The organism is Binatus soli (SeqCode) (assembly GCF_050015535.1).
Taxonomy (GTDB): Bacteria; Desulfobacterota; Binatia; order Binatales; family Binataceae; genus Binatus; species Binatus soli.
Map to the genome: position 1 here is coordinate 1 of NZ_JBEKBF010000024.1, position 51,309 is coordinate 51,309.

The following is a 51,309-nucleotide window of genomic DNA, read 5'->3' on the forward strand; positions in this document are numbered from 1 at the left end:
GCCCCGGTCAACCGCAACCGGGGCGACTCCCTGCTCGGTCTCTGCTGGTTACCGGACGCTCCACAGGGATGGTGACGGACATGATCGAAGCTTCGGCATCCTGATTCCGTTGCTTCCGACATCGACGTGGCGGCCCGAGTGGCCCGAAACCACAGAAGCTCGCGAACAGAGAATTAACGGTTTGATGGGATATTGCCGGGAACGTAAATCAACAGCCTGCTAGAACTGTCGCGGCCAGTTGATTTCCCCGCAGTAGCGCAGGAGGCCGGCAATCCGGTCTCCTGCTTTTTTTGGTGTTGTGTTCACGGTCCGCGAACGCCACGATTTTGCCGATGACGATCGCGCGATGCGCGTGTTAGAATTGCGCGATGGCCGCGATATCCGAGTCAGTCAACGGTGGGCGCTTCGACGCAACGCTGGCGCGCCATGGAATTCGCGCGCTCAGCCGTAAATCGCCCGCGACCATCCAGGTAAATGTCGGCAAGCTGTGCAACCAGGCGTGCCATCACTGTCACGTCGATGCAGGCCCGCGGCGCACCGAGCAGATGACGCGTGCGACGGCGGAGCGAGTGATCGAGGTGCTCGCGGCAAGTCCGCGAGTCGGGACCCTGGACATCACCGGCGGCGCGCCGGAGCTGAACCCGAACTTTGCGATGCTCGTGGAACGGGCGCGTGCGCTTGGCCGCAAGGTGATCGTTCGATGCAATCTGACGGTGACGCTGGAACCCGGGATGGAATGGCTGGTGGAATTCTACCGGCGGTCGGGCGTCGAATTGGTTTGTTCGCTCCCATGCTACACCGCGGAGAACACGGATCGTCAGCGGGGCGCGGGGGTGTTTGACAAGAGCATCGCGGCGTTGAAGCAACTGAATGCCGTCGGATTCGGGCGCGATGAGCTGCGGCTGGATCTCGTGTACAACCCGATTGGCGCGTCTCTGCCGCCGCCGCAGGCCGGGCTTGAAGAGCAATACCGGGAAGAACTCGCGCGCAATTTCGGGGTCGTTTTCGATCGGCTGCTGACAATTGCGAACATGCCGATCGCCCGCTTCGCCAATCAGTTGAGAACTACCGGGATTCACTCAGCGTACATGAGCCTGCTGGTGAATCACTTCAACCCAGCGACCGTGGATGGGCTGATGTGCCGCAGCCTGGTCAGTGTCGGATGGGACGGGCGGCTCTACGACTGCGATTTTAATCAGATGCTGGAAATTCCGCTCGGTGACAGTGCTGCATCGACGATCTGGGACATCGAAGATGTGGGCGAACTTGCAGGCGCGCGCATCGCGACCGGATCGCATTGTTTCGGATGCACGGCGGGCGCGGGATCGAGCTGCGGCGGCGCGATCGCCTGAGTCGAAGGGCGTCACCGTAAAATGGAGAAGCTGAGTAACGCGCGAGCGGCAGTTCAAGCGTTGCGCTCGTGATCGGAAAACCAGGCTGAGGTGCAAGCTGATGAAGATCAAAACGAGCATTAACGTAGTCGTGGCGTCGGCCGTTTTCTGGATGGCGCTGATGGGTGCGGCTTGCGCCGCAAACAACCCCGTTCCCGGATGGGATCCGAATGCGTTCCGCGACCAAAGCACGCTCCAGATCATGACGATCGGGCCCGAGGAGGGCGAGCACTGGTCGAGGCTGTGGCTGGCCGTTATCGACGGGCAGCTATACGTCCGGCTGGGCGATCGAGCGTACGGCAGAATTCAGAAAAACACGGCGGGCCTCTACGTGAAGGTGAAGATTGGCGACAATGAGTTCGACAAGGTCCGCGCGGAGGCGGCGCCTGAAATGGCAGACAAGGTCGCAGCCGCGATGGCCGACAAGTACTGGATGGACATTCTGGTTCGGCACGAGTCGCATCCGATGACGGCGCGCCTGGTTGCGGAGCCGACCCCATCGCCGGCGCCGGCGAAATGATCGACGGCGCGGCGCATCGCCTTTCAACGCAATGTTCGCGGCGCTGCGAGGGCGGCAAATAAAACGATGCCGCCCGTCTGACTTCGGCGAGCGGCCGCTTTGTCCCCTTTTGTGAAGTTCAGACCCCGGCCGATTTGTAGAGCGCGCAGCGCAGCTTGAAGAAGTGAGCCATCGAGGTGAGGTATCGGACGCGCCACGCCGCCGCCATCTTGCCCTTCGTGAGATCGAGGCCGTAACGCCGTCCGATCAAGTCGTAGGCGGACTTTATCCGCTTGAATAGATCGTCCGAGAAACCCGGCCTGAGTTGCGAAAGGCCGCCGATCTTTTTGATCAATTCCGGGCTGTAGGCTGCGAGCGCGACCAGACTGTCGGCAAACAGTTCATCCTCTTCGAGCAGATGATTGGCGAACGCGCCTTCCATGAATGCCGTGTGGGCGGCCTTTTCTCCGATCAACGAGCCGTAGATGTAGTGGCCGAGTTCATGGCCGAGTGTCGCGGCGACAGCGCCGGGATGATGCGCGGTGTTGACGAAGATCACGAACTTGCTTTTGTCGCCAAGCCTGGCACGGCAGTAAAATCCGCGCAGCGCGAGCCCTGCGCCGGTGCGATAAGGTTCGGCCCGCAGTTCGAGTTCGCGTGGACCGAAAATTTTGCCCAGGTAACCGAGCAATTGCGGGCTGCCGAGATCCGCCGGGCCGCCGTAAGCCGAGGCGTGTCGATTGATGTCATTCTCGACGATCTGCGCCAATTCCCTGAGCAGAGGCTTGGATGGAAGCGCGGGCACCTCCGCATAGTCGGCGGAGAGAATCTTTTTCAGGTCAGAAAGCTGATTGAGGACCCGGGGCCCGAGCGAGTCGAATGGAACCTTGATTTCGGCGAGCAGCTTGGAAACGAGATGGTCAACTTCACGAGTTTCCAGCGCCGCAGGTTCTCGCGACGGCATTCGTTTAGCAGGGGCCGGCGATGAAGTCAGGGCTGCACTCATAAAACGACCACGAAGTCGAAATGCCAGACTGACTGGCATGACCGACGTTTTATTTTAAGTGACTCGCGCTGCTTTCCAAAGCTCATCTATATCGGTCTAAGATGAGCAAATCGTATGCCATACTACCTATAGATAGCGCAATTGGATGCCAACCAATTAATAGTGTGGGGAACTTCGCTACGATGCGCCCTTGCAACTTGGCAAGTGCGCTTTTGAACCAATTACCCGACGCTGCGATCAGCCGGAGGTATCCGAAAGCCCCCAGCTGACCGCACCGCGGCTGGCCACGCCGCCGCCGACAGGTCACGCGGTCCGGTGCGACACGGAGGCGGACTTCGACGGGGCAGTTTTGGCGCCGTTTGGCGCGTCCAAGCCCGTCGGGCCGTTCCGAAATACCGCAACGGTTGCCATCATCGGTACGGCTTGCCATTAGTGTCATTTTCAAAATGCCGAAAACCAAATTTGAAATTCTACCCGGCTTGCCGTATCCGCTTGGCGCGACCTGCGACGGTGCGGGAGTGAACTTTTCGATATTTTCCGAGCACGCGACCGGCGCGATGCTGTGCCTGTTTGGCGGCGCCGCTGTCGCTGGTAACACCGAGATCGCGCGAATACCGCTGGTCGAGCGCACCGAGCACATCTGGCACGCCTATGTTCGCGGTGTTCGGGCCGGTCAGCGTTATGGCTATCGCGTCAGCGGTCCCTACGATCCCCCCGCGGGACATCGCTTCAACTCCGCCAAGCTGCTGCTCGACCCGTATGCGCGGGCGCTCGATCGCACGCCTCGATGGGACGATTCGATGATCGGCTATCGCTCGACCGCGGTCGACGCTGCGCCTCGTCTGGATCTGCGGAACAGCGCGTCTGCGATGCCCAAGTGCGTGGTTGTCGATTCAGCGTACGACTGGGATGGCGATCGCAAGCCCGCAATTCCGTGGGAGGATCTCGTCATCTACGAGGCGCACGTGAAGGGGATGACCGCGCTGCATCCCGAAGTGCCGCGCCGGGTTCGAGGCAAATTTGCGGCGCTCGCGTCGCTGGCCGTCATCCGGCACTTGACCGCGCTCGGCGTGAACGCGGTTGAATTGATGCCGGTGCATCAGGCAGCCCCCGAACGCCGCTTGTCCAAAACCGGCCTGAGCAACTATTGGGGATACAATACAATCGGTTATTTCGCGCCGGACATCCGCTTCGGATCCCGCGGCGGGCCCGGCAGTTGCGTCACGGAATTCAAGGCAATGGTGAAGGCGTTGCACGGCGCGGGAATCGAGGTGATCCTCGACGTCGTTTACAACCATTCGGGCGAGGGGAATGAGAGCGGGCCGACGATTTGTTTCCGGGGAATCGACAACGCGACTTACTATCGGCTGCGCACCGACGGCAGCGGCCGATGCGAGGATTACACGGGCACCGGGAACTCGCTCGACATGACACACCCGCGGGTTCTGCAGATGGTAATGGACAGCCTGCGCTACTGGATACTCGAGATGCACGTGGACGGATTCCGCTTCGACCTTGCGACCACACTTGCGCGCGGTCCGGGCGGCGAATTCGCGGTCAGGAGCCCGTTTTTTGCGGCGATTGCGCAGGACCCTGTGATATCGGCGGCCAAATTGATCGCGGAGCCGTGGGACGTCGGCGATGGCGGCTACCGGGTCGCCGGGTTTCCGGTCAACTGGAAGGAATGGAACGGCAAATACCGCGACAGCGTGCGCGATTTCTGGCGCGGCGCGGGCTATTCGATGGGCGAGTTTGCATCGCGCGTCACCGGCAGTTCGGACCTGTACCGCGCCGGCGGCCGCGCGCCGCTCGCGAGCATCAACTTTGTCACCGCGCACGACGGCTTCACGCTCGCCGACCTCGTTTCGTACAACGAAAAGCACAACGAGGCGAATGGCGAGGAAAACCAAGACGGCCACAGTGACAATCGATCGTGGAATTGCGGCGTGGAAGGACCGAGCGAGGATCCCGCAATTCGCGCGCTTCGCGAGCAGCAAAAGCGCAACTTCCTTGCGACGCTGTTGCTGTCGCAGGGCGTACCGATGATGCCGGCCGGCGACGAGCTCGGACGTTCGCAGCGCGGCAACAACAACGCCTACTGCCAGGACAATCCGATTTCATGGATCGATTGGGATAGCGCCGACGCGACGCTGATCGATTTCACCCGGCGGCTGATCCAGCTCCGCCGCAAGCATCCGATCTTCCGGCGCCGGGGATGGTTCACCGGCGCCCCTGCGAAGGGCAGCCGGCTGAAAGATCTCGAATGGTTCCGGCCCGACGGCGCCGAGATGACCAGTAGCGACTGGGGGGTAGGATACGCGAAAACGCTCGGCGCGTTCATGAACGGAAAAGCGATAACCGAACGCGATCGCGCCGGCGCTCGAATTGCCGACGACAGCTTCTTTGTGATGTTCAACTCATATCGCGAGCCCATGGAATTCAAGCTGCCGCCGAAACCATGGGGGCGCGAGTGGACGATAATCCTCGACACCGCGGATGCGGCGGCGCCGCAGCGCGTACGATCATTCTCATTCGAAGAACGGGTTCACCTCGCGGGACACGCGATGGTCGTGTTGCGGCGCGCAGCGTGAATCGCGGTTTTACCGGCGGTGTCCGGCAGCGGCTACGAAACCTCCATGCCCTGAGCGCGGAAGACTTGCGCCATATCGACCGCCGGATAAATTTCGAACGAGACCCCGCGCCAGTACTCGATCATCGTGCGGATGTCGTTGTGATTGGACGACTCGAACACGAGCACGTCCGGAGTATCGCTGCTCAGCGGTCCGTAAAAGCCGATGGTCTTCAATCCGGCCGGCTTGGCGCCCTCGTTCCACCATTTGCGCGATTTTGCGATGATGTCGGTGTCGAATCCCGGCCTGTTCTTGATGAACGCAATGTAGAGCATGGCTGATGCCTCCTTGTTTCGACGATCGATCCGAGCATTGGTTATAGCACCGCACGTTTCTTGAGTCGCGGGAAGCTGGCGGGCGCGATCGGTCGCGAACCGTTGTGTTGGGTCGTGATCGGCGGTCGTTTGGCAGCGATTCCAAGCGCCGGGTCGCTATCGGTGCGAGAAACTCACGGATGTTGCTTACACGGAATATTATCAACCGAAAGTTTTGAGGAATGGTTAAGCCGTTGAAGACACACCGCTACCGGTGTGTCTGTTGCGAGGACGGAAGGCAAAAGCTCAGGCCGGAAATATCCGCACTTGCGGCTAAATTTAAGCGACAGTCGCTTCAGGCCAGAACTGTTCGTCGACGCACTGGTCGAACGACCACGGACAGTCTTTTGGAAACATCCCGTCATCCAGGCCAGTTTCCGCTTCCGCGGCGTATCGCGCTTCTTCAAACGCGTCGGGCAGGATCTCTACCGTCTTGGGCTGCAGGCTGGGGCTCTTGCGAAGTAAGCGGCGAACGGCAACACGCTGTTCCTGGACGGAGGCCCTCCAGCTGTTGCACTGTTTTTCCGGTTGATATTTCCACTTCAGGAGATGGGACAACAGAATCTTGAGGCGGTTTTCGAGCTCCCTTTCCTCGCTTTTGCCCAAGTCCTTGATCTCCTCGGCGACGTTGCTGAAGTCGGTTTCCTGAAGAGGTGCCCGTTCAACAGCTTCCGCCTGTCCTTCGGTCCACCCGTAATAGTCGCGGTCGTACAAACTCTCTGCTTCAACGGGCGCTAGCCGCCAGAACACTGGCAACACGGACATACGGAGTACCAGCCACCATAGGTAGGTGAGGTCTGCGGACGACGAGAGTTCACGATCGTCAATCAATCCATGTGCGAGTCTGTGTCTGAGGTTGGGTCCCGAACGTGCCACTAAGAGGCCCTCCAAGTCGAAGGCCAAATCCTCTGAGAAGACCCTTTTGAAGTCTTCGGACTCCAGGAGAGGCTGCAAGGTTATGTCCTCTTGCACTCCTTCGCTGAGTAGCTTTGAAGTACGATTGCCGCTCGCGGAGAGAACGTATCTAAAGGAATTCTCCAACTGAGGGATCAGGAGATTCGCGGCAATCAAAAGGTCGCCTGTCATACCCGCCTGCAGGCCACGCGCGAAGGTCTGCTGGCGCTCGGGCGGAACTACGGGGTTGTTCTCCACGATTGTCTGCCAGTCTTCGACCTTAATCTCGTGCTCGGACAAGATCTGCTGCCTTGCGGGTTCAATAACGGCTTGGGCCGTTAGCGCACGGTGAAGGGCGGTCTCGCGGAACATCGACCAGCGCATCGCTTCTTCAATTTCGTCCGCATCATCGGTTGCCATCGATGGTTTCTTTGAAACCACTTTGCCAGAGGCGTCGACGACCTGAGCGGCGAGATAGTGTATCAATGGGAAGTCTTTGACATGCTCACTTACGCGCGCGCGCAATTCCTTGAGATTAGGTGGCGCCGACAACTGCGCCAACGCGAGCAGTGCCTCGTACAGGCCCTTGCCTTTTATGGCGGTCATGGCTTGCATCGCAATGGGCCGGATATCGATTTGACCGGATGCGATCCGTCCCATCTGAGAAGTCGAGAGTCGCTGAACCTTGAGCAGGCGCTTGTGCAAGGCTTCTACCCGGTCTCGCGGATAGTTGCTGATGCGTCGGTAGGCCTCAATGGCTCTTGTTAGACTGTCGGCTACCAGCATGTAGCTAGGAGGCTTGCCGGCTTCGAGAAGGTCTGCCTTGTGAACATACTCCTCCGCCGCGGCGATGATCGCATCCTTTTGAGCAGCCTCGTCACCGGCTAGTGCGAGCCACTTCGCTTCACGAGTTCTGAATTCGCGCACTGTATCAGGGTAGGCCTCAGAAGTGTTCGCCGCGGTTTTCGCAATCAGAGCGTACTCCCTGGGATCGCCAACACGGAACTCGATCAGCAGATCCATGAGTTGAAGAGACAGCGGCACGAGCCGCGGAGCGAGTTGCCGAACAAGCTGCTGGATGTAGTCAGTTGCTTCCTTGGCTCGGGGTCCGTCGTTGACTAGGCGAGCTAGGCGCAGAGCGCGTTCGATCTGTTGAACGCAGTACACGAGAGATACGTCCTGCGCATTTCGGAGTTCTAGGGGCGCAGCTGCGAATCGCCGAGCCGACTCAATGTAAGCATCGATGGCAATCTGCGCGGAGCGGAAGTCTCGCTTTCTGACCCATACTACATCGGCGAGCCGGGCGCGCAGCGCCGGATTAGTCACGGACGGTGTGAGTTCGTGCAGGATTTGGACGTCTTCCTCCGTGAGGTCACTCGGAATTGCGCTTCGTCGCCCTCCCATAATTAGCGCCGCCGTAAAAGGCTCGGTCGCGGAACGCGGTGAAAAATGAAAAAAGGTAATGTCTCTCAGGAGAAAAAAGACGGCGGCAGTTGTTTGGTCCCCAGCCTCTTTGGCCGCCGCGTATTTCTTTCCGAACAACTCGGAATAACGGAAGTAAGTATCGTTCGGAGCATCAGCGATCGCTTGCTCCCACTGGCACCGCTGGAAGTCGGCGACACTGAGCGGGGTTGCCCTTTGTTCGCCCATTCCGCGGCCGTGTTCCGAAAGGTTCCGAGTCTCCATAAGCCTACAGTTTACACCCACCAGACCGCTGTGGCGAACGAGCGCGCGGCCGGCAGTTCCGGGCCTATCGCGGTTCCACCTGGCGGGGGCGATCAGTCGCGAACCAATACGCCGCGATGAATCCCGTCAGCATCAGAAGCGCGCAGATCCATACTACGGGCAGGATCGCAGGCTGGCGCATGTGACAAGCAAGTTTCCGGCTTGAAGAAAGCTCGCCTGCCCGCAGGGGATCAGACCCGAACTTCTTCGACCAGATTTACAGGCACGATCCGCGCGACACGTTTCATGACCTTTTTGTTTTGCTCAGCCTTCTTCAGGTCGTAGGCTGCCTGCAACCGCATCCATACTTCCGGTGAGCCGCCAAACAGGCGGGATACCTTCAGGCACATGATGGCAGACAGGGGCTTGCGCTGCGCCAGAATGTCGTGAAGCATCTGGCGGGACACCCCCAAGGCTTTCGCCGCAGCCGTCACGGACAGGCCGACAGACGGCAGGATGTCTTGCTTGATAATCTCGCCCGGATGGACGGGCGGCAGTCCGTTCCTTTTATCCATAACTTCCTTCCTAATGGTAATCTTCAAAATCGATATCCAACGCGTTTTCGCCCGACCATCGGAACGTGATGCGGTAATTCCCGGTCACACGCACCGACCAGCGTTTTGGGTTGCCTTGCAGGCCGTGGAAGCGAAAGCCTGCGATATTGATGTCCTCCGGCTGCGCCGCTGCTTCCAGCAATTGCAGGATACGCACGCACTTCCTTATATGACCGGCGCCGATCCGGCGTGTCTTGCCGGTGAGGTGAATTTCTTGAAGCCCTTCATGCCTGAAGCCGCCGCTCATTCTCTTTGAGTGTAAATGGTTTAGTTTACAGTGTCAATTAAACAGTTTCCTCTAACGCCGGGCGGGCGGGATCGGTCGCGAACCAATACGCCGCGATGAATCCCGTAAGTAGAGCGATGAAGCTGGTTTCCTCGAGCGCGCGCACCAGCCATGGGAATGTCCGCTGGAACCCGGTCGGCGGCGGTCTGCTATTTCGCGGGCATGAACCCCGCCATGGCGCGGTGAGAGCCAAAAAGCGCAAGGCAAAGAAGTAATAAAATTCATCGCAATTTGAGTTGACACTTATCTCATACTGAGATATATTCTGGGCATGCGGGTCATCTCGGAGAAGGCGCTCAGGGACTTCGCGCAACAATACCCCGATGCTGACGCGCCGCTGCGAGTATGGTGCAAGCTGGTCAAAAGTGGAACGTATCCGAACTTGGCCGAGCTGAAGCGAACCTTCGGATCGGTGGACTACGTGCCGACCGGCGAGGGCGATTTCTACGTTTTCAATATTGCTGGTAACAAGTACAGGCTGATCGCAGCGATTCACTTCAACAGGCAAATGCTGTTCATCCGCTACATCTTGACCCATGCAGAATACGACAGAGGTGGCTGGAAAAAGTGAAAAGTCAGACTATCACTCGAACCCTAAAGAACCCGGCCGCATTCGCTCCGCTCCTCGCGATTCACAGCGCCCGCGAATACGACACCGCGGTCAATCAGCTCAACAAACTGGTTGACGAGATTGGCGACAACCCGCGGGACCCACGTTACCGCTTCATCGAAACGCTGAGCGTGCTGATCGAGGCATACGACGCGGAGCATCATGCTTTAGCCGACGCCTGCGGGCTCGAAGTGCTCAAGTATCTGATGGAGGAGCACGGCCTGAGGCAGTCTGATCTGCCCGAGATCGGCAGCCAAGGCGTAGTATCGGAAGTGCTGCGCGGAAAGCGCGAACTCAATGTACATCAGATCGAAAAACTTGCCGCGCGGTTTCACGTCTCGCCGGCGGCGTTCCTGGCGACACCCTAAATGATGGCGGTCGGTCGGTGGCGGGATCAGGAACCGGACCTGCGAGACTACAAAAGCGCTCAGGGCATCCGGGTTATGATGCCTTCCGATGGCGCGGAGGCCTGAACGGAGATTCGTTCTTGCTGAATCCACCCCGAGAGCAGCTTCTTCTCGGTCTCGCTTAGGGTCTCGCCTCGGCTCGCCTTTTCGGCGGCGGTAAGAATTGGCGGAGCGATTCCGGATGGGAGTAAGCTAACGGTTACACCCTGGGGCGAACCGAAAGTTTCACGGTCGAACGAGATGCCCCTCCAAAGACTGAATATGATGACCGCGGTACCAAAGACAACGAAGAAGGTACCCGGTGCGGCCTGTTTGAGGAGCAGGTGCTTATCGCCCCAGGCGGCTTTGAGCTCGCCGGCTTTCTCGTACACCCCTCGGCTGAAGAGCTTGTATCCGCAGTAGACGATGGCGAACCCGACAACGATAGTGCCCATTCGATAGGATGCTGTGATAAGAAGGATTGAATTCATTTCCACAATACCTCTGCGAGGCTTGAGAGACGCGAGGAACACTCCCAAAGCGCCGACTCTTTGCTCGCACAAGCATATTATGTCGCCAAACGCATTTCTATGGCGCTGGCACCACCGCACTCATTAAGAGCTGTCGTACAAGCCCTTTGGCGATCTGCCAAAACATTGATGAGTCATTCAGGTTAAGTGTGACCCCGTGTCGAAGCTCCTTCTCAGGGTGAATGTAGTTCCGATATTCCTTCAACACGTCCGCCAAGTTCTTGGCGGAATCCGTGATCCAGTTTAACTCGTGGGCGACCCTGATGTACGAATCTAGCATCCACTGTTGGTAGTTGATGGTCTTTCCGGTCTTAGGGTCCTTGGGAGCCTCTGAAGCGTTGATGAGTGCACTCTTATCCGACATCTTATTGGCCCTGGCCACGAAAAGCGCCTCCAGAAGCCCACCCATCATTACAATTGCTGCCAAGTGCGCGCCAGCTGTCACGCATCGGTGACACTCGTACCAGCGTCGCGTCAAGATGTCTAGCATCTGCGGGTTACCGGCGAGTGGCGAAAAGTCGGGAGCAAGGTCGTCTATACTCCCGGCGGCGGCTGCCAAAGGGGCTACCAATATGGCAGCGCGGACCGCGATAAGAGCGTCTTTGGTTTCCTTCAGTGCGTCGAGATATGTCTGCCTTGCTGCGTGCTTAGCCGTTGAATCTAGAATGGTTGTGTAAGAACGGTCCGTATCGGTGAGATCCACACCAACGGCAGCTCCGATCACGATTGGGCGATGGGAATTAAACCAAGCGTGCGCAGTCGACTTCAGCGTCGCCAATGCGTCCACGGTGTGAATCTGTTTAGTCTTGATCTTAGCTATCAAGGACCGCGCTGTCGTCACTTCCGATATTGCGGCATCAACGGCCTCGGAGGCAGCGGGCATTAGCGAATCCTCGAATTAGGGTTCCGCAGCGCCACGTTTACGAGCTCGCCTTTGTGGTCTTTTTTCTCCTTGATTTCGTTGGCGCTTTCCTCGTTACCTTGCCGCGATTGTTCGCTTGCGCAGGTTCGTTCCCAGGGAGCGTCACGGCGACCAAATTCTCGCCGACGGTGCTGATTTGGAATTTGCCCGGTTTTGTACTGTCCAAGTATCCAGAGGCCTTCGCATTGTTTAGGGTCGCAATCGGTTTTTTCGGTCGCTTGCGACCCGCCAGTCGAGCTGCGTCTGTTAAATCCTTTGCTTCTATAGATTCCTTCTTCAGCGATTGAGGCGCTTCGAATCTGTAGAAGTACGCGACCACGGCCGCAAATTGCTGGTCGCTTTTGGGAGCCTTCGCCGCAACGAATTCTCTGATATCTTTCGCAGGTGCAGGGGCGTACGGTGAAGCACTGGGTGCTGCCGCCGGGTGGCCCGGTGTCGGTACCGGAGGCTGAACAGGATGATGCGAGGAGGCCAAACCCAGTGACTCACTCGCAAAACGGATAGCGAGCTCTTGATAAGCCCGATCCAGACCCGTTAGCGTTTCGACGATCGCCTTCGCGGCATCAAAAACCTTTGCGGCGTTAGGGTCTTCGCTCATGCTTTTCTCCAGCGTCGGCTAAATTCCTAGTCCATTTCGTCCGTTCCGTGCGTGATATTCATGGACAAGACGCATTCGATGCAGATATCCATAGAGATTGTTCCATCCGGGTTGGTCGTCCATTTCGGAGTTACGTCGGGATCGGTCTTCAAGAGTCCGGCGGCGCGCGGGGGCATGCGGTTGCGCTGATACTTAGTTCCCGCCGGAATCTCCTCGTCGCAGACGTCGCAGAATCGTTTCCCGTCTTTAATCATACACGGTTGGCAGCGAAGTGCAGTCTACCCCAACGCTAACTCGGTGTGAATCCGGTCTGACCTACTGATTGCGGGGGCGATCGGTCGCGAACCAATACGCCGCGATGTATCCCGTCAGTAAAGCGATGAAGCTGGTTTCCTCAAGCGCGCGCACTATCCATGGGAATGTGCGCTGGAACCCGGTCGGCGGCGGGATCAGGAACCGGTTGAAGACGCGGAGCGAAACCGCGCTGAGGAGATAGGCCAACGCCGCCATCCAGACGGCCCGCGCGCTTGCCCGCCCATCGGCCGCGGCCGCGACCATTTGCACGAACGGAATAGCCAGTAACACCAGATAGTGATGCCATCCGACCGGCGACAGCATGATCGAGGCCGCGATCCACAGCGAGTAGATTCTCCAGTCGGGATCGCCGCGGTTCGCATCGGCGAGCGTCGCGCGAATAGTCATTCCAAGTACTACCAGGTCCGCAACGGCGACGGCGGCGCGTCTGGTCCAATCGGCCGATGAGCCCGACGCGGTACCGGTCAACGCCCAGAACGTCCGCGACACGAATGGTCCGAGCGAAAGATTATCCACCCGATTAACTACTGAGTAGTCAGTGAGCCACAATGCACCGTAAACGAAGCTGAGAGTTTGGGTTAAACCCACAGCCGCGACAGTTACGAATACTCCTGCCGCGATTCCAGCCGCCGCGAACGCAACCGCGCGCCATTTTCGACGAATCACAAAATAGCCGACGAGTAGAAGCGGGTACGCCCGCAACAGCCCGGCCGATGCGATCAGCAAGCCGGCTGCGCCGTCGCGCTCGCGTTTCATCGCGCGCATCGCGCCCACCATCAGAGCCAGGACTATCAGCTGCGATTGTCCCCAATAAAAATTCAAATTCACCGGCGCCGACATCAGAATCAGTCCCGCCAGCATCCACGCCGTGCGCCCGGAAAGCCCGCGTCGATGCGCAAGCATCAGGTACATCGCGATCGCCAATGCCGAAAAGTTGATTGCGGTCCAGATCCAGAATGCGACGCGCGGCCGCAGGCAGGTGAGAGGTTCGAAGCAAAGCAGAAACGGGGGAGTCTCGGAAGCGTGAAGCAGCCCGCCGGTCTCCAGGCCGAGCTGGGCGCCGATCGGGGTCAAATTCGTGGAATACGGATCGATTCCATGGCGGAGCGCCCACGCTGATTCGTAATAGTTCGAGAAGTCGCGACGGCGCCACTGGCCGGGCATCTTGGTGAACGTGCCCGCCAACATCAGGAGCGCGCAGATCCAGACTACGGTCAGGATTGCGGGGTGACGCATCGCGGCCGCGATTCGTTCGCTGTTCACGCCCAAGTATGGGCAAACGACGACCTGCGAGACTACAAAAACGATTAGCCAGCGCGTTATCTGGAGAACTCAAAATCGGTTTGAGGCAAAACCGCAAATCCACGGCGCCAAGCGACGCAACCATTGAAGGGTAATTTTTGGTGCCGAGAGCGGGACTTGAACCCGCACGTGGTTGCCCACGGAGGATTTTGAGTCCTCTGCGTCTGCCATTCCGCCACCTCGGCACTCGAAGAAGCCGCAGACTCAAGCCCGGTTATCTTAAAGCAAAGACAGCGCCGCCGGCAATCGCGACCGGACAGCGCCGACCCACGCATCGATCGCGACGGCGCGATTCGATCATGCATCGAATCCCGACAGTCTGCGCGACGCAGCGACCGGGATAGCCAATCAACAGCGACCGCCGCAGTATTGTGACGGTCATAAGTTAATAATGACATGAATACTAAGTGCGATTCTCAATTATATATCGCGATTGCTTGCTTGGTATAGTATCGCGAGCACACTATGTATTCATGGAAGCAGTTGCCCCGCGCATTTCCGCGCCGGTTGCCGTCCCGCATCCGCATGTCACAAGCGCAGGCCTAAGACACGCTCTCGGCAACTGTATCCTGGCAGTAGCGTTCCTGCTGGCGACGATCCCGGCCGCGCGCGAACTCAGTTTTAGCCTGGCGGGAGCCGCTAACGTGGTATGGCTGACGGGCGCCGCGATCATGGCCGTCATGTCGTTCGCGCGATTTGCGCCGCGCACCTCGACGGTAAATCTGCGCACGCTCGCCGCATCGGGCGCCATGCTAATCCTTCCGTGTTTGATGCGTCCGACAATCGTATCCAGCGGCGCGCTCGCGACGACGGGACTTATTTTCGAGTTGTTCGGCATCGTGCTGAGCCAAGTCGCGCGCGTCTATATGGGTCGCAGCTTCGGTGTGTTGCCGGCGAACCGTGGAATCGTGTCGAAGGGGCCGTTTCGATGGGTTCGTCATCCGATATATTTCGGATGGCTGATACTTTCGATTGGCTATGCGATGTCCTATCCGAGCGAGCGCAACATTATGCTGATTGCGACGACGCTTCCCTTTATGGTCTGGCGAATCGGTCAGGAAGAAGTACATTTGCGCGCGGACCCCGAGTACCGTCGCTACATGGGTCGGGTCCGGTACCGTTTGTGGCCCGGGGTGTTTTGAGCGAGGTTTGATGCCGGGTGCGGGCGAGGCCGGTGTGCGGCGCTCATATTGCTCGTTGCTCGCCGCAGCGGCGGTTATCTGAGCGGCGCGGTCGCTCGATTCGGATCTTCGCGGTAAAGCGCCAGCGTCACGACGAACGCGCATCCGCCGGTCGGAAGATTCGCGGCTGCGATCTCGCCGCCATGCGCGCGCGCGATTTCCCGGCACAGGCTCAAGCCCAGGCCGCTGCCTTCGCCGGGCGACCCTGCGCCGCGAAAAAATCGATCGAAAATATGCGGCAGCTCCGCCGGATGGATTCCCTCCCCGGTGTCGGCGACGCGGATAATCGCACGATTCGAATCGCTCCTCAGCCCGACTTCGATCGATCCCTGTGCGGGCGTGAACTTCAGGGCGTTGTCGAGCAGATTGACAAGGAGGCGGCGCAGATGCCCTGCGTTGCCGTTGACGAAAACGTCCTTGGGCGCGTTGACCGAAAGCTTGATCTCGCGCGCCTGCGCCAGCGGTCCGACGGTCGCCGCTATCTCGGTCAGCAGGGCGCGAAGATTCAGCCGCTGCCGATCGACCATTACTTCGCCATTGAGCCGCGACAGCATCAGCAGTTCGTCGGCAATCCTGCACAGCGACAGCGCCTCGCGATGCGCGGCAGCCAGGGCCGCGCGATTTTGCTCGGCCGAGCGATCGCGCGCGAGCGCTACTTCCAGCCCCGTGCGCAGCACCGCCAGCGGGGTGCGCAGTTCATGCGCGGCGTCGGATGCGAACCTGCGCTCCGTGGCCGACGCGCGCTCCAGGCGCTCCAGCAATGCGTTGATGACGGCGGTGAGCCGTGCGACTTCATCGGCCACCGGCGGGACCGTCAGCCGCGAGCTCAGATTCGCCGGCCCAATCGCGTCGAGCTCCGCCGTCACCGATTCAATCGGCCGCAGCGCCCGGCCCGCCAGCAAGTATCCTCCACCGACGCAAAGCAGCAGCACGATCGGCAGCATGAGCAGCAGGAGGTTGCGAAGGCTGTTAACCGATTCCTGAACCAGGCGCGCCTGCACCCCGCTTTGCAGGTACGCGCGCTCGCCGTCGTACATCATCGGAACGACCGCGAACCTGAACGCGCGGTTGCCGACAATCGCCGCGTGGGTGGGGAGTGTCGGATCGAACGGCGGCGGGACCGTGTGGATGTCGCCGTAGTTTCCAAGCTCCCAATGCGCCGTGACGATTCGTACGCGCCGGCCGGGGCCGATATCCGTCTCGAGGCTCAGCCGGTGGAGAATTTCAAGGGCGCCCGGCGTGGCGCTGCGCTGGATTTGATCGGCGGTGTTCTCGGCCTCTTTGAGCAGGGCAGCATCGAGACCGCTCCATTGCTGGCGCTCGAAGAGTGTTACCACTGCGATCGCCGCGACCAGCAGGATCACCGCCAGCACCGCGGCCCAGTAAATGGTCAGCCTGAGTCTGATCGTCATTGGCGGCCGCCGCGCGGCAACGGCAACGCGCGTCATTCCGCGCGCATCGTGTATCCGACTCCACGCACGGTGACTATCAGCGAACGATCGTCGCCCGGATCGATCTTCTGGCGCAGCCGATTGACGAATACTTCGATCAGGTTGGTCAGGGAGTTGTAATTCGAATCCCAAACCGTCTCCGCGATCATGTCGCGGGTGACCACCTGCCCGGCGTTTCGCATCAGCAATTCGAGCAGCATCTTTTCCTTGGGCGACAGGTTCAGATTTTGCTCGCCGATTTTCGCGCGCCGCTTGACGGTGTCGAATTCCAGCTCGCCGACTTTGAGAATCGGCGATGCCGGCGCCCGCGGACGCCGCGCCAGCGCCTTGATTCTCGCCACCAGCTCGGCAAACGCGAACGGCTTGGTCAGGTAGTCGTCGCCGCCGCTGTCGAGTCCGGCCACGCGCTCTTCGAGCGATCCGCGCGCGGTCAGGATCAACACCGGCGTCTGAATCCCCGCCGCGCGCATCTCGCGCAGCAGCTCCAGTCCGCTTTTTCCCGGCAACCCAAGGTCCAGGACGATCAGATCGAGCGCGCCGCGCGCGATGGTCGCTTCGGCCTGCTCCGCACTGCCGGCGATTTCGACCGTGAAGTCTTCCTCGACCAGTCCCTGCTTGACCGCGTTGGCCAAGCGGGCCTCGTCCTCGATCAGCAGAATGCGCAGCGCGTTCATACCCTCCGATGCTGGCACGGCGGCGCATCCAAAAAAAGCAATGCGCCGCGTCTGAAATGATAATCTCGGTATCTTCGCCGCTGGGGTCGCTGACGCGGGCAAGGTCAATCCCGACAGCAGTAGTTGTCAACCTTGCCGCTTACTATACTGTTTGCGAACGTGAAGACCTTATGATTTAGCCGTTCGTAGTCGCCGCCGCTCAGAGCCTCGATGATTTCCGGACATACGTTCTGGCGAAATGGGTGACGGCTACCGTCTGACGCAATTGGGCGCTTGAGTATCGCCGCGACCGTCAAAATCGACGGCAATTGCTGTCTTGTCGGCGGTTCGCTTCTTGCCCATTCGTCGTGATGACGAAAGTTGTTCGCGGCAGCTTCGACAATCGATCCGACCGAGCATCCTTCGATCAGCGGATACGCCTTTTTCCAGATCTCGTCGTGCACGTCTAGATCGCTTTTGAATCTCTGGAGCAGATTGTTAAGGACCAGCACAATCGCCCCCGCATACGCTGCGGGACCGAATTCGTTAGCCGCGATTTCATCGTTCAACGCATGAAGTTGCTCAGCAGGAGTGGTTTCACGGATGGCGGCAACCACCTGGTTTCTCTGACCGACAAGATGCCGCTTTCGATCGCGCGAGGTGACGACCCCTTCGAACAGGGCCGTGAGCGTCGGAGAGTTGAAACGCCAACGCTGAACGAATCGGAACATAGCGTTGAATCGATCGTCGCCAAGCTTCAGGTCCCCGTCTTTGGTGAGCGATGTAACTTGAAGATCGCCGCCCGACTTGAGGACCTCTATATCGTACGTGTTTACCACGGCCTCATAGGAAGGCGTCTCCATTGCGCCGTTGGTGCATGTCATTTCGTTCCCCGCCTCATACCTCGCGCTCGGCGATCCTGGATGCTGGACACGACGCGCAGCACCCTGGTAAAAATCTCGTCCGCTCGCGGTCCCATTCGCTTGAATCTGTACCGCACTATCCTATTGCGAAATCAGCGTCGCGCGAAAGCCGATGCTCGCGAACTATCGCTTCGACGAGGGCAATTTGCGCCTAGCCTCCTGATCAGCGTCCTCGAGCGCCGTCGCGAAGCGATGCGACTGCCGCGCCTGCTCCAGCGTATGGGCAACGTGCGACAGGAGTGCATGCGGTTGAGTGATAAGATCTTTGCGACGAGGCGAATCGAAGCCGAGTTCTTCCAGGTTCAGGCCGAGCCTTCGCGCTCCAGCTTTCACGTGGGCCGACGGAGCATAGAACGCCCAAATGAAGTAGCTTGTAACCCGCAAGTCGTGGGCCTTGCCGAATTCGCCGCGGACAACCTGCGCACCAAGCTGCCTGCCAGATTTCACTTCGACAACTCTGTGGACGTTGGCAGGGGTTGGAGGGTCCGGCGATGAGGTTACGATCAAGTCAGGACGGCCGCCAAGATCGCTGTAGTGGCCGCGCAGTTGCTGTTGAGCCCATACATAACGCGGGACGCCATCTTCTTCGATCTTTAACGGACCGGCTTTGGCAAAGAGACTCACGGAACCCGAGTGTACGCTCTCCGCGCGCAGAAGGATGGACAGCAAACTTATTGCTTCGACAAGTTGCCAGGTGCGGACACCAGGAACTGGTTGCGATGCGTCGATGCGACCCGAAGTGCGATGACCGATGGACACAGATACCGTGCAGTGACCCGCGAGCTGGGTTGCTGCCTCACAGATCTCTCTCCACAACGCCTTTCGAGCGTCTATATCGGCGTCGGCGTTACCAGGCGTTGTCGCTTGCATCACTGTGCGTGTCCTACGGTTTCGTTCTTCCGTGGCTTCATCATGATTCTTGCGCAACCTCCGCCGCGTTCCGGTCGTCTCGTACCGCCAAAATTCGCACCGACGGGTAAAGCGTTTGATCGGGTTTCCACAGTGCCATGAATTCGCACCGCCTTCAGCAAGATGACTCCGACCGTAGCCAACCCGTCGAATCTCAAGCAAGCCCCACGCTCGAAATCGTTGCCTCATTCGCCGCCGCTTGATGTAACATCGCTGTGGCGCCGGCGCGGCGACTATAGAATCGGGACGGGATGCCGATGGAAGACAAAACAGTTCTCTACGAGAAACACGACCGCATCGCCAAGGTCATCCTCAACCGTCCGCGCTACAGGAACGCGCAGTCGCGGCGATTGCTCGAGGAGTTGGACGACGCCTTCGCCACGGCCAACGCCGACGACGAGGTCCGCGTCATCATTCTCTCCGGCGCCGGCGATAATTTCTGCTCGGGCCACGACCTCGGCACACCCGAAGAAAAGGAGGACCAGGAGCGCCGCCCGTATCCCAAGGGCGTGCGCGGCGAGTACGCCCGCTCGCGCCAGTTGTTCCTCGACAACACGCTGCGATGGCGCGATCTCGACAAGCCCACCATCGCGCAGGTGCAGGGCCTGTGCATCTTCGGCGGATGGATGTTCGCGGCCGCGATGGATCTGATCGTTGCCGCTGATGACGCCAAGTTCCTGCCCGCGCTCTTGCAGTACTTCTCGATCCCGTGGGATATGCCGCCGCGCAAGGCCAAGGAAATCCTCTTCCAGAGCCGCTTCGTGGACGCCGACGAGGCCTGCCGCCTCGGCTTCGTCAATATGGTCGTGCCGCGCGCCGAGCTCGAGGCGGAAACGATGGCGCTTGCGAATCGAATCGCCGAGAGCGACCGCTTCACGCTGCGCATGGTCAAGTGGGCGGTCAATTCCGCGCAGGACGCGATGGGCTACAGCACCGCGATTCGCAACGCTCATTCGCATCACATGGTGCTCGGCACCGACAGTATAATCGCCAGGCTGGAGGGGAAGGAGCTTCCCAAGCGGATGCCCGGGGTCGATCAGGCGCTCAAGAAAGTAAGGAAGTAGAGCGCCGACCTCGACGATTGGCCCGCCGCTGCGAAATTGTTACACTGCGCGAGCAGTAGAGTGAGGAGTGAGGGCCTCGCTCGGGGGATTCGTGGAGCTATCGCGGCGTGGATTTCTGAGGATTGGCGCGATTGCCGCTGCACAACTGGTTGTGCCTGCGATCGCGATGGCGCGCGCCACCGTCCAGCTTCGGCGCCGCTCGCTCAAGTTCTACAATCTGCACACCGGCGAAAGTCTGAGCACCACTTACTGGCAGGACGGTCACTACGTTGCCGGCGAGCTCGATCGCGTCAACTACATCCTGCGCGATTTCCGCGCCAACGAAGTTAAGCCGATCGATCCCGCGCTGCTCGATCTGCTGGTGCAAATCCATCATCGACTGAGCACCGCCGAGCCGTTCCAGGTGATTTCCGGATACCGCTCGCCCGTGACCAATGCGATGCTCCATGCCAACAGCGAGGGCGTCGCCGTGCACAGCCTCCATCTCGAAGGCAAGGCGATCGATATCACCGTGCCGGGACGGAGCCTGGCGCAGCTTCGCGGCGCCGCGTTGGCGCAGCAGGCCGGCGGAGTCGGCTACTACCCGCGTAGCGGATTCGTTCACGTCGATACCGGCCGCGTGCGCTTCTGGTAGCGCCGGCGCGCCGACCCGCCGCATTTAATACGCGGCGTCGAGAATCGCGATCAACTGATCGAGCGTCACGTCGGCACCGACGGTGTTTGCCCGCTTCACCTCTTCGAGCACCGTTCCCGCGATTCGCGAAATTTCCTCGCGCGGCACACCTACGTCCCGAAGCCGTGTCGGCACCTCGAACTTGCCGATGAACTTCGCCGCGCGATCGGCGCATTCCATCGCCGCCGAGCGTGGACTGCGTGCGTCGAAGCGCACGCCGAATCCTTCCGCTATCGGCCCAAAGCGATCTGCGGCGAGCTTGGCCATAAAGCGCATCACGTGCGGTAGCGTGATGCATGAAGTGACGCCGTGCGGGACATTCCACATCGGCCCGATCTGATGCCCCAACGCGTGCGAGATTCCGCCGCGAGTGTTCGACATGCCGAAAATCGAGAGCCACGCGGCAAGCTGGCATTGCATGCGATGCTCGAGTTCGTCATCGCCATGCGTTTGCAGTGACGGCAACAGATGCTCCGTCAGCAGCGCGATCGCGCGCGCCGCGAGCGCGTCGGTAACAAGCTGATGGCGCGTCGAGTACGAACCTTCGACCGCGTGATCGAGCGCGCGCATCCCGGTCGATGCCCACAGCCATGCGGGCGTTTCGACCGTCAGCGCCGGATCGAGGATGACCACCCTGGCCTGCAGGCGCGGGTCGGCAACCCCACCTTTGACCCTGGTCGATTCGTCGGTGACACCGCCCCCCGGCGTGAACTCGGCGGCCGACAACGTGGTCGGCATCGCGATATGCAGAATCTCGCGTCCGCCCGCCGTCTCTGTAGCCGCCGCGCTGAAATCTACGATGCGCGAGCCGGCGCGACCGCCCATCAACTGCCACGCCGCGTTCTTCACGGTGTCGATCGGGCTGCCGCCGCCGAAACTCACCATCGCGTCTGCGCCGACACGGCGCGCTTCTGCCACCAGTTCCGTGACGGTCTGCGACGGTACATGCTGAGCGGCGCCGGTGAACACGCCGGCAATTGCGGGGCCGGCCGCATTCTTGACCTTGTCGAGCAGTTTCGAGCGGCCGAGCGTCTTACCCGTCACGATGAGCGCGCGTTTCGCTCCGCGGCGCGTGAGCTCGCGTCCGAGTGATTCGACCTTGCCGACGCCGAAGACAACCGTCTCGAGTCGCGTGAAATGGTATTCGCCAGCGGTCTTGTCCAATTTTTTTCTCCTGATTCGCTTACTCCCGACAATCATATTCCGGTGCTTATCACTATCGAAAACACGCCAGAATCATATTTTGGTGCTTGTCACTACCGAAAACGCGGGCCCCGCTACTTGCGGCGCCGATCGAACAGGGCGACACTGATGCGGCTACCTTCGATTGGTTACTCCCGCGTTCGATCGCTTTTTCAAGGACAGGTGAAACATTGAATCTACGACACACTGCCGTCGCTCTCGCGCTGGTGGGCTGGTATTTGATGGCGCCGCCGCAGACCAGGACCTGGTGGATCGGCCCGCAACGCTACGATGATGCGGCCCCGCTTAGCAGGTGGACGAATGAGCAGTCATTCGACAAGGCGGATCTATGCGAGGCGGCTCGGCTGGCTGCTCAGCAGAATGCCGGCGACAGCGCGGTCAGCTCGGGTCACGCAGTTTGCGTTGCCACCGACGACCCGCGCCTCAAAGGCAGTCAGCCCTGGTAACCGTCATCGAATAGGACACGCATCCGCGGCTCAGCGCGCGAACGCGGGCATCACTTCCTTCGCGAACATCTCGATAGTGTCGGGCGTCATGAAGTTCAGGAAGAAGTAGGTCATGCCAAACTTCTCGATTCGAGCGGCGAGTTCGCGCTTCACGTCGTCGGGGGTGCCGATCAGGACCTGAAGCGAGGTACGCACGCTTTCGTTATTTTCGATTCCAAGCGTCTGCGCAGTCGCGGCCGCCATCGCATCGGCAGTCGCGCGATCCTTGGCCATCAGTACAAATCCTCCACCCGAGAGCTCGAGCGCGTCCGCCGCGCGGCCCGCGGCTTTCAGGAAGCCGCGAATCATCTCGATGCGCTTCTCAACCTTGCTCCGATCGAACTTCAGCGCTTCAACGACATCGACGTAGCCCTTGGTTATCGGCGGGTTCAGATTCAGTATGTCGGCTTCGTTCGCCGCGATTTCGAGTACGCGCTTGCCGCCGCCGCCAATCAGGATCGGCGGATGCGGCCGCTGCACGGGCTTGGGATCGCAATAAGCCTTGTCGATCTTGAAGTACGGCCCATGATAAGTGGGCTCGTCTTGCGTCCACATCGCCTTGAGCACCTTGATGCCGTCGAGCATCTGCTCGATGCGTTCGGCGTTCGACGGATACGGAAAGTTGTAGGCGTCGTATTCTTCCCTGAACCAGCCGGCGCCGAGCCCCGCGATAAAGCGGCCGCCGCTAAGGTTGTCGATCGACGCCATCGTCTTCGCCAGCAGCGAGGGATTGCGGTAGGACATCGAGGTGACCAGCGGCAACATCCTGATGCGCTTGGTGGTGGCAGCGACCGCACTGAGCATCGTGAAGCATTCATAGTGCGGCGCGCGCGGATCAGCCATCAGCCCGCGCATGAAGAAGTGATCGTCGATTGAAACCGAATAGTAGCCCAGCTCCTCGGCCTGCCGCGCGGTAGCTAAAGTAGCAACCGGATCGCCATTAGGAAGCCCAACATTGAATTTGATAGCTCGCATGACTGATGCTCCTTGAATTCAAACATTCATGCCCGCCACTTTAGACGCTAAGTCGCATTTCGGGCAATCCCCTAGTCCCAGTTCTTCAACTCCGGCCATAGTTGATCGAGTGTCCAACCCCTCGGCTCGCGGCAGAGATAGATCGAGAAGTGCTCTGAGGCCATTGCGTATCGATGACCGACGGAGCCCCGCTCTTCGACTCGAGCAAAGTATCGCTCAAGCCGCTCGCGTGGTATGTCGCCGAGCATAATCATGATCTTGCCGGTATACTGGCGCGGACCCCAATACCAGTAGTTCGCATGGCCACTGATCGCTTTGGGCAGACCGAGCTTTGGCCCGTAAAAGTCGATCGCTCCTGCCTCGCCGTAGTTCTGTCCGAAAATGGCCGTCTGCGCTCGTTCATCGGCGGGCAGGCTGTCGTAGACCTTCGCGACGGCCGCAGCCATCTCGGGCCAACCAAAACGGTCGGCCAATAACTGCGGCAACTCGCTTGCCTGGCGGTGTTCGATCCGCGGCTGCGAGATGCCAATGAAGTGCGTGTAGCGGATGTACGTTTCAGGCGGCAGCAGGGGCAGCACGATCAGCGCAATTAACCCACCGGTCACTGCAAGCAAGCCAAGATACGTTGGGCGCACCCAGCGCCATCGCGGCGCCGTTAGCCAGCGCTCAATCGCGACGGCCCCACCGGCGATCAGCATCGGATAGGCGGGCGCCAGGTAGTAGAACCTCCCGTCTGCAAGCAACAGCGTCAGGAGAGTTACCAGGTACGCCAATCCAAGCGCCCTGTACGGTCTGCCCTGGTAGCTGAAGAGGAAGGCCCACAAACCGCAAATCCAGATTGGAAGCGCCACCGGCTGCATGCCGAGGACTTGCTGGCCGATGAATCCCAGCGGGCTGAGAGCAACATTACGCCGGTTGCGCTTGATGTTGGCGAGCATCTCCAGGTGGGGAAAGTGATGCTGAACCATCCAGATCAGATTGGGGAGGAAGATCAGCGCCGTCACAATCCCGCCGATGAAGAACCATCGGCTGCCCATCAACCGGCGCTCGGGCGTCATCAGCAGACCGACTACCAGAGCAAAACCGAACATCGCCATGGTGTCCTTGTTTTCCAGACCTACACCAGCCAGCACTCCGAACCAGATCCAAAGTCTCGTGTCGCCTGTCTTGATCATGCGGATCAGTATCAGCACACAGCCCATCCACAAGAGCGGCTCGACGGAGTTCATCGAGAGATAACTGTCGAAAGCCAGGAAGAATGGCGCCACCAAAACGGCCACGGCGGCGAGAGCCTGCGCAAATCGTCCGCCCTCAAGTTGGCGGACCAGTGCGCCAGTGAGAAGAACAAGTCCAACGCCAGCGAGCGCCGGCAGGAGCCGAATAGCCAGAAGTGAATCGCCCAGGAGTGCGCGCGCAGTCCACGCCTGCAGCGCGGTGAGCGGCGGCATATCGACGTATCCCCAGCTCAAGTGCTCACCGCAGGCCAGGAAGTAGAGTTCGTCAACGAACAAACCATAACCGCCGGGGTTAGGCAGATGCACTATCAGTTCAAGAGCGCCGACAAAGGCTACAACGGCAGGGCCGGAGATGAAGCGGCTTTTACCGGGAATTTCCGTTTTTGATTCTCCGATTGCAGCTTCTCCGTATAGGCGGGACGGCCCCCCTCTGCAAGGTCCCACGCCCATTGATACGAGCGTGCCGGACGGGATCGGGCAGGGAAGTCGTGAAGCGAAGTTGAAACGCCGGAACGATTAATTCGCCCCGGCGGTTTCGTCATCGGGATGGGTTTAGCCCGGCTACATGCCGGTACGAGTGAGGCTCACGTTGCGCGAATTTGCCGGATCTTGCGAAACGCCGACGGCCAGCGTCGCGCTGCGCGTACCAATCGCGTACCCTTCCTTTAAGGTGGTGCTTTTCCCTGAGAAGACGCTCTTGCTCGTCGAAGTGGATGTCCACGGCCGCGCATCCGATCACCAATCCGACCACGATCATCATAGTCGCGACTAAGGCAATCGCTATCATGGCCTACGCCCCTGATCGCGTCGCGCCTGGAGCGCCGGCGACGCCAAAGATCGCGGTCGCGCCGGTTCGTGCTTTTCCTGCGTACTTGTTCATTTGCTTTTCCTCCATGTCTTACGAGGAAATGATCAGTACAGCTTATTCGGCTAATACCTCCACCATCTAGAATTAAGATATCTTATACTCGCATCTAGAGCAGCGCGCAAGCTGTATTTTCGTTATCATCGAGCGTTGGAGCTGAAGCGGCCCTCGACCAGTCTCGACATGTCCTCTCCTGAAGCCATCGCCACGCAAATCGCGCCGCCGCCGCGTCGTGTGCTGATAGTGCTGTTCGGTGCGATCGGCGACGTGGTTCGCGCGCTTCCTTTGCTCGGGCGCATTCGCAAGGCGTGGCCCGACGCGCACATCGCGTGGGCCGTGGAACCCAAGTCCAGCGGGCTACTCGACCGCCATCGCTGGCTCGACGAAGCGATCGTGTACGATCGCACGCACGCGCCATGGACGTTCATCCCGTTTCTGATGCGAATTCGCAAGGGGCATTTCGATCTGGCGATAGACCTTCAGCGTCATCTCAAAAGCGGTTTCACGTCGCGAATCTCGGGCGCCGCAGTTCGTTTTGGCTTCGCCGCGCCGAACACCAAGGAGTTCAACCATCTCTTTTCGAATCATCGGATCGCGCCGCAGCCGAACATGCGCCTGAAGCTCCTGCAATACCAGGCGTTCGGCGATGCGCTCGGAATTGCGCAATCGCCGATCGAATTCGGACTCGCCGCGACGGACCAGGAACGCGCCCGCGCGCTCGAGATGCTGCGCGATGCGCCGCGTCCGGTGCTGGCTGTGATCCTTGGCTCGTCGTGGCCAAGCCGCATCTACTTTCCTGAATCGACCGCGGCGGCAATTCGGATGGTCGCGCGCCCCGACTCCGGCAGCCCGGCGCTATTTCCCGTGTTGCTCGGCGGTCCCGACGAAACGAAACTGGCCGGCGAAGTCATGCGCCATCTCGACGGCGTTCCAGCACTCAATCTGGCCGGACGCACCTCGATCCGCGATCTGATCGCGATCTTTCCCGAATGCGCCGTCGCGTTCGGACCCGACTCCGGCCCAATGCATATCGCGGCCGCGGTGGGATGCCCGGTGGTATCGCTGTGGGGCGCCACCGCCGCCGAGCGCTCCGCGCCGTGGGGCTTCGCCGAGCTCGCAATCAGCGGCGCGATCCCGTGCCATCCCTGCTATCTTCGTCAATGCCCCATCGGGCGCGAATGCATGCGACGAATATCTGCCGAAGAAGTAAGCGTGACCGTAAGGCGGGCGCTCGCGATGCGCGGAGCGGCGAGATGACCTGGCGGATGACGGGCTTTGACGGGGCGCCGTTGACGCGCGGAGGATGGACCTTCTTCATCCCGGGCGGCGACGGGCGATTTTCAGAGCCACTTCGCGAGAGCCTGATCGCTTCGGCATTCGCCGCAATCGACGGCACCTTGGCGACTCGCGTACGCCGCTCGCGTCACGCCGAGACGTGGTTCGAGCATTTCGATGGTGCGAGAGGTTTCGACGCCTATTTCAAGGTGCTCGACCCGATCCGCGGCCTGAATCGAATCAGGTGGACATTCAAACGCAGGCGCGCCGCGCACGTTGCGTCGATATTGGAGCATCTGCGCGCCGACGGCGTGGGTGTCCCGGACATTCTGCTGCTCGGCGCCGAGCGCCGCGGCGGACGCGAGATCATAGTAACCGCGCGGGTCGACGGGTCTAGTGCTGTGCGCCATTTCAAGCATGCGAAGCTCGCGTCCAGGCGCGTCATGTTGCGCGCGCTCGGCGCGGAGGTCGCGCGATTGCATCGCGCCGGATATATCCACGGCGACTTGACGCCGTACAACATCTTCGTCACCGAACTGGAGCCGCCGCAATTCGTTTTCATCGATCACGAACGCACCCGGCGCACGATTCTGAGCCGCTTCGAGCGGCCGCGGATGCGCAATCTCGTTCAGCTGGGGCACCTCGAGATCGGCGGCGTCACGAATACGGATCGGATGCGGGTGTGGTGCGGCTACGCCGCGGCGTTTTCGGCGCGACGCCGGCGCGCGGAACGCCGCCGTGTTGCCGGGATGCTTGCGGCCAGAATTGCGGACGACCGGAAATGCGCAGGCGTCGCCGCCCGCGCATCGGCGTCCGTGGGGCAGCATCGGGAGGCGAGCGGGAGCTGATGGCCGAGCGGACGCAAATTTCCGTGGTGATTCCGGTGTACAACGAAGCCGCGACGATCGGCCGCGTAATCGAGCGCGTGCTCGATTGCGGCTTCGACCCCGAGGTCATCGTCGTCGATGACGCATCGACCGACGGCACTACCAAGTTTCTGCGCGAGTTCAGCCATCCGCGCGTTCAATGTTTCTATCATACCGTCAATCGCGGCAAAGGCGCCGCGCTCCGGCTCGGCTTTGCGGCGGCGAAAAATCCTTACCTCTTCGTGCAGGACGCCGACCTCGAATACGATCCCAGGGACTACGCCGCAATGATCGGCCCGCTGCTCGACGGGCGCGCCGACATGGTTTACGGCTCGCGCTTTCTCTCCGGGCCGCATCGCGTCATGTTCTTCTGGCACTACGTGGCGAACCGCGCGGTGACCCTGCTCTCCAATATGGTAAGCGATCTCAACCTGACCGACATGGAGACGGGGATGAAGGGTTTCGTGCGCGAGAAATTGATGAGGCTCAAGCTCAACGCCAATCGCTTCACCTTCGAGCCCGAGATCACCGCCAAAGCGGCGCGCGCGCGATGGCGAATCTACGAGGTGCCGGTGTCGTATTCGGGACGGACCTACGAAGAGGGCAAGAAGATCGGTATTCGCGACGCGCTGACCGCGGTGTGCGCAATCCTGTATTACAGATTTTTCGATTGATGCGATCAAACTGTAATATGACGCAGACAGTTCAACATGACGACGCCATCCAAGTGCATCCCAACAGCAACACGGTTGACGCCCCGGCGCTGAGCATCGCCGGCATCGATCCCGAACTCGGCTTCGCCGGGGGCGAGACGCAGGTGCTTGGCTTGACGATTGCGCTGGCCGGCGGCGGTCATCGCGCGGAGTTGATTTGCGATCCCGCGGGACGGCTCTGGGAGCGGGCCATCGCCGCGGGCATAAGATGCCATCCGCTGCGCATCCGCAACGCTATCGACCTGTCAGCCGGCATCCGGCTGCGCGCGATTCTCAAACGCGAAGGCTATGACGTCGTTCATTTCCACACCTCGCGCGCGCATTCGATGGCGCCGTTTGCACGCGGCTTCGCGCGTGCGCTGGTCGTTACGCGGCGGATGGACTACAGGCCCAACCGCGTTTTCGCGCCGTACCTGTACAATCGCGCGGTCGATGGCGTGGTCGCGATCTCCGGCGGCGTTGCCGATTCGCTGGCGGCCGCGGGCGTCGATCGCCGGCGCACTACCGTTGTTCCGAGCGGCGTGGATTGCGACCGCTTCCGCCCGCCAACTCCTCCGGAACGCGCCGATGCCCGCAGCGCGCTCGGAATATCCGATGGCGAGTTCGTGATTTCTGCGGTTGGCGCACTCGAGCCGCGCAAGGGCCATCGCTATCTCATCGAAGCAATCGCGCAGCTCGCGCTGACAGCATCGTCCGTCAAGTTGAAATGTTTTATCGCAGGTCAGGGATCGACTCGCGGAGAACTCGAACACGAAATCGCGCAACTGGGATGCGCTGAGAGCGTCAAGCTGCTCGGCAGAATCGACGACCCGCGCGAACTCCTGTGGGCGTCGGACGTCTTCGCGATGCCGTCGCTGAAGGAAGGGCTCGGCGTAGCCGCTCTGGAAGCCATGGCGAGCGCGCTCCCCGTGATTGCGAGCGACGTGGGGGGACTGCGCGAAGTGGTGGAACACGATCGCACCGGAATCATCGTGCCGCCGGCGAATCCCGAAGCAATTGCGTCGGCGATCGGCCGCCTGGCGGAATCGACCGGGCTGAGATCGCAGATGGGCGCGGCGGCGCGGGTGCGCACCATGGAAAATTATTCGATGGCGACGATGGCCGCGCGGACACTCGCGCTCTATCGCGCGTGTGTGAGAAAAACGCGGGCAGAAAGGGAAGAAAGGAACAGAGTGAAATGAAAAGCATGACCGGGTTCGGCAGGGCTATCGCCGAGCAGGACGGCACTCGCGTGATTGCCGAAGTGCGCGCGCTCAACCAGCGATTTTTCGAACTCAAGCTGGCGGTGCCGCGCGGATGGGGCGAGCATGAGGCCGAGATTCGCAAAGCCGTACAAAATGTCGTCGCGCGCGGACGAGTCGAAATTTTTATCAAGTCGGTTGCGCTGAAGCCTCCGCCGGTGCGGCTCGAGGTGAACGATCGGCTGGCGAATTTGTACGTTGCCGAACTGCGCCGTCTGGGCAAGCAGCTTCATCTCAACGGCAATCCGGACATTGGATCGATCCTCAACCGACCTGAAATTTTTCACGTCGTCGAGGAGGAGCACGACTCGGGCGCGGCATTCAGGCTTGGCCACAAGGCTTTGGTTCGCGCGTTGAAAGCGCTGGATGCCGAGCGTGTGCGCGAAGGGCGCAGCCTGCACAAGGATTTCGCGGTGCGGGTTCGCAATATCGAAGCGGCGGTGCCGAAAATTGAACGGCTGGCCGAGCAGACGCGCGCGGAAATAATGGACAATTTTCACAAGCGGATTCGCGAACTCCTGGCAGATTTGCCGGTCAACGAGAAACGTCTCTATGAGGAGGCGTCGTCCGCCTCGCAGCACGGCGATATCAGCGAAGAGATCACGCGTCTGCGCACGCATCTCGACGGTCTCAAGGCGCTGCTCAAGCGCCAGGGGCAGGTCGGGAAGTCGATTGAATTTGTGCTCCAGGAAATCAACCGCGAAGTAAATACGATGGGTTCGAAGTCGCAGAACGCGGCGCTTTCTCAGGTAACGGTTGAAGTAAAGGCGGAAGCGGAAAAGATGCGCGAGCAGGTCCAGAACGTCGAATAAGATATAGTAGAAGGGCCTTTACATACGGTTAATGGCTTCTATACCGTTGAAATCACGTGATTCTTTGCCGCCGAGGCGCGGTATAATCTTCATCCTTTCGGCGCCTTCGGGGGCCGGCAAGACCACGATTTGGCGCGCGGCGCTCAAGGCGATAGCGGGCCTGGAGTTTTCGGTATCCTTGACCACGCGCGCGCCGCGAGAAGGCGAGGCGGACGGAATCGATTACAGCTTTGTGAGCGAAGAAGAATTCAAACGCAGGCAATCGTCCGGCGAACTCGCCGAATGGGCGCGTGTGTTCGAATCTTTTTACGGCACGCCGCGCGCGCCGCTGGACGCCGCGATCGCCTCGGGCCGCGATATCCTGCTCGACATCGACATTCAGGGCGCTCGGCAGATTCGCGCCATCTATCCCGGCGATTCCGTCGCCGTCTTTGTACTCCCGCCGAGCTTCGCCGAGCTCGAGGGGCGCCTGCGCGGGCGCGCCACGGAGGAAGAATCGAAGATTCAGCACCGGCTTCGCAAAGCGCGCGACGAAGCCCAGGCCTATCCCGAATACGACTATCTGATCGTCAACGCCGAGGTTGATGAATCCGTTGCGCAGCTCGAAACGATCGTAGACGCAGAGCGGCTCAAGGTCGGCCGCCTGCGCGGCGAATTCGCGCCGTGGAAGAGTTAGCGCAAAGCGCTCCCGACCAACTCGCCGGCCTCATCGGGCGGGTGCAGACTTACAACCCGCAGGCCGACATCGGCCTCATCCGGCGCGCGTACGATTACTCGGCGCGGATGCATCTCGATCAGAAGCGCGAATCGGGCGAGCCCTACGTCACGCATCCCCTAAACGTCGCGATGATCATCGCACAGCTCAAGCTCGACGTGCCTTCGATCGTCACCGGCTTGCTGCACGACGTCGTCGAGGATACGGAGGCGTCGCTCGCGGAGGTGCAGACGGATTTCGGCGCCGAGGTCGCGCAGCTCGTCGACGGAGTGACCAAGGTCTCGAAGATCACGTTTCAGAGCCGCGAGGAAAAGCAGGCCGAGAATTTCCGCAAGATGATCATCGCGATGGCGCACGACATCCGCGTCGTGCTGATCAAGCTCGCCGACCGCCTGCACAACATGCGCACGCTCGACCATCTCGCCGCCGACCGGCAGCAGGAGATCGCGCGCGAGACGATGGAAATTTACGCACCGATCGCTCATCGCCTCGGAATCTACTGGCTCAAGTCGGAGCTCGAGGACCTGTCATTTCGCTATCTGAATCCAACTGCGTACCAGGCGCTGAAGGCCTTTGTCGCGGCCAAACGCACAGAGCGCGAGGAGTACATCGCCGCCGTCATTGAGATCCTGTCGCGCCGCCTCTCCGACAGCGGGGTAACGGCTGAGGTCACCGGCCGGCCCAAACATTTCTTTTCGATTCACTCCAAGATGCAGGAGATGGGGCTCAGCTTCGAGGAAATCTACGACCTGGTCGCGTTCCGCATCATCGTGGGCACGGTGCGCGAATGTTACGAGGCGCTCGGGGTCGTGCACGCCAACTGGAAGCCGGTGCCCGGCCGCTTCAAGGATTACATCGCGCTGCCCAAGGCCAATATGTATCAGTCGCTGCACACCACCGTGATCGGTCCGCGCGTCCAGCGGATGGAAGTGCAGATTCGTACGCGCGAGATGCACAAGGTGGCCGAGGAAGGGATCGCGGCGCACTGGAGCTACAAGGATGGCAACTCCAGGGAGCTCAAGGACACGGAGCGGTTTGCATGGCTGCGGCGCCTGATCGAATGGCAGCAGAATCTCAAGGACCCCCAGGAATTTCTCTCGACCGTCAAGGACGATCTGTTTCCCGAGGAAGTTTTCGTTTTCACGCCCAAGGGCGACGTCTTCGATTTTCCGCTCGGCTCGACCGTGATCGACTTCGCCTACCGAATCCACTCCCAGGTCGGCAACCATCTCGCCGGCGCGCGCGTCAACGGACGCATGGTGCCGCTGCGCTACCGGCTTCGATCGGGCGATACGGTCGAGGTGCTGACCTCCGAAAAGCAGGTGCCGGGCAAGGATTGGACCAACTACGCAGCCACCGCGCGTGCGAAATCGCGCATCCGTCAATGGCTGCGCAATCAACAAGCAGAACGCTCCCGCGATCTCGGCATATCGCTGCTCGATCGCGAGCTCGAACCGGTCAAGCTCAGCGTCACGCAGCTTAGATCGGGCAAGCGTCTGGACGGAGTCCTCGCGGAATTCTCGCAACGCGACGTCGAAAGCCTGCTCGCCGCGGTCGGCTACGGAATAATCACGCCTGCGCAGTTGCTCGCGAAACTGCTGACGCCCGACGAGCTGAGACTCTATCGTCCCGAGAAACCACCCACGCCGCTGGGGCCGGCGCAAAGAGAGCGCGCCGCCAAGGAAGCGCGCAAATCCGCCAGCGGTGCGGTCGTGGTCTCGGGCGTAGGCGACATGCTGGTGCGATTCGCGCGATGCTGCAATCCGCTCCCGGGCGAGGCGATCACCGGCTTCATCACGCGCGGACGCGGCGTTACGGTGCACGTCGCTGGATGCGCGCATGCGCTCAATACCGATCCTCAGCGGCGCGTGCCGGTAGTATGGAAGGACGGCGAGGAAGCGCCGCGGCCGATTCAGCTCGAAGTGCTATGCGCCGATCAGCCGGGCTTGCTCGCCGCGATGACCAAGGCGATCGCCACGGCGGGCGTGAATATATCGACCGCCGAAGTGAAGACTCACGGCGCCGACGGACGCGCACTGGCGGTCTTCGAGGTCAGCGTGACCAGCGCCCGTCAATTGAACAACCTGATGAACTCGATCGGCGCGATCGACGGCGTCATGCGCGTGTCGCGCCTCGGCCAGCCAAACGGCAATCGCCATTGATCTCGAGCGGCGCGCAACGAGTTCTCGCGGGATACCAAAATGAAAACCTCGATTCATGCCAGGCAGGCGCCGGCCGCGATCGGTCCGTATTCGCAGGCGGTCGAGCAAAGTGGGTTGGTCTTCTGCTCGGGGCAGATCGGTCTCGATCCGGCGTCGGGTACTCTCGTGGAAGGGGGGATCGAATTCGAGACCCGGCGCGCACTCCAGAACCTCGGCGAAGTGCTCGCGGGTGCGGGACTGGATTTCATCGATGTCGTCAAGACCACTATCTTCATGATCGATCTCGCCGAGTTTGAAATCGTCAACCGCGTGTACGGAGAACATTTCGATCCGCCGTATCCGGCGCGCTCGACCGTGCAGGTGGCGGCGCTGCCGCGCAAGGCGCGAATCGAGATCGACGCGATCGCGCTGAAACGCGAGTAGTCTCGCGCCCGTCGCCTCAGATCACTCCAGATTCAGGATCGACAGCGCGGCGGCGTCGAGAAATTGCCCGGACGGATCGAGCTTGCGCGCAGACCGTATCAAGCGCGCCGCGTTCGCCCGGCGGATCGCAGCCGGCAACGGCGCATCGAAGAGCCGCGACTTGTCGAGGTCGATAATAATCACGGTGAAACTCTCTCGCGCTTGCGTCACCAGCAAGTTGTGCAGATTGAGATCGGCGTGAAAGAGCCCCTTGTTGTGCATCGCATCGATCGCTGCGCGCGCTTGCCCGAGAACGTGAGCGCGAACGATCGGATCGTCGTCCGTCTTCACGAATTCCCATAGCGTCATTCCGCGCACCGCACGAGTCAGAAAAAATCCTCGATAAAGAGCGGGACCGATCCATTCGATCATTGCGCCCATCGGCTCCGCCACTGGAATTCCGCGCCGCATCGCTTCAACCGTCAGGGCGAGTTCATTCAGCGGGCGCGGCGTCACGCCCATGTAAACGTCGCTGAGGATCGATCCAATCATTCCGCCGCGACGCCCCCGGCGCGCGAACAGCTCGAGCCCGCCCGCGAGGTTCAGCCGAAATGCGCTCCGGCGATTTCCCGCGCCCGCTTGCGCCGCGGATGTCAGCTCGCCGAGCTTTTGCATGATCTCCGCGGCATGAGAGGCGATGTCGCGATGAATCACCAGCTCCCGGCGTCCGATCCTGAACGCCGAGAAGTTCGGATCGGAGCTCAATTTCATTTGCGAAGGCGGTCTCACGCTTTGGATGTCTCGTTCCCGCTTCGAAGCCACAATGCGAACACGGCGGCAAGCGCGAGCAACGACGAAAGGAAATGCGCCGAGTAAAAGAGGGCGATGCGGTTCAAATAGTTTCCCGTCGCAAGATTGAGCAACAAGGAAAGCGCGAACAGCGTCCACGCGGAAATCAACGGGCTCTCCCCGGCAGTACGATCGGTCCACAGCGCCGCGGTCAGAGCCATGTACGGCACGAGCATCGCCGCGTAATAGCTTTTCCACGAAATCGGCGCGAACGAGGGCATCAGGCAGAACAAGCCGCACAGCGCGAGGCGGCTCGCGAAATTTCCGCACTCATTGCTCATCGCGTCCCAGAGCGATACTGCCGCGACGAGCAGTATTTCGAGCCCCATTCCGGCAATCGTTGCGGCAGCCGACGTTTCCACCTCAGCCCCGCCGCGAAGACTCATCAGGCGCGCGACCGCCGACACGGCCGACTGGTTTGTGAGCATCGTGCGATATCGATTCGTCATCGAAACGATCGCGTTCAGGTACGCGCCGGTTTGATCGATCCATCCGCGCGGCCCAAAGATCACGATTGGCACGACGAGCAGCGCGATTCCCGCCGCCGCCGCCCATCCGAGCGGGGCGAAGCGCCGGCGAATGGCAAGATGAAGCGCGGCCAGCAATCCGAAGGGCTTGATCAGTATCGCCGTCGCAAGCATCAGGCCCGCCCACGCATCGCGAGACTCGTCGGCGTAAACGATCGCCCACACGATCAACGCCAGGGTCGGAAGATTTATCTGGCCGTGTTCGATGTTGTTGTCGATGAACCGGGATGACAGCAACACGGGGACAACGATCAGCGCGGCCGGCAATCGCCGCTCACGGCCGAACAGAATCACGCCCGCGCCTAAAATCAATTCGATCAGCGAAAATGCGTTGACTGCGAAGAAGACAAATTGCGCAACATGGCGTGGGAGCGCCGCGAGCGGCGCGAACCCGATCGCAAAGATCGGTGCGTAGAGAAAACGATCGGAGTCGGCCGGCGGATAGATCGCGAGGCCGTAAAGTACGCGATGCCCCGCGCGATAGTAAACGTTGAAGTCGCCCTGCGCCCGAAGCGTTGCCGAGATGCCGAGCCCGACGATGTAGATGCCCATCGCGAGCCATGCGAACCGGCGGGCGCGCGGGGAGTCGATCGTTTTCATCGCGGAAGGCAGGCTGGCCGCGCGCCGCGCAGTGGTCACGCGATCGGTTTGGCTTCCTCGATCAGCATGATCGGAATGTCATCGCGCACCGGATACTCGAGTCTGCAAGCGCTGCAGACCAGGCCGTCCTGCTTGTCGTTGAGATGCAGGTCGCCCTTGCATTTCGGGCACGCCAGGATGTCGAGCAATTCCTGACTCAGCGCCATCGCGGAAATCCTCCAAGCATTTTCTTTCGTCTTCTATGCATGCGCCGCCGCCGCTGCGGTCATGCGGCCCAGTATCAACTCGTCGAGCGCGCGCGCATCAGCCGCGTCCATCGTTACTTCAAGCCTGAGAGCGTATAGCGAATCGCGCGGGAACGGAAACCGCTCCAGCTTGACCAGGTCCTTCTCGGTCGTGACGACCAGGTCGGTGTCGCGCATCGCATTCACCATAGCCTGCCAGTCAGCGTTCGTGTAGGCGTGATGGTCCGGATATTCAAAAACGCCGACCAGGTCCGCGTCGAGTTCGCGCAGCATCGCATAGAACGCGCTTGAATCCGCCAGACCGCTCACCGCCAGCACGCGTCGTCCCCCCAGTCCCAGCGGGGTTTCGCGCCACACCCCCTGCTCGGCGACCAGGAAGGCGCGCGGCCGCACCGACGCGTGAAGTATTTTGCGCGCGGTTAGTTTCTTCATCTGGGACGGTCGAATTGCCGACGCGCCAATTCCGAAGTTCATCACCACGATCGCGTCTGCGCGCCCGACCGCGCGGATCGGTTCGCGCATCGGTCCGGCCGGGATCATCCAGCCATTGCCAAAGCCGCGCTCGTTGCTCACCAGCACGAGATCCACGTCGCGATTCAAGCGCACGTGCTGAAAGCCGTCGTCCAGGATCACCGCGTCGAGCGGACCGAGCTTGCGTAGCAGCTCGACGCCGTCGATGCGCCGGCGCGCAACCGCAATCGGACCGGTGAACGACTTCGCCATCATCGCCGGTTCATCGCCCGCATCGTCCGGTGAGATTTTCAATGCGCCGCCGTCAGCCACCAGTTCGGCGCGCGCTTTGGATCGCGGGCGTCGGTAGCCGCGGCTCACGATTCCGACGCGCAGGCCGTGGCTCTGCAAGCGCTTGGCGAGAAACAACGTGAACGGCGTCTTGCCGTTTCCGCCGACCGTCAGATTGCCCACGCTCACCGTCATCACCGGCGCCCGCCGTTTCATCATCCGCCAGTACAGATGACGTGCGGCCACGCCGACTCGGTAGAATCCCGCCGCAGCCGCGAGCCCGAACCAAATTGGAAGAAGTGGAGCGGGAAGATCCCGCTGCCACAATCGCTCGATTCGTGGGCGATTCGGACTCGGCTCGCTTGAGGGCATCAGTCAGCCGAGATTAATGAGCCCTTCGAGCTGCTTCAAGGCGAACCGCGCACCGCCCGACGACCTGCTCACTGCGGCGCGCGCGCGTTGGCCCGCACGTTGTCGCGCCTCATCGTCGGCGAGCCATTGCGAAGTTTCGCCGATTATGTCGCGCGAGTTTTTGACGATTCGTGCGCCGCCGGAACTGACCAGCGACGACACTATCTGCTGCTGGTTCTCGTGATACGGACCGATCAGGACCGGGACATCGGCCAACGCGGGCTCGGCCGGGTTTTGCCCGCCGCGTCCCGGCGCGAGGCTGCCGCCGACAAACGCGATCGATCCGCGACGATAGAAGCTGCGCAGCTCGCCCATGGTGTCGAGGATCAAAACGTCCGCGGCGCGCGCCGCGCCCGGTGAATTGAGTTCCGACGCCTTGACGTAATCGAGCGAGGCCGCGTGCAGCGCCTTTTCGATCTCCGGCGTGCGCTCGAGATGGCGCGGCGCTATCGTCAGCGCGAGCTGCGGAAAGTCCTTGCGCAGTTCACGGTAAGCGTCCGCAATCACGGCGTCTTCGCCCACTGCCGTCGATCCCGCGATAAAGATTTTTCGCCCGGGTGCAAACGCCATCAGCTCAGGACGAATTGGTTCTTCATTCGCCATCTGCGCCTGCGCCGCTTCGATTTTGGTGTTGCCGGTGACTACCACTTTTGCCGCGAGATCGAACTTCGCGTAACGCCGCGCGTCTTCGCGGCTCTGCGTCAGAATCAAGGTTGCGCGGCCGAGCGCATCTTCAAACAGGCCGCGCGCGCGCAGGTAACGACGCAACGATCGCTCCGACATCCGGCCGTTGACCACCGCGATCGTCGCGCCCGTCCGCGCGGATTCGATGAAGTAGTTGGGCCAGATTTCAGTCTCGGTGATCAGCACCACGCTCGGCTGCACGCGCTCCAGAAAGGATCGCACCGCGCGCTGATTGTCCAGCGGCGCAAGCATCCACGCCGCCGCCCCCGGGATTCGACGCTTGGCCGCCTCACGGCCCGCCGCCGTCATCGCGGTGATTGCCATGATTGCGCCCGGATAGTGTTCGAGCAGACCGTTGGCGACCGGGCGAATCGCTTCGATCTCGCCGACCGAGGCCGCATGAATCCAGATTCGCGGTGCGCCCGTGGCATCCGGAAAATCGCCGTGCCCCATCCGCTCGCGATAGTCCCGCATGTTCGCAGGATGCGCGGCCAGCAGCGCAAACGGCAGCGCCGGATACCACAACAAATTGTACAGCGCGCTTAGCATCGAAGCCTCGTCGATCCGCACACCTGACGATTCGAATTTACGATCAGTGAGTATCAGTTAACGAGACCGCCGTTGCCGGCCAGGTCTTCGGGGGACATGAATTGAAGGTCGTAGAGCTTTCGGTACTCCTGCCCGCGCGCAAACAATTCGTCGTGCGTTCCATCCTCAACTATCCGGCCGTGAACGACTACGACGATCCGGTCTGCCCGGCGCACCGTGGACAGCCGATGCGCTATCACCAGCGTCGTGCGATTTGCCATCAGATGCTCGAGCGCTTCCTGCACGGATCGTTCGGCCGCCGAATCCAGCGACGAGGTTGCCTCGTCCAGGATCAGAATCGGCGCGTCCTTGAGCAGCGCCCGCGCGATCGCGATTCGCTGCCGCTCTCCGCCCGATATGCGCACGCCCCGTTCGCCCACCATCGTCTCGTAACCGTTGGGCAGGCGGGTGATGAAGTCGTGAGCGTTGGCGAGCTTGGCGGCCGCGATTACGCGCTCGAGATGCTTGTCGCTGCTGCCGTACGCGATATTGGCGCGAATCGTGTCGTCGAACAGAAACGTGCTCTGCGTGACCAGACCGATTTCCGCGCGCAGCGACTTAAGCCGCAGCTTGCGTATGTCGATTCCGTCAACCGTGACGCGTCCTTGCTGTACGTCGTAAAAGCGCGGAATCAAATCCGCCATCGTGGATTTGCCGCCGCCGCTCATCCCCACCAGCGCCACAACCCTGCCGACCCCGATCTCCAGGTTGATATCGTGCAGCACCCATTCGTCGCCGTACCGGAAACTGACGTTCTCGAACGCGACGCTATGCGGGCCGGGCCGCAGCTCGATTCCATCGGGATCGTCGGGAACCTCGCTCGGATGATCCATCATCTCGAAGACGCGTTCGGCCGCGGCCAGCCCCTGCTGGATAGTGTTATTGGTCTTGCTGACGCTCTTGAACGGCGGGTACACGAGAATCATGACCGCAAAGAACCCCGCGAATTGACCCAACGTGCGCGTGCCCGCCTGCAGCGATCCCACCGCCCACCAGACCACCGCGACGACCGCGAACGCGCCCACCGCCTCGATCATCGGTCCGGTAAGCGCCTTGATCCGCGCCACCCGCATGAAGATTCGGAACAGCCGCTTGAGCTCCCGATTGAAACGCGCGCGCTCGTAATCTTCCATTCCGAAGGCCTTGACCACGCGGTTTCCCTGGAAGGTTTCAACCAGCAGCGACTGCAAACCGCTCAATTGTTTCTGCTGATTTTTGGTTTCGCGGCGGACTTTCTTGGAAAGACTGACGATCGGCAACACCACGATTGGAAAACCGATAAACGCAATGATCGCGAGCTGCCAATCCATGTGGAAGGCCACCGCCAGCAACGTGATCACCGACATGCCACCGCCGACGAACGAAAACACGCCGTCGCTCAGGCTCGACACCACCAGGCTGACGTCGCTGATGACTCGCGAAACCATCACGCCCGTCGGCGTACGATTGAAAAAACTCAGCGACTGGCGTTGCAGGCTCTCGTTCAGGTCGCCCCGGATATCCATCGTCATCTTCTGGGCGATGTATGCGCTCAGGTAGTCGTCGGAAAAATTGGCGATCGCGCGCAGCAAAAATAATCCCGCGAGCACCAGCGAGTATTCGCGCAGCTTCAAGGCGCCGTGCGCATCGAGCTGATGAGTGACTCCGAGATTAGTGCCCAGATCGACCACCCACTTCGTGAGGAGTGGGATCCCGCCGGTGGCCGCCGCCAGCAGGCCCATCGCGATTCCAAGCAACAGCACGTACGGGAACAGGTATGGGCGGAGGTAGCCGTACAGTCGCCATTGCAATGGGGTAAGCAGCCTCATGCGGTCATCCTGGACGCGATCATCTCGAGCGCGATCGTCGCGACTCGCCCCGCCGCTCCCGGCGATCCGAGCTTCTCGCGCAATGCCTTCAGCGCGGCCACCGTTTCCACGCGGATCGTGTCGCTCAAAAGCGGCTCGGCGGCTCGTACGAGCTTCTCCGCAGTCACGTCACCCTGGATCAGTTCCGGCACGATTTGCCGGCCCGCCAGGATATTCGGCAGCCCGATAAAATCCACTCCCGTCACCAGCATCCGCCCTAGGATATAGGTAAGTGGCGACACTTTGTAGGCGATAACTTCGGGGCATCCGAGCAGCGCCGTTTCCAGCGTGGCGGTCCCCGACGCGACCAGCGCGAGTTCGCTCGCCGCGACAATGTTGTATGTGTCGCCCTCGACAATCCTGATTCCCGCCAGGTCCGTGCGTCCAACCTCGGCGAGTTCGGCCTGGCTCAAGGTCGGCGCCAGCGCGAGCGCTATTTCAAGGCCATGATCGCGCCCGACAATCCGCGCCGCCTTGACCATCGGACCCAGCAGGTAGCGAACTTCGGCGCGGCGGCTGCCCGGCAGGATCGAGATGATCCGCGCGCGCGGGGGGAATCCATGGCGCTTCAGCGTCTCCTCCCGGCTCTGGACCGTGGCGATTCGATCGAGCAGCGGATGCCCTACGAAAGAAACGCGCTCGCCCGCGCGATGGAATAGTTCGGCCTCGAACGGCAGCACCACCGCGAGGCGGTCCGCGCGATCTACCAGCTTGTCGATTCGGCCGCGCCGCCACGCCCAGACCTGCGGCGTGATGTAGTAGAGCACCGGCACGCCCACGCGCCTGGCCGTGCCGGAGAGCATCAGGTTGAACTCCGCGTAGTCGATCAGGATCACAAGGTCCGGCTTCTCCCGCCTGATGATTCGACGCAGTGCGCGAAACGCGCCAATCGTGCGCCCAATGGTGGAAGCCAGTTCCGAAAGTCCCAGCCCGTGGATGTCCTCCGTCGCGACGATCGCCCGCACCCCGGCCGCGCGCATCTTCTCGCCCGCGATTCCGAACAGGTCGCACGACGGATCGCGCGCGAGAATTTCCCGCGCCAAATCGCCGCCATGAAGATCGCCCGACGCCTCGCCCGCAACGATCATGATGCGGCGCCCGCGTTCGGTCTCCTTCAGGCGCTCTCCAAGCGGCGGCGGCGCTTCGGCATTCAACGGCATCGAAGGGATTGTGATTGAAAAACGCGACGCCGCAAATAGGCTTGCCCGTGCGATTCAGTCGCCGGGAGCGAACCGCGCCGCATGCTGCATCTCTCAACCCTTGTTCAGAGTCTTTCTGACGTCATCGACGATATCCTGGGCTTTTACGATTTCGCCATTGTATTCGTTCACCAACCGCCCATCCGGTCCGATCAGCATCATATCGACCAGGTGGCCGACCGAACCGTCCGGCATGACTTGCCGGCTGAGCTTGAAGCCCGCCAGCGCTTTATCGATGTTCCCGGGACTTCCGGTCAGGAAATACCATCCTTTCTTGTCCGCCCCCTGCTGACGCGCGTAATCGAGCAACTGCTTGGGGCCGTCATGCTCGGGATCGACGCTGATCGAAACGATCGTGACCTTCGAACCGAGGTCGGGCCCCAGCCGGATCGCGACGTTCGTCAACTTCGCCGTCTCCATCAGGCATTCCCCCTTGCACGAGGTATAGATGAAATCCACCACCAGCGGTTTGCCCTTGAGCGACGCGAGCGAGACCTGGCTGCCATTCTGATCGACGAGCTTGGTGTCAGTGAGAACGCTCGCGGCCGCGCCGCCCGCGGTTGAGTCGCGGTGGCATCCGCCAGCCGCGAACAGGCTCGACGTAATTACTACGATGATGGCGAGAGATCTGAGATTACAGTGAATACTCATATTATATCCGTACTGGTAATGACCTTGCTATAGCTACTCAGATAGTCAGAAGAGCGCATGCCCGGCTTTAAGGTCTGTGGTCTTGATGTGTACGATTTTGGAATCGTCCTCGTGCGGCAGGCTGACGGGCACGCACGACGCTTTGCCTTCAGTCATGCGATCGATTGGGTAGTGATTCCCGCACACCCGGCAAATCAGTTCGCCGCCGACCACCCGGTAGCCGCGATGGAACGCGGAGCACTGGCGGCATGCGTCGAACACCGAGCGCACCTTGCCGTCGTGGCCGCGCGCGAGCACGAAGCGCAGCCGCTTGCCCGCGTCATCGGTGTAAGAGAAAAGCCGCGCGCTACCGGGGCGCATCGCGGACACGTTGACCGCGACTTCGTCGGCGCCGGTCACCGTTGTGCAATCTGAGGTCGCGATGAAGATGAGAAACGCGGCGACGCCGGCTGCGAGCACCAGACCGCCGAGAATCTTGAGCCTGATCGGACGCATCACAAATCGATGCTGTCGCAGCGGACGGGAGGCGTCAAGGCGCGGCCGAATCCGTCAGCATCACTTCCTTGATTCTCTCGGTTAGTTCCATCACGCGAAGTCCGTCCTCGGCGCTGACGGCCGGCGTGGACCTGCTGCGAACTGCCGCGACGAATGCATTGACTTCGTCGGCGAGCGGATCGCCTTCGCCGAAATCGATCTGCTCCGCCGAGATGGTGGGGAACTGAGCGCCCGGCGCCGGCGGAGTTTTGCGATACATCTGGATGCTGCGCGCCTCGTAATCAACCGAGAGGTACGCGTCGGGCTGGAAGAAACGAATCTTGCGTTCGCGCCGGGGCGACACGCGGCTGGTGACCAGATTTGCGATGAGACCGCTCCGGAAGCGGATACGCGCGTTGGCGAGGTCGATTCGATCGGTAAGGATCGCGACCCCGACCGCCTCGAGCGACGCGACCTCCGACGGCGCCACCGACAGGATCACGTCGAGGTCGTGCACCATCAGATCGAGCACCACATCCACGTCGGTGCCGCGCTCGGTGAACGGCGCGAGCCGATGGCATTCCACGAAGCGCGGATTTTTCACGATCGAATGCAGATGAACGACCGCCGGATTGAACCGCTCGAGGTGGCCAATCTGAAGAATGCGGCCGCTCGTCGACGCCAGCCTGGCCAGTTCACGCGCCTGGACCAGCGTCTCGGCCATCGGCTTTTCCAGCAGCACGTCGATGCCCGACTTCAGCATCGCGGATGCGATCTCATGATGCGTCACGCCGGGTGACGCGACCGTCACGAGGTCAACCTTGCCCACCAGCATCCGGTAATCGGCCAGCGGCGTCGCGCCAACTTCCATCGCTACGGCTCGCGCCCGCGCGGCGTCGATATCGACGACGTGTGCGAGCTTGATTCCCGAAATGGCGGCGTACTTGCGCGCGTGCAGCGTGCCGAGGCGTCCCGCGCCAATTACTGCGGCGCGCAGCTCAACCACTGGTTTCCGCATAACCGTATAACGTCACGTTTTTCACGCGCGCGAGTTCGAGCGTGCGCTCGCGTTCCAGAATCAGCGCGACTTCAGCTTCGACGCCTAACATCGCCGCGCCGATCTCGGCGAGCAATTGCACCGTAGCCGGGCCAATCGCGGGGCGATCGAAGCGCATGTCCTGGCCCGGTTTGGCCGCCTTGGCCACCACCAGGCCCGCGCCCACCAGCGCGGCTGCGCGGCGCAGCGCGGCGTCCGTTCCCTCCAGCGCTTCCACCGCCGCGACCATCCCGTCGCGGACCGCGACCGTCTGGCCGATATCGTAACTGCCGAGCCGGCGCGCGACCGCGAATGCGAGCTCGAGATCGCGGATTTGCGCGGGAGTCGGCTCGGGTCCGGCGCCGACGCCGGCGCGCGCGAGCCAATGCTCGATCATCGGGATCGGATCGATCATTTTGATTCCTTCGGTTTCGACTTCACGCGCGACGCCGCGGAGCACAGCGTCGTCGCTGAAGCGTCCGATTCCCGCCAGCATCTTAAGCGCGCGCGCGTCGGGCGCGAAAGAATCTTTCAGCCGCGCGCGTGAGATGCCGCCGGCCATCGCCGCTTCCGAGACTCCGGCGCTTTTGAAAACGTCGATTATTTTCTGCAGCTCGCCGACTTTGATCCAGGTGACTTCGCCGGCCACCGAGTCAAGCGCGCGATCGCTTTCATTCAGGTGCGCGACCGCGATGACTTTTATTCCGCGCTCGCGTGCGGCGCGCGCCACTTCGAGCGGGAAGACGCCGTTGCCCGCGATGAGCCCGAGCTTATTCACGCTCGCGGCCAACGACTCCGCGCTTCGAGTTGTTTATGAAATCAACCAGCCGCACGACTTCGGCAACCGTACCGTACTCGTCCAGGACCTGCTTCATGGCATCGTCGCGCAACAGCTTCGAGAAAAACAGCGTGCGGATCGCGGACTTGAGCGCCGCAATCGTTTCGGGCTTGAAGCCGCGCCGCTGCAGGCCGACTTCGTTGACGCCCGCCAGCCGCGCGCGCTCGGTTCCCGCCACCATCGAGTACGGCGGCACGTCCTGCGCCACCTTTGCGCCCGCCGCCACGATCGCGTGAGTGCCGATGCGGCTGAACTGATGCACCCCGACCTGGCCCTCGCAAATCGCGTACTCCTCGATAACGCAGTGGCCGGCCAGCCCCGTGCACGCCGCCAGGATCACGTGGTCGCCGATGATGCAGTCGTGCGCCACGTGCGCGTACGTCATCACCAGCGTGTGACTGCCAATTTTTGTCATCATCCCGCCGCCTTCGGTGCCGCGGTGAACGGTCGCGAACTCGCGAATCATGTTGTCGTCGCCGATTTCGACGACCGACGGTTCGCCCTTGAATTTGAGGTCTTGCGGTTCCGCGCCGATGGCGGCGAACTGCCAGATGCGATTGCGCTCGCCGATCGTGGTGTTACGCTCGATCATCGCGCAAGGCCCGACCACGCTGCCGGCTCCAATCTTGACGTCCGGTCCGATCACCGCACCCGGACCGACTTCGACGCTCGTGTCGAGGTCGGCCCGCTTGTCGATGACCGCGGAGGAATGGATTCGGCCCGCTATCGGACTTGCTCCTCGACTTCCATCGCGGACAATTCCGCTTGGGCCGCCAATTCGTCGCCGACGCGCGCCACCCCGTGCATCCGCCACAGCGGACGATGAAATTTTAGAATTTTTACTTCCATCCGCAGCTGATCGCCCGGGATTACGCGGCGGCGAAAGCGTACTTTGTCCAATCCTGTCAGCATGAACAGACGTGCCGGGTCCCCGCCCAATTCATTGAGCGCCAGGATCGCCCCCGACTGCGCCAGCGCCTCGACGATCAACACCCCCGGCATCACAGGATGACCCGGAAAATGCCCCGCGAAATACGGTTCGTTGAAGCTGACGTTCTTGACGGTTACGACGCGGCCCTTGACCAGTTCTACGATGCGATCGACCAGCAGAAACGGATAGCGATGGGGCAGCAGTCCCAACACGCGCCCAAGCTCCGCGACTTTTGCGTCGTCAGGCACCGGGAATTACTTCGCGCACCTTGTTTCGAGCGGCCTACTTCGAGATCGTCGACCGCTTGGCCGCCGCCGAGCCGAAATCCGACGGAGCCGGCGCGCTGGCCTGCCCGGCCTGAACGCTCGCGCGCGATATTCCGCCGCCGGCGCCTTCGCCGACCGAGCCGATCGCCACGTGCATCGCGTTGTAACTGCGGATTACCTGGTCGGTAATATCGATGCCCGGAGCACCCCACAGGATCGATCCCTTCTCCATCACCATCGTGTAGCCGTCACGCTCTCCAAGCGAGCGGATGACCTGCGCGAGGTCATGCACGATTTTCGCCGTGACCTCCTGGTCCTTGGCCTGCAACTCGTCCTTCGAGTCCTTGTAGTCGCGCTCGAAGTTCTTGAGCTTTTCCACGTACTGGTCCTGCAGACTCTGGCGCTGATCCTGGTTCATCAGCATACCCTTTTTTTCCATCTCGTCCTTAAGGGACTGGACCTCATTTTGCTGCCGCTGCAGTTTCGCCTCCACCGATGTGACACGGCCCTGGAATTCGGCCTTGGCCCGCTTGCCGGCGTCGCACTCATTGAGCGCTCGCTGCACGTCAACATACGCGAACTTCAGGTCGGCCCGCGCGGGAACTGCCGCGGACGTCACCGCAAGGAACGCACCGAACAACGCACCGATGAACAACCGTTGCCTCATACAGCCCGGAAAGCCTCCTGTTGACTAGCCACCTGGGACGCGTCCTCATTACGGCGCATCACTCGTGCCTGGGAAACATACACAATAGTACGTCACCGAGCATCAAATCCAGTTGCCCACGGTCTCATCGTCGCCCGATGTCGAAAAATCGACCGACGCTAGAGCGGGGAGCCGGCCCCGATTTCGAAGACGGTTTTCTGGTCGGCCGGCCGCGGATTGATCGGGAAAGCGATATCCACCGCCAGCGGCCCGAATGGCGATTTCCAGCGCACGCCGAATCCAAACGACGCCTGCAGCTGGTCGATATTGATCGAATCCTTGAGCAGGAACGATTGCCCCGCGTCGCTGAATACCACCCCGCGGATTCCCAATCCCGACAGTATCGGGAAGGTGATTTCGTTGCTCAGCAACAATTCCTTGCTGCCGCCGATGTCCTGAACGCTCAGCGGAGTGCCGTTCTGGGCGTACAGCGTCACCTGCGGTCCCAACGAATAGAGCTGATAGCCGCGCACGTCGCCGGGACCGCCGACACCGCCGGGGAAGAATCGCTCGTACAGCGGCAACTCGCCGCCGGTCCCGCTTTGCAGGTTGGTCCCGATGCCGAACGTGATTCCCTGCGACAGCACGAACGTTCCCAGCGACTGGCTCTTCAGGAACGGATAGAAATATCGGAAATGCGCGACGCCCTTGATGAATTCGTTGCCGCCGCCGATTCCGCCGAACTGCATGCTGAGACTCTCGACGGTGCCGGTGCGCGGATCGACCGGATTATCGACCGTGAAGCGGCGTATCGTCGGCGTAATTTCTGAGGTCTGCGTGTAGCCCTTGTAGCGCTCGATTTGGTAAGTCGTATACTGGTTCAGCCCCGTGATTCCTACGCTCTGAAACGAGTAGCCCAGTCCCGCCTGCACGTCCTTGAGAGAGAACGGCCCCAGCTTCTTGAAGCCGAGCTCGGTCAGCGGATATGTCGTGGTCAGGGTGAAGCCTGCCGACGACTGGTTGAAGCTCAGCAGGTAAGTTTTATTGTCGAACAACTGCATGCCCACGGCGAGCGGCATGTCCAGGAACCACGGCTCCGTGTAACTGACGCTGTAGTTCTGGAACAGGAAGCCGACCTGCGCGTTGAGGATCAGCGATTCGCCGCCGCCGAACAGGTTGGTGTTGCCCAGCGTAAAGTTGCCGAACAGCGATTGATAGCTGTCGAATCCGCCCGCCACCTGGAACGACGCGGTGTTGCCCTCGGTCACGTTCACGTCGAGGTTTATCTTGTCGGGCTGCGCCGCCGGCGAGGTCGTGATGCGCGTGTCGGTGAAGAATCCCAGCCGGTCCAGCCGCACCTTCGAATCCCGGATCTCTTCGGCGCTGTACGGCTCCTGCTCCTGAATCTGGATCTCGCGGCGGATTACCTTGTCCGAGGTCTTGGTGTTGCCGCTGATATTGACGCGGTCGATTAGCACTTCGTGGCCCGGATTGATCACGAACACCACGTTGACTCGCTTGGTGGTGTGGACCAGTTGCGTGCGCGGATCGATGTTGACGTACGCGTAACCCCGGTTCGAGTAGAAATCCGACAGCGCGAGCACCTGGCGCTGCAACGCCGAGCCGCGGAACAGTTGTCCGCTCTTCATCGTCAGCAGCCTGCGCAGTTCGCGGCGCGGAAACTTCAGGTTGCCTTCGATGTTGATTCGGCCGACGCGGTACGGCGTGCCCTCGTCGATCGTTATTATGATCGTAATCTGCCCGCCGCTGCGCACCAACTGTGGCTGCCCAATCTGCACGTTCAGGTAGCCGTTGTCGTAATAAAACGCCGTCAGCCGATCGACGTCCTCCTGCAGTTTCTTCTGATCGAGCGCGCCCCATCCCGTCAACCAGCTCAGCAATTTGCTGTAGGTTGCCGTCTCCATCTGGCCTTTCAAAATGGACGATGAAAACGACTTGTTGCCCTCGAACACGATCTTGGTGATCTCGACCTTCGACCCTTCGGTCACGTCGAATTCGCCGAACGCCGTGTTGTCGGGCTGCGGTATCGCCTTGAAGACTACTTTGGCGTCCGTGTAGCCCTTGTCCGCGTAAGCCTGCGTCACGCCGGCGATCGTCTCCTTTACCGCGATCGGATCGAGGATCGACCCCGGATGCACCTTCACCGCCTCGACTATCTTGTCGTCGTTCGACCGAATCGCCTTCATCCCATAGAACTTGACGTCGGTAATCTGCGGGCGCTCCTTTACCCGGTATACCAGCACGTTGCGGCTGCCCCGCTGCTCTACGTGGGCGGTCACCGATTCGAAAAAACCCATCCTGTAAATCGACTTGATGTCCACATCGACCGCCGTCTGATCGAGCGGCTGGTTCGTCTGCTGCGTGATGTGGATCAGAATCGCGTCCTGTTCGACGCGTTGATTGCCGGCGATCTCAACCTTCGAGATTATCGGCGCCGGGCCCTGCGCACGCGCGACGGCCGCCGCGAGCAACGAGAACGTCGCAATCGCTGCAAGCACCAGCGCGCCGTTTGCCGGCAATAGCCCGCGGGGCCGACGATGTAGCCCCCAAAATGACGGCGCGCGCGGTGCGCGCGCGTTGAATTTTCCGGATTTCACTCAAACACACCAAAAGCGCCGACCAAACTAGCCAATCGCTCCCCCCATGTAAACCGAATACTCCGAAGCGGCTAAACTCGATTGTTTCCCTTCCCGGATGGGACGGGGTTAGGGGCCAGTTTCTCTCGTTGCTCGGGTGCAGGGGCCGGCCTCTGCCGTTCGTCGAACAGCTTTCCTTCGTTGAGCCGCAGCGCGCGCCCGACGCTGCGCGTCAACTGCTCGTTATGGGTTGCGATCACCAGCGTGATCCCAAGCTCGCGATTGAGCTTGTGAAACAGCTCGTGCACTTCTTCCGCCGTATGCGGATCGAGATTGCCCGTCGGCTCGTCCGCCAGCAGCAGCTTGGGCCGCAGCACCACCGCGCGCGCCACCGCGACGCGTTGCTGTTCGCCCCCCGACAGTTCCGCCGGCCGGCGCCGCAGCTTGTCGCCCAGCCCGACGATTTCCAGCATCTCGGTCGCACGCCGGCTCGCTTCGGCGTCGTTGATGCGGCCGATCAACGCCGGCATCATCACGTTTTCCAGAGCCGTGAAGTCCGCCAGCAGGTAATGGAACTGGAAAACGAAGCCCAGCTTCAGGTTGCGGAACTCCGCCAGCGATTTCTGATCGAGCGCGAACAAATCTTCGCCCTCGAAATAAACCTTGCCTGCGGTCGGCTCTTCCAGGCTCCCCATAATATGGAGCAGCGTGGACTTGCCGGTTCCCGATTGCCCCACAATCGCGATCTCCTCGCCCGCCTGGACCGTCAGATCGAGACCGCGCAGCACGCGAATCTCGCGATCGGCGTCATAGAATGTCTTGTCGAGGCCGCGCACCTCGATTAGACGCCCCTGCGCAAGCTTGGGTTTCGCTTTCGCCACCGCCGCAGCTCGCGCCTCACTCATAGCGAATCACCTCGACCGGCGAGAGTCTCGCGGCCTGCAATGCCGGATAGATCGATGCAAGCAGGCACAGCACGATCGTCGCCGCCGCAACCGCGATGAAGTTCCACGCGTTGAGCGTCACCGGCACCGCACTCACCATGAACATGTCGGCCGGCAGACTAATCAAATGGTACTTGCCTATCAGGTACGCCGTCACGAACCCCGCGCCCACGCCCAAAACCGTGCCGATCACGCCCAGCGCCGCGCCTTCGCACAGAAAGATCGACGCCACCGACGCCGCCCGCGCACCCATCGTGCGCACGATCGCAATCTCCTTGCGCCGTTCCATCACCACCATCACCAACGTCGCAATTATGTTGAAGGCCGCCACCAGCACGATCAGCAGCAGCACCATGAAGTAGGTGAACTTCTCCAGCGCGAGCGCGGAGAACAGCGGCGCGTTGGCCGTCGTCCAATCCGAGACCTCGAAATCAGGCCCCGCCATCGCCGCGATCCGGGCGCGCATCGCCGGCGCGTCGAACATGTTGACCAGCCGCAACTCGAGCCCGCTTTCGAGCGACGCATCGTCGGCCAGCAACGCGCGTCCGTCTTTCAATGCGACGAATATCAGCGTCGAATCGAACTCGTACATGCCCGAGTGAAAGAACCCCGTCACCACGAATCGCTTGAGGCGCGGAGGCCCGATTCCTGCTCCCAAGCTCGCCGGCGAAATCAGTATCACCGGGTCGCCCGGCCTCACCCCAAGCTCGAACGCCAGCGACTTGCCGATGATCGCACCGGGCAGCTCGACCTGGCGCTTGACGCCCTTGTCCACAATCGTCACCGGATGCGTCGTCTCGAGGTCCGCGAGCGTCCCGTTCTCCAGCGTGTCGCTTAATTCCTTGAGCACCGGATTGTCGTGCGGCTGTACCCCGCGGATAACTCCGCCCGACACCAGCCCCGCGGCGCCCGAGTCCGTGCTCGAGACCGCCATCACCTGCGACGTGACGAATGGCGCCGCCGCCGCCACCCCCGGTATCGCGGCGATCTTCTTCTCGATCTCGGCCGGATTCCAAACTCCGCCGTCGCTGCGTTCGATCGTTATCTGCGGCGTAAACGTGAGCAATAGGTTGCGCAGATCTTTCTCGAATCCGCTCATCACCGACAACGCAACCGACAAGGTGAACGTCCCAATCGTTATCCCGGCCAGCGAGATGATCGCGATGAGCGACACGAATCGTTCGCGCCGCCGCGCCCGCAAATATCGCAGGCCAATCAGGAATTCGTAGCGCAACGCGTCACCTTTGCATTTGGCTTTTTTACTTTTTTACCGGATCCGGCCCGCCCGCGCACACCCGCCGCCGCGCCCAAACTGCCCCTTTTTTGTCTTCGATTGAATCAAATCGGGTTGGTGATCGTCATAGTCGCCGAGGGCTGAGGGATTTGCAACGATTGTGGGTTGCGTTGCGCAGCGGTGGTGAAATATGCTGACGGCGTTTTGAGACGAAATGCGGAGGATGCTCGCATGAA

The 51,309-nt window shown here is 61.0% G+C and carries 51 protein-coding genes, 1 tRNA gene and 1 pseudogene; 18 read left to right on the forward strand and 35 right to left on the reverse strand.

All coding sequences use genetic code 11. The features are described 5' to 3' along the window. Positions 1 to 368: 368 nt before the first annotated feature. Both arsS and ABR989_RS16165 read left to right on the forward strand, forming a co-directional pair. Positions 369 to 1,352, forward strand: a complete 984-nt coding sequence (gene arsS, locus ABR989_RS16160; RefSeq protein ID WP_428130345.1) for an arsenosugar biosynthesis radical SAM (seleno)protein ArsS — start codon at positions 369 to 371, stop codon at positions 1,350 to 1,352. 100 nt (positions 1,353 to 1,452) lie between these two features. Then, positions 1,453 to 1,911 carry a hypothetical protein gene (locus ABR989_RS16165; RefSeq protein ID WP_428130346.1) on the forward strand — a complete coding sequence of 153 codons (459 nt, stop codon included), beginning with the start codon at positions 1,453 to 1,455 and terminating at the stop codon, positions 1,909 to 1,911. A 118-nt stretch (positions 1,912 to 2,029) separates the two neighbouring features. Here the strand turns inward: ABR989_RS16165 and ABR989_RS16170 are convergent, their stop codons facing one another. Continuing rightward, the gene (locus ABR989_RS16170; protein ID WP_428130347.1) at positions 2,030 to 2,854 is read right to left on the reverse strand and encodes a hypothetical protein; all 825 of its coding nucleotides are present in this window, start codon (positions 2,852 to 2,854) and stop codon (positions 2,030 to 2,032) included. Between the two features lie 488 nt (positions 2,855 to 3,342). On the opposite strand from ABR989_RS16170, the gene glgX reads away from it, so the two are divergent. Then, complete coding sequence (gene glgX / locus ABR989_RS16175) at positions 3,343 to 5,487, forward strand: glycogen debranching protein GlgX (RefSeq protein WP_428130348.1); 2,145 nt, start codon at positions 3,343 to 3,345, stop codon at positions 5,485 to 5,487. Between the two features lie 32 nt (positions 5,488 to 5,519). Here the strand turns inward: glgX and ABR989_RS16180 are convergent, their stop codons facing one another. The 4 genes from ABR989_RS16180 to ABR989_RS16195 form a co-directional block, all read right to left on the reverse strand. Then, positions 5,520 to 5,801: a DUF3303 domain-containing protein gene (locus tag ABR989_RS16180; RefSeq protein WP_428130349.1), complete on the reverse strand. Its 282-nt coding sequence runs from the start codon at positions 5,799 to 5,801 to the stop codon at positions 5,520 to 5,522. A gap of 318 nt (positions 5,802 to 6,119) precedes the next feature. Then, on the reverse strand, positions 6,120 to 8,384 hold the full coding sequence (locus ABR989_RS16185; RefSeq protein WP_428130350.1) for a DUF29 family protein: 2,265 nt from the start codon (positions 8,382 to 8,384) through the stop codon (positions 6,120 to 6,122). A gap of 266 nt (positions 8,385 to 8,650) precedes the next feature. Further along, positions 8,651 to 8,974, reverse strand: a complete 324-nt coding sequence (locus ABR989_RS16190; protein WP_428130351.1) for a HigA family addiction module antitoxin — start codon at positions 8,972 to 8,974, stop codon at positions 8,651 to 8,653. Between the two features lie 10 nt (positions 8,975 to 8,984). After that, positions 8,985 to 9,260 carry a type II toxin-antitoxin system RelE/ParE family toxin gene (locus ABR989_RS16195; RefSeq protein ID WP_428130352.1) on the reverse strand — a complete coding sequence of 92 codons (276 nt, stop codon included), beginning with the start codon at positions 9,258 to 9,260 and terminating at the stop codon, positions 8,985 to 8,987. Between the two features lie 310 nt (positions 9,261 to 9,570). Here ABR989_RS16195 and ABR989_RS16200 point away from each other — a divergent pair, with 310 nt between their 5' ends. Continuing rightward, the gene (locus tag ABR989_RS16200) at positions 9,571 to 9,870 is read left to right on the forward strand and encodes a type II toxin-antitoxin system HigB family toxin (RefSeq protein WP_428130353.1); all 300 of its coding nucleotides are present in this window, start codon (positions 9,571 to 9,573) and stop codon (positions 9,868 to 9,870) included. Continuing rightward, a complete protein-coding gene (locus ABR989_RS16205; protein WP_428130354.1) occupies positions 9,867 to 10,277 on the forward strand; it encodes a helix-turn-helix domain-containing protein in 411 nt (136 codons plus the stop codon). The genes ABR989_RS16200 and ABR989_RS16205 overlap by 4 nt, the downstream gene beginning before the upstream one ends. A 59-nt stretch (positions 10,278 to 10,336) precedes the next feature. Here the strand turns inward: ABR989_RS16205 and ABR989_RS16210 are convergent, their stop codons facing one another. The 6 genes from ABR989_RS16210 to ABR989_RS16235 form a co-directional block, all read right to left on the reverse strand. Further along, entirely contained in the window at positions 10,337 to 10,786 is a 450-nt protein-coding gene (locus tag ABR989_RS16210) for a hypothetical protein (RefSeq protein ID WP_428130355.1), read from the reverse strand. A gap of 97 nt (positions 10,787 to 10,883) precedes the next feature. Continuing rightward, positions 10,884 to 11,708 (reverse strand): hypothetical protein, encoded by an 825-nt coding sequence (locus tag ABR989_RS16215; protein WP_428130356.1) that lies wholly within the window; start codon positions 11,706 to 11,708, stop codon positions 10,884 to 10,886. A 37-nt stretch (positions 11,709 to 11,745) separates the two neighbouring features. Further along, entirely contained in the window at positions 11,746 to 12,345 is a 600-nt protein-coding gene (locus ABR989_RS16220; protein WP_428130357.1) for a hypothetical protein, read from the reverse strand. Between the two features lie 26 nt (positions 12,346 to 12,371). Beyond that, a complete protein-coding gene (locus tag ABR989_RS16225; RefSeq protein WP_428130358.1) occupies positions 12,372 to 12,599 on the reverse strand; it encodes a hypothetical protein in 228 nt (75 codons plus the stop codon). Between the two features lie 61 nt (positions 12,600 to 12,660). After that, on the reverse strand, positions 12,661 to 13,923 hold the full coding sequence (locus ABR989_RS16230) for a glycosyltransferase family 87 protein (protein ID WP_428130359.1): 1,263 nt from the start codon (positions 13,921 to 13,923) through the stop codon (positions 12,661 to 12,663). A gap of 138 nt (positions 13,924 to 14,061) precedes the next feature. After that, positions 14,062 to 14,147 (reverse strand) — tRNA-Leu (locus ABR989_RS16235). Between the two features lie 288 nt (positions 14,148 to 14,435). Here ABR989_RS16235 and ABR989_RS16240 point away from each other — a divergent pair. Beyond that, positions 14,436 to 15,104, forward strand: a complete 669-nt coding sequence (locus tag ABR989_RS16240; RefSeq protein WP_428130360.1) for a methyltransferase family protein — start codon at positions 14,436 to 14,438, stop codon at positions 15,102 to 15,104. A gap of 74 nt (positions 15,105 to 15,178) precedes the next feature. Here ABR989_RS16240 and ABR989_RS16245 read toward each other — a convergent pair whose 3' ends face one another. From ABR989_RS16245 to ABR989_RS16260, 4 genes are all read right to left on the reverse strand, one after another. Further along, the gene (locus ABR989_RS16245) at positions 15,179 to 16,555 is read right to left on the reverse strand and encodes a sensor histidine kinase (RefSeq protein WP_428130361.1); all 1,377 of its coding nucleotides are present in this window, start codon (positions 16,553 to 16,555) and stop codon (positions 15,179 to 15,181) included. Between the two features lie 32 nt (positions 16,556 to 16,587). Further along, positions 16,588 to 17,286: a response regulator transcription factor gene (locus ABR989_RS16250; protein WP_428130362.1), complete on the reverse strand. Its 699-nt coding sequence runs from the start codon at positions 17,284 to 17,286 to the stop codon at positions 16,588 to 16,590. A gap of 86 nt (positions 17,287 to 17,372) precedes the next feature. Beyond that, entirely contained in the window at positions 17,373 to 18,131 is a 759-nt protein-coding gene (locus tag ABR989_RS16255; protein WP_428130363.1) for a hypothetical protein, read from the reverse strand. 162 nt (positions 18,132 to 18,293) lie between these two features. After that, positions 18,294 to 19,043, reverse strand: coding sequence for a hypothetical protein (locus tag ABR989_RS16260; RefSeq protein ID WP_428130364.1), 750 nt, complete (start codon positions 19,041 to 19,043; stop codon positions 18,294 to 18,296). 293 nt (positions 19,044 to 19,336) lie between these two features. Between ABR989_RS16260 and ABR989_RS16265 the strand changes: the two genes are divergently transcribed. Together ABR989_RS16265 and mepK are read left to right on the forward strand one after the other, a co-directional pair. Continuing rightward, on the forward strand, positions 19,337 to 20,143 hold the full coding sequence (locus tag ABR989_RS16265) for an enoyl-CoA hydratase-related protein (protein ID WP_428130365.1): 807 nt from the start codon (positions 19,337 to 19,339) through the stop codon (positions 20,141 to 20,143). Positions 20,144 to 20,210: 67 nt separating this feature from the next. After that, the gene (mepK, locus tag ABR989_RS16270) at positions 20,211 to 20,777 is read left to right on the forward strand and encodes a peptidoglycan L,D-endopeptidase MepK (protein ID WP_428130366.1); all 567 of its coding nucleotides are present in this window, start codon (positions 20,211 to 20,213) and stop codon (positions 20,775 to 20,777) included. Positions 20,778 to 20,801: 24 nt separating this feature from the next. On the opposite strand, the gene ABR989_RS16275 is transcribed toward mepK, so the two are convergent. Then, positions 20,802 to 21,980 carry an iron-containing alcohol dehydrogenase gene (locus ABR989_RS16275; RefSeq protein ID WP_428130367.1) on the reverse strand — a complete coding sequence of 393 codons (1,179 nt, stop codon included), beginning with the start codon at positions 21,978 to 21,980 and terminating at the stop codon, positions 20,802 to 20,804. 209 nt (positions 21,981 to 22,189) lie between these two features. On the opposite strand from ABR989_RS16275, the gene ABR989_RS16280 reads away from it, so the two are divergent. Then, complete coding sequence (locus tag ABR989_RS16280; protein WP_428130368.1) at positions 22,190 to 22,465, forward strand: hypothetical protein; 276 nt, start codon at positions 22,190 to 22,192, stop codon at positions 22,463 to 22,465. Positions 22,466 to 22,495: 30 nt separating this feature from the next. Here ABR989_RS16280 and ABR989_RS16285 read toward each other — a convergent pair whose 3' ends face one another. Together ABR989_RS16285 and ABR989_RS16290 are read right to left on the reverse strand one after the other, a co-directional pair. Continuing rightward, entirely contained in the window at positions 22,496 to 23,479 is a 984-nt protein-coding gene (locus tag ABR989_RS16285; RefSeq protein WP_428130369.1) for a TIGR03619 family F420-dependent LLM class oxidoreductase, read from the reverse strand. 71 nt (positions 23,480 to 23,550) lie between these two features. After that, a complete protein-coding gene (locus ABR989_RS16290; protein ID WP_428130370.1) occupies positions 23,551 to 24,990 on the reverse strand; it encodes a glycosyltransferase family 39 protein in 1,440 nt (479 codons plus the stop codon). Positions 24,991 to 25,303: 313 nt separating this feature from the next. On the opposite strand from ABR989_RS16290, the gene ABR989_RS16295 reads away from it, so the two are divergent. The 9 genes from ABR989_RS16295 to ABR989_RS16335 all read left to right on the forward strand — a co-directional run bounded on the left by ABR989_RS16295 (position 25,304) and on the right by ABR989_RS16335 (position 33,786). Continuing rightward, positions 25,304 to 25,486 carry a hypothetical protein gene (locus tag ABR989_RS16295; protein ID WP_428130371.1) on the forward strand — a complete coding sequence of 61 codons (183 nt, stop codon included), beginning with the start codon at positions 25,304 to 25,306 and terminating at the stop codon, positions 25,484 to 25,486. A 243-nt stretch (positions 25,487 to 25,729) separates the two neighbouring features. Next, positions 25,730 to 26,836 (forward strand): glycosyltransferase family 9 protein, encoded by a 1,107-nt coding sequence (locus ABR989_RS16300; RefSeq protein ID WP_428130372.1) that lies wholly within the window; start codon positions 25,730 to 25,732, stop codon positions 26,834 to 26,836. After that, positions 26,833 to 27,702 (forward strand): lipopolysaccharide kinase InaA family protein, encoded by an 870-nt coding sequence (locus tag ABR989_RS16305; RefSeq protein WP_428130373.1) that lies wholly within the window; start codon positions 26,833 to 26,835, stop codon positions 27,700 to 27,702. Before ABR989_RS16300 ends, ABR989_RS16305 begins: the two co-directional genes overlap by 4 nt. Continuing rightward, a complete protein-coding gene (locus ABR989_RS16310) occupies positions 27,702 to 28,394 on the forward strand; it encodes a glycosyltransferase family 2 protein (RefSeq protein ID WP_428130374.1) in 693 nt (230 codons plus the stop codon). The genes ABR989_RS16305 and ABR989_RS16310 overlap by 1 nt, the downstream gene beginning before the upstream one ends. Positions 28,395 to 28,411: 17 nt before the next feature. Continuing rightward, positions 28,412 to 29,614 carry a glycosyltransferase gene (locus ABR989_RS16315; RefSeq protein WP_428130375.1) on the forward strand — a complete coding sequence of 401 codons (1,203 nt, stop codon included), beginning with the start codon at positions 28,412 to 28,414 and terminating at the stop codon, positions 29,612 to 29,614. Continuing rightward, positions 29,611 to 30,486 (forward strand): YicC/YloC family endoribonuclease, encoded by an 876-nt coding sequence (locus ABR989_RS16320; protein WP_428130376.1) that lies wholly within the window; start codon positions 29,611 to 29,613, stop codon positions 30,484 to 30,486. Before ABR989_RS16315 ends, ABR989_RS16320 begins: the two co-directional genes overlap by 4 nt. Before the next feature lie 31 nt (positions 30,487 to 30,517). Beyond that, positions 30,518 to 31,162 (forward strand): guanylate kinase, encoded by a 645-nt coding sequence (gmk, locus tag ABR989_RS16325; protein ID WP_428130377.1) that lies wholly within the window; start codon positions 30,518 to 30,520, stop codon positions 31,160 to 31,162. Then, the gene (locus ABR989_RS16330; RefSeq protein ID WP_428130378.1) at positions 31,150 to 33,363 is read left to right on the forward strand and encodes a RelA/SpoT family protein; all 2,214 of its coding nucleotides are present in this window, start codon (positions 31,150 to 31,152) and stop codon (positions 33,361 to 33,363) included. Before gmk ends, ABR989_RS16330 begins: the two co-directional genes overlap by 13 nt. Positions 33,364 to 33,402: 39 nt before the next feature. Further along, positions 33,403 to 33,786: a RidA family protein gene (locus ABR989_RS16335; protein ID WP_428130379.1), complete on the forward strand. Its 384-nt coding sequence runs from the start codon at positions 33,403 to 33,405 to the stop codon at positions 33,784 to 33,786. Between the two features lie 21 nt (positions 33,787 to 33,807). On the opposite strand, the gene ABR989_RS16340 is transcribed toward ABR989_RS16335, so the two are convergent. The 17 genes and pseudogenes from ABR989_RS16340 to ABR989_RS16420 all read right to left on the reverse strand — a co-directional run bounded on the left by ABR989_RS16340 (position 33,808) and on the right by ABR989_RS16420 (position 51,073). Then, positions 33,808 to 34,536, reverse strand: coding sequence for a lipopolysaccharide kinase InaA family protein (locus tag ABR989_RS16340; protein ID WP_428130380.1), 729 nt, complete (start codon positions 34,534 to 34,536; stop codon positions 33,808 to 33,810). 14 nt (positions 34,537 to 34,550) lie between these two features. Next, positions 34,551 to 35,741 (reverse strand): glycosyltransferase family 87 protein, encoded by a 1,191-nt coding sequence (locus ABR989_RS16345; protein ID WP_428130381.1) that lies wholly within the window; start codon positions 35,739 to 35,741, stop codon positions 34,551 to 34,553. A 35-nt stretch (positions 35,742 to 35,776) separates the two neighbouring features. Beyond that, positions 35,777 to 35,947, reverse strand: coding sequence for a Trm112 family protein (locus ABR989_RS16350; protein WP_331959418.1), 171 nt, complete (start codon positions 35,945 to 35,947; stop codon positions 35,777 to 35,779). 33 nt (positions 35,948 to 35,980) lie between these two features. Beyond that, positions 35,981 to 37,099, reverse strand: coding sequence for a tetraacyldisaccharide 4'-kinase (lpxK, locus tag ABR989_RS16355; protein ID WP_428130382.1), 1,119 nt, complete (start codon positions 37,097 to 37,099; stop codon positions 35,981 to 35,983). A 3-nt stretch (positions 37,100 to 37,102) separates the two neighbouring features. Then, positions 37,103 to 38,371: a 3-deoxy-D-manno-octulosonic acid transferase gene (locus ABR989_RS16360; protein WP_428130383.1), complete on the reverse strand. Its 1,269-nt coding sequence runs from the start codon at positions 38,369 to 38,371 to the stop codon at positions 37,103 to 37,105. A gap of 53 nt (positions 38,372 to 38,424) precedes the next feature. Continuing rightward, complete coding sequence (locus ABR989_RS16365; protein ID WP_428130384.1) at positions 38,425 to 40,218, reverse strand: ABC transporter ATP-binding protein; 1,794 nt, start codon at positions 40,216 to 40,218, stop codon at positions 38,425 to 38,427. Next, on the reverse strand, positions 40,215 to 41,417 hold the full coding sequence (gene lpxB / locus ABR989_RS16370) for a lipid-A-disaccharide synthase (protein WP_428130385.1): 1,203 nt from the start codon (positions 41,415 to 41,417) through the stop codon (positions 40,215 to 40,217). The genes ABR989_RS16365 and lpxB overlap by 4 nt, the downstream gene beginning before the upstream one ends. Positions 41,418 to 41,510: 93 nt before the next feature. Continuing rightward, positions 41,511 to 42,107, reverse strand: a complete 597-nt coding sequence (locus ABR989_RS16375) for an SCO family protein (RefSeq protein ID WP_428130386.1) — start codon at positions 42,105 to 42,107, stop codon at positions 41,511 to 41,513. A 45-nt stretch (positions 42,108 to 42,152) separates the two neighbouring features. Beyond that, positions 42,153 to 42,602, reverse strand: a complete 450-nt coding sequence (locus ABR989_RS16380) for a Fe-S-containing protein (RefSeq protein WP_428130387.1) — start codon at positions 42,600 to 42,602, stop codon at positions 42,153 to 42,155. A gap of 34 nt (positions 42,603 to 42,636) precedes the next feature. After that, entirely contained in the window at positions 42,637 to 43,599 is a 963-nt protein-coding gene (locus tag ABR989_RS16385) for a Gfo/Idh/MocA family protein (RefSeq protein WP_428130388.1), read from the reverse strand. Continuing rightward, positions 43,580 to 44,395 (reverse strand): LpxI family protein, encoded by an 816-nt coding sequence (locus ABR989_RS16390; RefSeq protein ID WP_428130389.1) that lies wholly within the window; start codon positions 44,393 to 44,395, stop codon positions 43,580 to 43,582. The genes ABR989_RS16385 and ABR989_RS16390 overlap by 20 nt, the downstream gene beginning before the upstream one ends. After that, positions 44,388 to 45,215: an acyl-ACP--UDP-N-acetylglucosamine O-acyltransferase gene (gene lpxA, locus ABR989_RS16395; protein WP_428130394.1), complete on the reverse strand. Its 828-nt coding sequence runs from the start codon at positions 45,213 to 45,215 to the stop codon at positions 44,388 to 44,390. Before lpxA ends, ABR989_RS16390 begins: the two co-directional genes overlap by 8 nt. After that, entirely contained in the window at positions 45,179 to 45,634 is a 456-nt protein-coding gene (fabZ, locus tag ABR989_RS16400) for a 3-hydroxyacyl-ACP dehydratase FabZ (RefSeq protein WP_428130390.1), read from the reverse strand. The genes lpxA and fabZ overlap by 37 nt, the downstream gene beginning before the upstream one ends. 34 nt (positions 45,635 to 45,668) lie before the next feature. Continuing rightward, a complete protein-coding gene (locus tag ABR989_RS16405; protein WP_428130391.1) occupies positions 45,669 to 46,319 on the reverse strand; it encodes an OmpH/Skp family outer membrane protein in 651 nt (216 codons plus the stop codon). 158 nt (positions 46,320 to 46,477) lie between these two features. Further along, complete coding sequence (gene bamA / locus ABR989_RS16410) at positions 46,478 to 48,838, reverse strand: outer membrane protein assembly factor BamA (protein ID WP_428130392.1); 2,361 nt, start codon at positions 48,836 to 48,838, stop codon at positions 46,478 to 46,480. Between the two features lie 245 nt (positions 48,839 to 49,083). Then, a pseudogene (locus ABR989_RS16415) lies at positions 49,084 to 49,800 on the reverse strand (ABC transporter ATP-binding protein); the annotation flags it as partial. Continuing rightward, a complete protein-coding gene (locus tag ABR989_RS16420) occupies positions 49,793 to 51,073 on the reverse strand; it encodes an FtsX-like permease family protein (RefSeq protein ID WP_428130393.1) in 1,281 nt (426 codons plus the stop codon). The gene ABR989_RS16420 and the pseudogene ABR989_RS16415, both read right to left, overlap by 8 nt. Between the last annotated feature and the right edge of the window lie 236 nt (positions 51,074 to 51,309).

Bases quoted from the DNA above. Each gene is read 5' to 3' on its own strand.
- arsS (WP_428130345.1), top strand. From the start codon at position 369: ATGGCCGCGATATCCGAGTCAGTCAACGGTGGGCGCTTCGACGCAACG.
- ABR989_RS16165 (WP_428130346.1), top strand. From the start codon at position 1,453: ATGAAGATCAAAACGAGCATTAACGTAGTCGTGGCGTCGGCCGTTTTC.
- ABR989_RS16170 (WP_428130347.1), bottom strand. From the start codon at position 2,854: ATGCCGTCGCGAGAACCTGCGGCGCTGGAAACTCGTGAAGTTGACCAT.
- glgX (WP_428130348.1), top strand. From the start codon at position 3,343: ATGCCGAAAACCAAATTTGAAATTCTACCCGGCTTGCCGTATCCGCTT.
- ABR989_RS16180 (WP_428130349.1), bottom strand. From the start codon at position 5,801: ATGCTCTACATTGCGTTCATCAAGAACAGGCCGGGATTCGACACCGAC.
- ABR989_RS16185 (WP_428130350.1), bottom strand. From the start codon at position 8,384: ATGGGCGAACAAAGGGCAACCCCGCTCAGTGTCGCCGACTTCCAGCGG.
- ABR989_RS16190 (WP_428130351.1), bottom strand. From the start codon at position 8,974: ATGGATAAAAGGAACGGACTGCCGCCCGTCCATCCGGGCGAGATTATC.
- ABR989_RS16195 (WP_428130352.1), bottom strand. From the start codon at position 9,260: ATGAGCGGCGGCTTCAGGCATGAAGGGCTTCAAGAAATTCACCTCACC.
- ABR989_RS16200 (WP_428130353.1), top strand. From the start codon at position 9,571: ATGCGGGTCATCTCGGAGAAGGCGCTCAGGGACTTCGCGCAACAATAC.
- ABR989_RS16210 (WP_428130355.1), bottom strand. From the start codon at position 10,786: ATGAATTCAATCCTTCTTATCACAGCATCCTATCGAATGGGCACTATC.
- ABR989_RS16215 (WP_428130356.1), bottom strand. From the start codon at position 11,708: ATGCCCGCTGCCTCCGAGGCCGTTGATGCCGCAATATCGGAAGTGACG.
- ABR989_RS16220 (WP_428130357.1), bottom strand. From the start codon at position 12,345: ATGAGCGAAGACCCTAACGCCGCAAAGGTTTTTGATGCCGCGAAGGCG.
- ABR989_RS16225 (WP_428130358.1), bottom strand. From the start codon at position 12,599: ATGATTAAAGACGGGAAACGATTCTGCGACGTCTGCGACGAGGAGATT.
- ABR989_RS16240 (WP_428130360.1), top strand. From the start codon at position 14,436: ATGGAAGCAGTTGCCCCGCGCATTTCCGCGCCGGTTGCCGTCCCGCAT.
- ABR989_RS16245 (WP_428130361.1), bottom strand. From the start codon at position 16,555: ATGACGATCAGACTCAGGCTGACCATTTACTGGGCCGCGGTGCTGGCG.
- ABR989_RS16255 (WP_428130363.1), bottom strand. From the start codon at position 18,131: ATGACATGCACCAACGGCGCAATGGAGACGCCTTCCTATGAGGCCGTG.
- ABR989_RS16265 (WP_428130365.1), top strand. From the start codon at position 19,337: ATGGAAGACAAAACAGTTCTCTACGAGAAACACGACCGCATCGCCAAG.
- ABR989_RS16285 (WP_428130369.1), bottom strand. From the start codon at position 23,479: ATGCGAGCTATCAAATTCAATGTTGGGCTTCCTAATGGCGATCCGGTT.
- ABR989_RS16305 (WP_428130373.1), top strand. From the start codon at position 26,833: ATGACCTGGCGGATGACGGGCTTTGACGGGGCGCCGTTGACGCGCGGA.
- ABR989_RS16310 (WP_428130374.1), top strand. From the start codon at position 27,702: ATGGCCGAGCGGACGCAAATTTCCGTGGTGATTCCGGTGTACAACGAA.
- ABR989_RS16315 (WP_428130375.1), top strand. From the start codon at position 28,412: ATGACGCAGACAGTTCAACATGACGACGCCATCCAAGTGCATCCCAAC.
- ABR989_RS16320 (WP_428130376.1), top strand. From the start codon at position 29,611: ATGAAAAGCATGACCGGGTTCGGCAGGGCTATCGCCGAGCAGGACGGC.
- gmk (WP_428130377.1), top strand. From the start codon at position 30,518: ATGGCTTCTATACCGTTGAAATCACGTGATTCTTTGCCGCCGAGGCGC.
- ABR989_RS16335 (WP_428130379.1), top strand. From the start codon at position 33,403: ATGAAAACCTCGATTCATGCCAGGCAGGCGCCGGCCGCGATCGGTCCG.
- ABR989_RS16340 (WP_428130380.1), bottom strand. From the start codon at position 34,536: ATGAAATTGAGCTCCGATCCGAACTTCTCGGCGTTCAGGATCGGACGC.
- ABR989_RS16345 (WP_428130381.1), bottom strand. From the start codon at position 35,741: ATGAAAACGATCGACTCCCCGCGCGCCCGCCGGTTCGCATGGCTCGCG.
- ABR989_RS16350 (WP_331959418.1), bottom strand. From the start codon at position 35,947: ATGGCGCTGAGTCAGGAATTGCTCGACATCCTGGCGTGCCCGAAATGC.
- lpxK (WP_428130382.1), bottom strand. From the start codon at position 37,099: ATGCCCTCAAGCGAGCCGAGTCCGAATCGCCCACGAATCGAGCGATTG.
- ABR989_RS16360 (WP_428130383.1), bottom strand. From the start codon at position 38,371: ATGCTAAGCGCGCTGTACAATTTGTTGTGGTATCCGGCGCTGCCGTTT.
- ABR989_RS16365 (WP_428130384.1), bottom strand. From the start codon at position 40,218: ATGAGGCTGCTTACCCCATTGCAATGGCGACTGTACGGCTACCTCCGC.
- lpxB (WP_428130385.1), bottom strand. From the start codon at position 41,417: ATGCCGTTGAATGCCGAAGCGCCGCCGCCGCTTGGAGAGCGCCTGAAG.
- ABR989_RS16375 (WP_428130386.1), bottom strand. From the start codon at position 42,107: ATGAGTATTCACTGTAATCTCAGATCTCTCGCCATCATCGTAGTAATT.
- ABR989_RS16380 (WP_428130387.1), bottom strand. From the start codon at position 42,602: ATGCGTCCGATCAGGCTCAAGATTCTCGGCGGTCTGGTGCTCGCAGCC.
- ABR989_RS16385 (WP_428130388.1), bottom strand. From the start codon at position 43,599: ATGCGGAAACCAGTGGTTGAGCTGCGCGCCGCAGTAATTGGCGCGGGA.
- ABR989_RS16405 (WP_428130391.1), bottom strand. From the start codon at position 46,319: ATGAGGCAACGGTTGTTCATCGGTGCGTTGTTCGGTGCGTTCCTTGCG.